Origin of the sequence: Streptomyces javensis (genome assembly GCF_039525925.1) — a bacterium.
Classification (GTDB): Bacteria; Actinomycetota; Actinomycetes; order Streptomycetales; family Streptomycetaceae; genus Streptomyces; species Streptomyces asiaticus.
The window spans coordinates 112,665-169,219 of the sequence record NZ_BAAAIF010000013.1 but is presented as its reverse complement, the minus strand read 5'-3'; the positions used below and the strand labels follow the sequence as shown (position 1 = coordinate 169,219).

The 56,555-nt window shown below is 71.9% G+C and carries 50 protein-coding genes (2 of these 50 cut by a window edge); 31 read left to right on the top strand and 19 right to left on the bottom strand.

What is annotated here, in order from left to right:
• Together ABD329_RS15110 and ABD329_RS15105 are read left to right on the top strand one after the other, a co-directional pair.
• Positions 1-455: the 3' portion of an SseB family protein gene (locus ABD329_RS15110; protein WP_020869891.1), read on the top strand. Its footprint begins 40 nt before the window's first position; the window shows 455 of its 495 coding nt (coding positions 41-495); its start codon lies off the left edge, out of view; its stop codon occupies positions 453-455.
• Between the two features lie 120 nt (positions 456-575).
• Positions 576-1,547 carry a pirin family protein gene (locus ABD329_RS15105; protein WP_198275864.1) on the top strand — a complete coding sequence of 324 codons (972 nt, stop codon included), beginning with the start codon at positions 576-578 and terminating at the stop codon, positions 1,545-1,547.
• A 93-nt stretch (positions 1,548-1,640) separates the two neighbouring features.
• Here ABD329_RS15105 and ABD329_RS15100 read toward each other — a convergent pair whose 3' ends face one another.
• Positions 1,641-4,136, bottom strand: a complete 2,496-nt coding sequence (locus ABD329_RS15100) for an SdrD B-like domain-containing protein (RefSeq protein ID WP_246618275.1) — start codon at positions 4,134-4,136, stop codon at positions 1,641-1,643.
• A 548-nt stretch (positions 4,137-4,684) separates the two neighbouring features.
• Here ABD329_RS15100 and ABD329_RS15095 point away from each other — a divergent pair.
• Positions 4,685-5,389 (top strand): hypothetical protein, encoded by a 705-nt coding sequence (locus tag ABD329_RS15095; protein WP_198275874.1) that lies wholly within the window; start codon positions 4,685-4,687, stop codon positions 5,387-5,389.
• A 7-nt stretch (positions 5,390-5,396) separates the two neighbouring features.
• On the opposite strand, the gene ABD329_RS15090 is transcribed toward ABD329_RS15095, so the two are convergent.
• Complete coding sequence (locus tag ABD329_RS15090) at positions 5,397-6,740, bottom strand: right-handed parallel beta-helix repeat-containing protein (RefSeq protein WP_198275866.1); 1,344 nt, start codon at positions 6,738-6,740, stop codon at positions 5,397-5,399.
• A 124-nt stretch (positions 6,741-6,864) separates the two neighbouring features.
• On the opposite strand from ABD329_RS15090, the gene ABD329_RS15085 reads away from it, so the two are divergent.
• Positions 6,865-7,959 carry a Dyp-type peroxidase gene (locus ABD329_RS15085; RefSeq protein ID WP_425574337.1) on the top strand — a complete coding sequence of 365 codons (1,095 nt, stop codon included), beginning with the start codon at positions 6,865-6,867 and terminating at the stop codon, positions 7,957-7,959.
• Here ABD329_RS15085 and ABD329_RS15080 read toward each other — a convergent pair whose 3' ends face one another.
• Positions 7,960-10,161 (bottom strand): ATP-binding SpoIIE family protein phosphatase, encoded by a 2,202-nt coding sequence (locus ABD329_RS15080; RefSeq protein WP_344316468.1) that lies wholly within the window; start codon positions 10,159-10,161, stop codon positions 7,960-7,962.
• 119 nt (positions 10,162-10,280) lie between these two features.
• On the opposite strand from ABD329_RS15080, the gene aspS reads away from it, so the two are divergent.
• Both aspS and ABD329_RS15070 read left to right on the top strand, forming a co-directional pair.
• Positions 10,281-12,110: an aspartate--tRNA ligase gene (gene aspS / locus ABD329_RS15075; RefSeq protein ID WP_198275875.1), complete on the top strand. Its 1,830-nt coding sequence runs from the start codon at positions 10,281-10,283 to the stop codon at positions 12,108-12,110.
• A 160-nt stretch (positions 12,111-12,270) separates the two neighbouring features.
• Positions 12,271-13,215 carry an intradiol ring-cleavage dioxygenase gene (locus tag ABD329_RS15070; protein WP_198275869.1) on the top strand — a complete coding sequence of 315 codons (945 nt, stop codon included), beginning with the start codon at positions 12,271-12,273 and terminating at the stop codon, positions 13,213-13,215.
• Positions 13,216-13,292: 77 nt separating this feature from the next.
• Here ABD329_RS15070 and ABD329_RS15065 read toward each other — a convergent pair whose 3' ends face one another.
• The 3 genes from ABD329_RS15065 to ABD329_RS15055 form a co-directional block, all read right to left on the bottom strand.
• Positions 13,293-13,688 (bottom strand): DNA-binding response regulator, encoded by a 396-nt coding sequence (locus tag ABD329_RS15065; RefSeq protein WP_198275870.1) that lies wholly within the window; start codon positions 13,686-13,688, stop codon positions 13,293-13,295.
• A 184-nt stretch (positions 13,689-13,872) separates the two neighbouring features.
• Positions 13,873-15,606: a methionine--tRNA ligase gene (gene metG, locus ABD329_RS15060; RefSeq protein WP_198275871.1), complete on the bottom strand. Its 1,734-nt coding sequence runs from the start codon at positions 15,604-15,606 to the stop codon at positions 13,873-13,875.
• 181 nt (positions 15,607-15,787) lie between these two features.
• Positions 15,788-17,935 (bottom strand): VWA domain-containing protein, encoded by a 2,148-nt coding sequence (locus tag ABD329_RS15055; RefSeq protein WP_344316466.1) that lies wholly within the window; start codon positions 17,933-17,935, stop codon positions 15,788-15,790.
• Positions 17,936-18,206: 271 nt separating this feature from the next.
• On the opposite strand from ABD329_RS15055, the gene ABD329_RS15050 reads away from it, so the two are divergent.
• Positions 18,207-20,282, top strand: a complete 2,076-nt coding sequence (locus ABD329_RS15050; RefSeq protein WP_344316465.1) for a PhoX family protein — start codon at positions 18,207-18,209, stop codon at positions 20,280-20,282.
• A 39-nt stretch (positions 20,283-20,321) separates the two neighbouring features.
• On the opposite strand, the gene ligD is transcribed toward ABD329_RS15050, so the two are convergent.
• Positions 20,322-21,260, bottom strand: coding sequence for a non-homologous end-joining DNA ligase (ligD, locus tag ABD329_RS15045; RefSeq protein WP_198280097.1), 939 nt, complete (start codon positions 21,258-21,260; stop codon positions 20,322-20,324).
• A 168-nt stretch (positions 21,261-21,428) separates the two neighbouring features.
• Between ligD and ABD329_RS15040 the strand changes: the two genes are divergently transcribed.
• Entirely contained in the window at positions 21,429-22,466 is a 1,038-nt protein-coding gene (locus ABD329_RS15040; protein ID WP_198280100.1) for a LysR family transcriptional regulator, read from the top strand.
• A gap of 15 nt (positions 22,467-22,481) precedes the next feature.
• Here ABD329_RS15040 and ABD329_RS15035 read toward each other — a convergent pair whose 3' ends face one another.
• A complete protein-coding gene (locus ABD329_RS15035; RefSeq protein WP_198280098.1) occupies positions 22,482-23,543 on the bottom strand; it encodes an endonuclease/exonuclease/phosphatase family protein in 1,062 nt (353 codons plus the stop codon).
• Between the two features lie 166 nt (positions 23,544-23,709).
• On the opposite strand from ABD329_RS15035, the gene ABD329_RS15030 reads away from it, so the two are divergent.
• The gene (locus ABD329_RS15030; RefSeq protein WP_198280099.1) at positions 23,710-24,948 is read left to right on the top strand and encodes an alginate lyase family protein; all 1,239 of its coding nucleotides are present in this window, start codon (positions 23,710-23,712) and stop codon (positions 24,946-24,948) included.
• 417 nt (positions 24,949-25,365) lie between these two features.
• Here the strand turns inward: ABD329_RS15030 and ABD329_RS15025 are convergent, their stop codons facing one another.
• Together ABD329_RS15025 and ABD329_RS15020 are read right to left on the bottom strand one after the other, a co-directional pair.
• Positions 25,366-26,904, bottom strand: a complete 1,539-nt coding sequence (locus ABD329_RS15025) for an ATP-dependent DNA ligase (protein ID WP_198281652.1) — start codon at positions 26,902-26,904, stop codon at positions 25,366-25,368.
• A gap of 66 nt (positions 26,905-26,970) precedes the next feature.
• Positions 26,971-27,441, bottom strand: a complete 471-nt coding sequence (locus ABD329_RS15020) for a DUF7144 family membrane protein (protein ID WP_198281653.1) — start codon at positions 27,439-27,441, stop codon at positions 26,971-26,973.
• A 287-nt stretch (positions 27,442-27,728) separates the two neighbouring features.
• On the opposite strand from ABD329_RS15020, the gene ABD329_RS15015 reads away from it, so the two are divergent.
• The 8 genes from ABD329_RS15015 to ABD329_RS14980 all read left to right on the top strand — a co-directional run bounded on the left by ABD329_RS15015 (position 27,729) and on the right by ABD329_RS14980 (position 37,025).
• Positions 27,729-30,485 carry a SpoIIE family protein phosphatase gene (locus ABD329_RS15015; RefSeq protein WP_425574336.1) on the top strand — a complete coding sequence of 919 codons (2,757 nt, stop codon included), beginning with the start codon at positions 27,729-27,731 and terminating at the stop codon, positions 30,483-30,485.
• A 260-nt stretch (positions 30,486-30,745) separates the two neighbouring features.
• Positions 30,746-32,344: a sensor histidine kinase gene (locus tag ABD329_RS15010; RefSeq protein WP_344316463.1), complete on the top strand. Its 1,599-nt coding sequence runs from the start codon at positions 30,746-30,748 to the stop codon at positions 32,342-32,344.
• Between the two features lie 14 nt (positions 32,345-32,358).
• Positions 32,359-32,787, top strand: coding sequence for a roadblock/LC7 domain-containing protein (locus ABD329_RS15005; protein WP_037961817.1), 429 nt, complete (start codon positions 32,359-32,361; stop codon positions 32,785-32,787).
• Positions 32,784-33,143, top strand: a complete 360-nt coding sequence (locus tag ABD329_RS15000; RefSeq protein WP_020869869.1) for a DUF742 domain-containing protein — start codon at positions 32,784-32,786, stop codon at positions 33,141-33,143. The genes ABD329_RS15005 and ABD329_RS15000 overlap by 4 nt, the downstream gene beginning before the upstream one ends.
• On the top strand, positions 33,124-33,768 hold the full coding sequence (locus tag ABD329_RS14995; protein WP_185057991.1) for a GTP-binding protein: 645 nt from the start codon (positions 33,124-33,126) through the stop codon (positions 33,766-33,768). The genes ABD329_RS15000 and ABD329_RS14995 overlap by 20 nt, the downstream gene beginning before the upstream one ends.
• The gene (locus ABD329_RS14990) at positions 33,765-35,060 is read left to right on the top strand and encodes a cytochrome P450 (protein ID WP_344316460.1); all 1,296 of its coding nucleotides are present in this window, start codon (positions 33,765-33,767) and stop codon (positions 35,058-35,060) included. Before ABD329_RS14995 ends, ABD329_RS14990 begins: the two co-directional genes overlap by 4 nt.
• Before the next feature lie 432 nt (positions 35,061-35,492).
• Complete coding sequence (locus ABD329_RS14985; RefSeq protein WP_309142930.1) at positions 35,493-36,131, top strand: methyltransferase domain-containing protein; 639 nt, start codon at positions 35,493-35,495, stop codon at positions 36,129-36,131.
• A 282-nt stretch (positions 36,132-36,413) separates the two neighbouring features.
• Entirely contained in the window at positions 36,414-37,025 is a 612-nt protein-coding gene (locus tag ABD329_RS14980; RefSeq protein WP_198281413.1) for a TetR/AcrR family transcriptional regulator C-terminal ligand-binding domain-containing protein, read from the top strand.
• A 35-nt stretch (positions 37,026-37,060) separates the two neighbouring features.
• Here the strand turns inward: ABD329_RS14980 and ABD329_RS14975 are convergent, their stop codons facing one another.
• The 5 genes from ABD329_RS14975 to ABD329_RS14955 form a co-directional block, all read right to left on the bottom strand.
• Positions 37,061-37,771, bottom strand: a complete 711-nt coding sequence (locus tag ABD329_RS14975) for a DUF305 domain-containing protein (RefSeq protein WP_198281412.1) — start codon at positions 37,769-37,771, stop codon at positions 37,061-37,063.
• Positions 37,768-38,436: a thioredoxin-like domain-containing protein gene (locus ABD329_RS14970; protein WP_198281411.1), complete on the bottom strand. Its 669-nt coding sequence runs from the start codon at positions 38,434-38,436 to the stop codon at positions 37,768-37,770. Before ABD329_RS14970 ends, ABD329_RS14975 begins: the two co-directional genes overlap by 4 nt.
• Positions 38,437-38,524: 88 nt before the next feature.
• Complete coding sequence (locus tag ABD329_RS14965; RefSeq protein ID WP_344316459.1) at positions 38,525-38,962, bottom strand: hypothetical protein; 438 nt, start codon at positions 38,960-38,962, stop codon at positions 38,525-38,527.
• Positions 38,963-39,151: 189 nt separating this feature from the next.
• Entirely contained in the window at positions 39,152-40,252 is a 1,101-nt protein-coding gene (locus ABD329_RS14960; protein ID WP_344316458.1) for an AMP-binding protein, read from the bottom strand.
• Between the two features lie 39 nt (positions 40,253-40,291).
• On the bottom strand, positions 40,292-41,719 hold the full coding sequence (locus ABD329_RS14955; RefSeq protein WP_425574335.1) for an aldehyde dehydrogenase family protein: 1,428 nt from the start codon (positions 41,717-41,719) through the stop codon (positions 40,292-40,294).
• Positions 41,720-42,052: 333 nt separating this feature from the next.
• On the opposite strand from ABD329_RS14955, the gene ABD329_RS14950 reads away from it, so the two are divergent.
• The 3 genes from ABD329_RS14950 (at position 42,053) to ABD329_RS14940 (ending at position 43,610) form a co-directional block, all read left to right on the top strand.
• Positions 42,053-42,751 (top strand): response regulator transcription factor, encoded by a 699-nt coding sequence (locus ABD329_RS14950; protein ID WP_037954026.1) that lies wholly within the window; start codon positions 42,053-42,055, stop codon positions 42,749-42,751.
• A 113-nt stretch (positions 42,752-42,864) separates the two neighbouring features.
• Entirely contained in the window at positions 42,865-43,368 is a 504-nt protein-coding gene (locus ABD329_RS14945) for a hypothetical protein (protein WP_344316457.1), read from the top strand.
• Positions 43,365-43,610, top strand: coding sequence for a hypothetical protein (locus tag ABD329_RS14940; RefSeq protein ID WP_344316456.1), 246 nt, complete (start codon positions 43,365-43,367; stop codon positions 43,608-43,610). The genes ABD329_RS14945 and ABD329_RS14940 overlap by 4 nt, the downstream gene beginning before the upstream one ends.
• 49 nt (positions 43,611-43,659) lie before the next feature.
• Here ABD329_RS14940 and ABD329_RS14935 read toward each other — a convergent pair whose 3' ends face one another.
• Together ABD329_RS14935 and ABD329_RS14930 are read right to left on the bottom strand one after the other, a co-directional pair.
• Complete coding sequence (locus ABD329_RS14935; RefSeq protein ID WP_344316455.1) at positions 43,660-44,004, bottom strand: hypothetical protein; 345 nt, start codon at positions 44,002-44,004, stop codon at positions 43,660-43,662.
• Positions 44,005-44,084: 80 nt separating this feature from the next.
• Positions 44,085-45,854 (bottom strand): cellulose binding domain-containing protein, encoded by a 1,770-nt coding sequence (locus ABD329_RS14930; RefSeq protein ID WP_344316454.1) that lies wholly within the window; start codon positions 45,852-45,854, stop codon positions 44,085-44,087.
• A gap of 443 nt (positions 45,855-46,297) precedes the next feature.
• Here ABD329_RS14930 and ABD329_RS14925 point away from each other — a divergent pair, with 443 nt between their 5' ends.
• The 10 genes from ABD329_RS14925 to ABD329_RS14880 all read left to right on the top strand — a co-directional run bounded on the left by ABD329_RS14925 (position 46,298) and on the right by ABD329_RS14880 (position 55,746).
• On the top strand, positions 46,298-47,209 hold the full coding sequence (locus ABD329_RS14925) for a dihydrodipicolinate synthase family protein (RefSeq protein WP_344316453.1): 912 nt from the start codon (positions 46,298-46,300) through the stop codon (positions 47,207-47,209).
• A gap of 40 nt (positions 47,210-47,249) precedes the next feature.
• Positions 47,250-48,251, top strand: coding sequence for a proline racemase family protein (locus ABD329_RS14920; protein WP_198279261.1), 1,002 nt, complete (start codon positions 47,250-47,252; stop codon positions 48,249-48,251).
• A 27-nt stretch (positions 48,252-48,278) separates the two neighbouring features.
• Positions 48,279-48,962 carry a GntR family transcriptional regulator gene (locus tag ABD329_RS14915; protein WP_198279262.1) on the top strand — a complete coding sequence of 228 codons (684 nt, stop codon included), beginning with the start codon at positions 48,279-48,281 and terminating at the stop codon, positions 48,960-48,962.
• Between the two features lie 26 nt (positions 48,963-48,988).
• The gene (locus tag ABD329_RS14910) at positions 48,989-50,278 is read left to right on the top strand and encodes an NAD(P)/FAD-dependent oxidoreductase (RefSeq protein WP_214665255.1); all 1,290 of its coding nucleotides are present in this window, start codon (positions 48,989-48,991) and stop codon (positions 50,276-50,278) included.
• Positions 50,259-50,660, top strand: a complete 402-nt coding sequence (locus tag ABD329_RS48220) for a (2Fe-2S)-binding protein (RefSeq protein WP_425574334.1) — start codon at positions 50,259-50,261, stop codon at positions 50,658-50,660. Before ABD329_RS14910 ends, ABD329_RS48220 begins: the two co-directional genes overlap by 20 nt.
• 8 nt (positions 50,661-50,668) lie before the next feature.
• Positions 50,669-52,117 (top strand): FAD/NAD(P)-dependent oxidoreductase, encoded by a 1,449-nt coding sequence (locus tag ABD329_RS14900; RefSeq protein ID WP_306420159.1) that lies wholly within the window; start codon positions 50,669-50,671, stop codon positions 52,115-52,117.
• A 272-nt stretch (positions 52,118-52,389) separates the two neighbouring features.
• Positions 52,390-52,779: a TOBE domain-containing protein gene (locus ABD329_RS14895; RefSeq protein WP_166484036.1), complete on the top strand. Its 390-nt coding sequence runs from the start codon at positions 52,390-52,392 to the stop codon at positions 52,777-52,779.
• Positions 52,780-52,853: 74 nt separating this feature from the next.
• A complete protein-coding gene (gene modA / locus ABD329_RS14890) occupies positions 52,854-53,717 on the top strand; it encodes a molybdate ABC transporter substrate-binding protein (protein ID WP_198279266.1) in 864 nt (287 codons plus the stop codon).
• Between the two features lie 107 nt (positions 53,718-53,824).
• On the top strand, positions 53,825-54,649 hold the full coding sequence (locus ABD329_RS14885) for an ABC transporter permease (protein ID WP_198279270.1): 825 nt from the start codon (positions 53,825-53,827) through the stop codon (positions 54,647-54,649).
• Complete coding sequence (locus ABD329_RS14880; RefSeq protein ID WP_198279267.1) at positions 54,646-55,746, top strand: ABC transporter ATP-binding protein; 1,101 nt, start codon at positions 54,646-54,648, stop codon at positions 55,744-55,746. Before ABD329_RS14885 ends, ABD329_RS14880 begins: the two co-directional genes overlap by 4 nt.
• A gap of 12 nt (positions 55,747-55,758) precedes the next feature.
• Here the strand turns inward: ABD329_RS14880 and ABD329_RS14875 are convergent, their stop codons facing one another.
• Positions 55,759-56,001 carry a hypothetical protein gene (locus ABD329_RS14875; protein ID WP_309142821.1) on the bottom strand — a complete coding sequence of 81 codons (243 nt, stop codon included), beginning with the start codon at positions 55,999-56,001 and terminating at the stop codon, positions 55,759-55,761.
• The gene (locus ABD329_RS14870) at positions 55,998-56,327 is read right to left on the bottom strand and encodes a hypothetical protein (protein WP_246618748.1); all 330 of its coding nucleotides are present in this window, start codon (positions 56,325-56,327) and stop codon (positions 55,998-56,000) included. The genes ABD329_RS14875 and ABD329_RS14870 overlap by 4 nt, the downstream gene beginning before the upstream one ends.
• A 30-nt stretch (positions 56,328-56,357) precedes the next feature.
• Between ABD329_RS14870 and ABD329_RS14865 the strand changes: the two genes are divergently transcribed.
• Positions 56,358-56,555, top strand: partial view of an NsdA family TPR-like regulatory protein gene (locus ABD329_RS14865; RefSeq protein WP_344316452.1) — the 5' portion only. It continues 417 nt past the right edge of the window; only the first 198 of its 615 coding nucleotides appear in the window; its start codon is at positions 56,358-56,360; the stop codon falls past the right edge of the window.

The following is a 56,555-nucleotide window of genomic DNA, read 5'->3' as shown; positions in this document are numbered from 1 at the left end:
ACGCCGCCCCGCCACCTCCGCCGCAACAGCAGCCGCATGCGTCACATCACGCGGCGGGTGCGGGGTACGGCCAGCAGCCGCTCTACCCGGAGCCCTCCCCGCCGTCGCTCGCCGACGCGGTGCGGGCCTTCACCACCGGATCGATGTCGGCCGAGGACTTCCAGCAGATCTTCGCCGGGTCGAAGGTCTACTGCCCGCGCGGTGACAACCCCGGCTTCCTGGCGCTGCACAACACCCAGCAGCCGGTGATCCCCATGTTCACCTCGCTCAAGGAGCTGCGGAGGTACGCGGGCAAGGAGTCCAAGTACTTCGTGATCACCGGCGCCGAGGTGATCGACCTGCTGCCCACCGGGTATGGCTTCGTCCTCGACATGGAGGGCGAGCACCGGATCGTCTTCGACGCGAAGGCGGTGGAGCAGATGGTGGACTTCGCCATGCGCCGTATGTACGGCTAGCTCCGCATACGTCCGGATATCACCGGTCGCCTCGTAGGGCGCTCGGGTGGAAATAAAGGCCCCCTTGCGGGTCGTTCACTGTTCAACTAAGTTGAATGGTGAACGACCGAGGAGGCCGTCATGCCCGCAGTGACCGTAGAGAACCCGCTGACCCTGCCGCGCGTCGCGGCACCCGCCGAGGCACGACAGCGCCCCGTGCTCGCCGTCACGACCGCTCCCAGCGGTTTCGAGGGCGAGGGCTTCCCGGTGCGCCGGGCCTTCGCCGGTATCGACTACAAGCACCTCGACCCGTTCATCATGATGGACCAGATGGGCGAGGTGGAGTACGCGCCGGGCGAGCCCAAGGGCACCCCCTGGCACCCCCACCGCGGCTTCGAGACCGTCACCTACATCATCGACGGCATCTTCGACCACCAGGACTCGCAGGGCGGTGGCGGCACGATCACCAACGGTGACACCCAGTGGATGACGGCCGGCTCCGGCCTCCTCCACATCGAGGCCCCGCCGGAGTCCCTGGTCGTGTCGGGCGGCCTCTTCCACGGCCTCCAGCTGTGGGTGAACCTCCCGGCCAAGGACAAGATGATGCCCCCGCGCTACCAGGACATCCGCGGTGGCCAGGTCCAGCTGCTGACCTCCCACGACGGCGGTGCGCTGCTGCGCGTCATCGCCGGTGAGCTGGACGGTCACGCCGGTCCCGGGATCACCCACACCCCGATCACGATGGTGCACGCCACGCTCGCCCCGGGTGCGGAGATCACCCTGCCGTGGCGCGAGGACTTCAACGGCCTCGCGTATGTGCTCGCGGGCCGTGGCGCGGTCGGCGCCGAGCGGCGCGCGATCCACCTGGGCCAGGCCGCCGTCTTCGGGGCCGGTGCCGCGCTGACCGTGCGCGCGGACGAGCAGCAGGACTCCCACACGCCGGACCTGGAGGTCGTACTGCTCGGCGGACGGCCCATCCGTGAGCCGATGGCGCACTACGGGCCGTTCGTGATGAACAACCGCGCGGAGCTCCAGCAGGCGTTCGAGGACTTCCAGAAGGGGCGGCTCGGCACGATCCCCGCGGTGCACGGGATGTCCGAAGGCGGAATATAAGGCTCGCCGGGACGATAGGCGAACGAGCCCCGTCCGGATATGGACGGGGCTCGTCAGCGCTTACGGGCGGATCACCCGTCTTTCCGTGGTGTCTCAGTGTTGCCCGGCGCGACGCTTCCGGGTCACGAACGCGGCTGCCGCGCCCGCACCGGCCAGCAGGGCACTGAGGGAGACGATCCTCAGCAGACCGGACGTACCCGTGTTGGCCAGCGAACCGCCGCCTCCGTCAGTCCCCGAGCCTCCGCTGGTCCCCGAGCCTCCACCGGTCCCTGAGCCTCCGCCGGTCCCTGAGCCTCCGCCGGTCCCCGAGCCTCCACTGGTCCCTGAGCCTCCGCCACTCTGGGGGCCCGGATTGTTGGGCGGCTCGGACGACGACGGAGTCGGCGTCGGCTTGGGGTTCGGCGGTGTCTTCTTGGGGATGTACACGCCGGCGTCGATCGTGTGATCGACCTCTCCCGGCTTGTCCGGCGCCGTGACGGGTGCGCGTCCGTTGCACAGCCGCCCGGCCGTCGGCGGGGTCACATTCGAGTCATGTGCCCGGTTGCCACCGGCCCGCGGGAGTGTGAACCGCAGCTTGGTGGCCGCCGGCTCGGTCGGCACCTCGCTGGTGTCCGCGGTGCACACGTCGAACTGCACCGTGTACTTCGCACCCGGCTTGAGCTCGTAGGCGGCGCCGACGCCACCGAAGTAGTACTCACCGGCGGCATCGGTCTTGGTCGTGGCGACCTGCTTGCCGTCGGCGTCCAACAGGTTGATCGTCGCGTCCGGCAGCGGCACCTCATTGCGGCCCTCGGGATCCTGGATCCCATTGTGATCGCCGTCGAACCACACCCGGTTGCCGATCTGGATCGGTGCGTTCGCCGCCTCATAGGCGATGTCGCCGAGCCCACCGGCCTTACCGAACCCGCTCTGTGCCTGACTGACGAACTGGTACGCGTTGGCGGCCGGAGCGTTGCCCGGGCCCAGACCGGTCGCGACGTCGTAGTAGCCGGTCCCCGAGGTCGCGACGTTGACGGTCGGGTCGAACTCCGTGCTGACGACCCACTGCTGCTGCGGAATGTAGGCCACCGACCCCAGCGCGGTCTCCAGGTGCGCGCCGCGGAAGAAGTCGCCCGGGAAGTACTCGACGACATCGTTGCCCTGGCCGCCGTTGGTGGCGGGGGTGGCGTGGTTGGGGCAGCTTCCGGTGCCTTCCCACTCGTATCCACCGGTGGGAGTGGCACAGGCCATGTTGATGTCACCGCCGGCCATACCGTTTTCCGGGGTGTTGTCGTTCGGCCTCGGGTCCAGTCCACCCCAGCTCACGACGTCCATGAACCTGTCGCGGAAACCGAGGATCATCGAACCGTCGCGGGTGAAGGCGAGGGAGGCGAGCTCCGGCTGCGGATCGATGAAGACGTTGCCCACCTTCCGCTCGTCCCACGTGGCGAGGGAGGTGTTCCACGGATTCCAGTGGGTGGACTGGGCGACGTCGTCGGAACCGAAGACGGCGCCGCGCTTGGCGGTGAGCGGCTGGGTCAGCACGGTGTCGAACCGTTCGCCGTCGTAGGTGTAGACGACGGCTTTCAGGTCTTCGCGCTTCTGTGTGCTCTCCGCGCTGCACACGCCACCGACGTAGAGCTTGTTGTCGTGGACCTGAAGACTGAACGGCCGCCAGTCACCGGGGCTCGCGCAGCCCGGGTCCGGGATGCGCACCGTCGCCTCGGGCGCGGATGCGGTGGTCCCGGTCGCGTCGAAGCTGACCAGGCGCCGGGTCAGCAGGTTCACCGCGTACAGCGTCGAGCCGTCCTCCGACAGGGCCAGGCCGCCGATGCTCTCCTTGCCCGGCGCATCGGTGAACCCGGCGTCCTTGTTCATGTTGGTGGCGTCGTGCGGCGTCACCGTGGCGCCCGGCACCTTCGCGAACAGGGTCGGAGCGCTCCCACCGTCGGTCGGCGTGGTGTAGATCGCGTCACCGCCCTCCGGCCCGTACGGGGTGTACCGCCGGGCGAACGCGCCCTGGAACATCCGCTTCCGGTCCTTGTCGTAGGCCAACGCGAACGTCGTGCCCACCTGGTCCTGCGTGTTGAGCGTGGTCGGGCACGCCGTGTCGCCGGGACACGTACCTCGTTTGTCCGTCCCGAACGCCACCAGTGCCCGGGTGTCTTGTGCGTCGGCGGTGTTCTGGATCGGCACGAAATACCGCGAGTCCGGCAGCGTGTAATCGGCCGGATTCCAGACCCCGGTGATCACCGAGTCGTTCTTGCCATCCGACACGTCCACAAAGGTCGTGAAGCTGTCGAAGTGGTTTTCCGCCGTCGAGGCCGGCGCCGCCCGCAGGGACTTGTTGTACGGCGCCGGGATGGTGACATCGACGCGGTACTGGCCGCCGGTCAGTTCGGTCGACTTCGAGACCACCACCTTTCCGGTGGCGTCCGTGGTGCCGGTGACCCGATGGCCGGAAGGGTCGGTCACCCGAACCTTCATGCCCCGCTGTGGCACATCCATGGTCGTGTTGATCACGCCGGTGCCGAAGAAATCCCGCAGCACCTGAACCGTCAGGGTGCCGTCGCCGGGTGAGGCGGTGGCCGTCCCGGCCGTCGCGCCCATGGCGCTGCCCAACAGTACGAAAGTGCAGAGGCCCACTCGTGCCAGTGGACCCGTACGCTTCCCGGCTGTCCGGCGTAACCTTCCACATACTCTTCGCACAGCCATCACTCTCCCCTCGTGATGTGAACCGACCACCCGTCTCCAGTGGTGTATCCGCGTCCCGGCACCGGGTGACACGTCGGTCATGAAAAGGGCCCACCGCTGTTTCGGTGGGCCCGGTCGTTCTTGGTCGTCCCGGCCGATGTGGCGAATTCAGGGACTCGGGAGTGCCATTCCGAGACGAGCCGCATTTGGCCTCGCTTCCCACACGGAAACAGCACAACAGTCTGAATTGTCATCCTGAACCGCCCCATCAGCAGCGATACTGTAGCGGGTGTGACCCAAGATCGGGGGGAGAGCAGGGAATGAATAAGCGGAACGGGTTAGCAATGCGCCGGGTGCGTTGTCTGAAAATCAGACACGTTTTCTCGCGGCGCGCGTCCGGTCAGCGCCGATGGCCGCGGCCACGCTGGGTGGTGGCCGCGGCCATCGGCGGTGTGGCCGTCGCGGTGGCCACGTTCCTGATCGTCGACAGCGGCTCCGCCCCCACCGGTCCAAGGGAACTGACCTCGGATCAGGCGGGCCGTCTCGCGGTCACGCGGTTCCTCAACTTCCAGGCGGGCGGGCGCGCCCTGACGATCGACGTGCCGGGCACCGCCGGTGGGCTGACCATCACCGGATCCATCGACTACCGCGGCAAGATCGGTTACGGCGTGGTGCACGGCACCGGGCGCGATACGTCCAGCGACGGGCTGATCCAGTGGACGGCCACCACCGTGTTCGTCCACCCGATGGCGAACGCCCCGGCGAAGGCACCGGCACGGCCGCCGGGGTCGGGCTGGTACGGCCGTCCGCTGCAAGGGCGCGGCAGTTCGCTGGACAGTTCGCTGGCCATCGCGCTGAAGCTCGGCAACGACCGGCCGGACAACGCCGAACTGCTGCCGCAGAACGGTGCCGCCTGGGTTGGACGGGACCGGTTGGACGGCCACCAGGTGGACATCATGACCGGGCCGAGCGCCGCCCGTGCCACGACCGGTACGGCGTCGTCCGGTCCGACGGGCACGGGTGCCGTGCGGTACTGGATCGGTTCGGACGGCACCATGTACCGGGTTCGGGTCGGCGTGGCCTCCGCATCGGAGCCGGTGGTCATCGATTTCGACACCCAGAAGTACGTTCCGGTCCGGCCGGTTCCCGGAGTCGGTCCGACGCGGTAGCCGCGGCTCAGGACGTCCGCACCCGCGCGCCCGTGGCGAGCAGTGACGCCGACGGCAGTCGGAAGTCCGCCGTGTCCGGTAGCGCCGGAACGGCCGGAACGGCGGTGGCGCCCGCGGTCGTGGCGTTCGGGAACTGCGGTTGTCGCTCGGGCGCCGCCACGTCGGTGAACGGGATACCGCCGGGCGCCGTCGGCTTCGCCCAGGTGCCGGACGGCGAGGACGACCGGGCGGGGCGCGGGCAGGAGGCGATGGTCGCGAGCCGGGCGGGCACCGTCGTCCGCAGATCGTTGCCGCGCAGGCAGTTGTCCCGGCCCTTCGTGGCGGTGGGGAACGTCCAGCCGACGTCAACGCTGTTGTCGGCGAAGGTGTTGTCCATGATCCGGTTGCCGTTCGGCGGTATGTCAGCGGTTGCGGTGATCACCATCCCGGCGTTGCCGTTGCCGGTGATCCGGTTGCGGACGAACTGGTTGTCGGTGCCGCCGTCGACGCCGATGCCGATGCCCCATCCGCCGTCGGCCTGTTCGGGGGTGGCGGGCTGCTGGTTGGCCGCGATCAGGTTGCCCGCGATGACGGCGTCCTTCTGCGGGAGCAACTTCTCCTGGTGGTCGGAGTTGGTGGTGAGCCCGACCCGGTTGCCGACCAGGCGGTTGCCGACCACGTACATGTCGCCACCGGCATTGGTGCCTTCGTAACCGACCGCGTTGAGTTCGGCGATGTTGTCCCGCACCACGATGCGACAGGGCTTGCACTGCCCGACATAGATCCCCGAGTCGGCCGAGCCCGACGCGTACGAGTGCTCGATGACACCGTTCTGCGCGGAGAACGCGTAGATGCCGTACAGCCCGTTGCGGGTCGCGGTCACATGGGAGACCAGGAACGACTTCAGGAAGGTGACGGGCTCGTCGCCGGTGTCGTAGCCGCCGGACTGCCCCGGCGCTCCGGCGGCCGCCTTCGCCGAGCCGGTGACCAGGACCCCGTTCTGGGTGTTGTTCCGCACGGTCAGGTTCTCCACGGCCACCCCGGGAGCGGCGACGACGATGCCGTTCGGTTGCCGTAACCGCCCGTCGATGACGACCTTGTCCCGGGACTTGCCGCGAAGAGTGACGCGGGCCTTCGATATCTTCACCGACTCGTGGTAGACGCCCGGCGCGACCAGCACGAGATCGCCGGGCCGGGCCAGGGCCACCGCGGCCGAGATCGTCGGGGCGTCGGCCGGCACGTTGATCGTCACATGCGCACCGGACGGTCGTCGGCCGTCGTCCGACCCGTCATCGCCCCCGCCGCAGCCGGCCAGTACGGGTGCCAGTGTGCCGAGTACCGCGGCCATCAGGCGAAGACGGAGACGAGGCATGGCCTCATCCTGGCACGAGCGCGGACGGGGTCGCAGGCGCTGATACGGATATGGCACAGTTCACACTGTGTGCCAACCCGACTCCCGCCCGTCACGCCGCGCGCTTCTCGGTGCCGCCGGTACGGTGACCGCCGCCGGCCTCTCCGCCGGGTGCCAGGCGAGTTCCGACCGGCCGGACCGGTCCGACGGCCCCGCGCCGACCCCGCCGGTGTCACCAACGGGCCGCTACCAGGCGGGCATCACGCTTCCCCAACCGGCCCAGCGGAACCTGCTGGCCGTGGTGGCCGACATCGTCGACGCCGGGTCCGTCCGTCCCTTGCTGGCCGGACTCGGCGAGGCCATCCGAACCCTCACCGCGGGGACCGACGCACGGCTGATGGGCCTGGAGCCGGGCGATCTGACCGTGACGATCGGGGTGGGCCCCCGGCTGGTGCGCAAGGTCGATCCCGCCCTGCCCGGCGCCGAGGACCTCCCGCGGTTCTCCCGCGAGCAGATCGCCCCCCGGGCACGCGGCGGCGACCTGCTGATACAGATCTGCTCCGCCGACGCCTTGGTGTTACCGGTGGTGGCCGCCGCGCTTCTGGAACAGGCCGGTGACCGGGTACACGAACGCTGGCGGCAGTCCGGGCGCCGCGGTCCGAACGTGCCGGTGGCCAGGGGCCTCGCCGCGCCACGGAACCTCTTCGGCTTCGTCGACGGCATCGTGGGCCCCCACACCAAGGCCGAACAACAACGCCACCTGTGGTTGGCCGGACCGGCTCCGGTCGCCGACGGCACCCTCGCCGTCCTGCGGCGCATGGAACTCGACCTGCCGCGGTTCGCCAAGCTGTCCGTCGCCGAACAGGAGGCGGTCTTCGGCCGGCGCCGGGCCAGTGGCGTGCCCCTCTCCGGCGGCACCATCGCCTCGGGCCCGGACCTCGGCGCCAAGACGCCGGACGGACGCTACCTCGTCCCGGCGGATGCCCACGCCCGCAGGGCGCACTCCACCGCGGTCGGCGTCGGCCTCATGCTCCGCCGCTCCTACAGCATCGACGCACCCGCCCCCGGTCTGCTCTTCATGAGCTTCCAGAACGACATACGGACCTTCGCCAACACCCTCACCCGCATGGACAATTCCGACGCCCTGCTGGAATTCACGACCACGACCGCCAGTGCGACCTTCCTGATGCTTCCGGGATTCGACGAGAAGCACCCGCTCGGTTCCCGGTTCTTCCGCTGATCAGCCCGGCCGCCCGTCCGGCGCGGCCTCGTACAGCTCGTACCAGATGCATTTGCCGTCGCCGCGCGGATCCACCCCCCAGTTGTCGGCCAGCAGCTCCATCAGCAGCAGCCCGCGCCCGGAGGAGGCCAGCTCGCCCGGGCGGCGGCGGTGCGGCAGCTCGTCGCTGCTGGCGGCGACGTCCAGCCGCAGCCGCCGGGACCCGTGCCGCCCGCTGACCTCGGCCACCAGCAGGGCGTCCCCGTCGGTGTGCACCAGCACGTTGGTGACCATCTCGGAGAGCATCAGCACCGCCGACTCCATCTGGTCCGGGTCCGCCCAGTCGTGCAGCATGTCGCGCAGCTGCTGCCGGGCACCCGCTATCCGCTCCGGCTCGGCCTGCGCGACCGTGACCGCCGTACGCCGCACCGGCGCCGAACCGGGGCCGACCAGGCACACCTCCGCTTCCCGGCGGATCAACAGCAGCGCTATGTCGTCCTCGCGCCGGTCCGCGAGCGGACCGGTGGTGTGGTGGGAGGGCGGCCCGTGCACCGCCTGCACCAGGGAGTCGGCCAGGACCTCGAGGTCGTCCGAGAGGTCGTCCGAGAGATCGCCCGAGAGGTTGTCCGAGAGGTTGTCCGAGAGATCGCCCGAGCCGAGCCCGCCGGAGCCGGCGGCCGGGATGACGGGCCGCTCGAAGACCTTCCGGAGCCGGTCCCAGCCGGTCTCCAGATCGTGCCCGCCGGTCTCGATCAGCCCGTCGGTGCACATCAGCAGCGTCTCGCCGGGCTCCAGCACCACCCGGGTGGTCGGATAGTCGGTGTCCGGGTCGATGCCCAGCGGCAGTCCGCCGGCCGTGGGCCGGAGCATCATCGTGCCGTCGGCCAGCCGGACCGCCGGGTCGGGGTGGCCCGCCCGGGCGATGTCCAGGGTGCCCGCCACCGGGTCCACCTCCATGTAGAGGCAGGTGGCGAACCTCGGGTCGTAGCGGCCGTCCGGGCCCTCGGGCTCGGCAAGCCCGGCCAGGAAGCGGGAGGCGCGGGAGAGCACCGCGTCGGGGTGGTGCCCCTCGGAGGCGTACGCCCGGACCGCGATCCTCAGCTGCCCCATGATCCCGGCGGCGCGCACATCGTGGCCCTGCACATCGCCGATCACCAGCGCGGTACGCCCCGAGGGGAGCCCGATCACGTCGTACCAGTCGCCGCCGACCTGGAGTCCGCCGCCGGTCGGCACATAGCGCGCGGCCACCGTCAGCCCCGGGATGTCGGGCTTGCTGGCGGGCAGCATCGAGCGCTGGAGCCCGTCCGCCAGCTCCCGCTCGGTCTCCTGGAGCGCGGTGCGGGACAGCGCCTGGGCCAGCATCCGGGCGATCGTGGTCAGCACCGAGCGCTCATCGGGCGAGAACGAGACCGGATGGGCGAATCCGGCCATCCACGCGCCGATGGTGCGGCCCGCGACGATCAGCGGCAGAAACGCCCAGGACCGGCGGATACGGGGGCGGCCCGGAGACCACGCGGCCGGAAACCGGCCGCGATACTCCTCCGGTGTGGGCAGATAGACCGCCCGGCCGGTGCGCACCACCTCCGCCGCCGGATGGTCGGTGCTCAGCGCGATGTCGTGCAGCGGACGGTCGGCGCCCGCCCGCGGCCCGTGGTGGCCGATCACCGAGATCCGCTCGCCCTCGACGCCGAAGACCGCGAGCCCGTCCGGGGAGAAGCCCGGCATGGACAGCCCCGCCGCCACCCGCAGCACCTCGGCGGTGGACATCGCCTCCGCCAGTGCCCGCCCCGCGTCCAGCAGGAACGCCTCGCGGTTGCGGCGCCAGTCGCCCGTTATCGGCGGGCCGCCGGCCGAGGTGCCCGGCAGCGGGTCCGGGACCTCCTGGAGGGTGCCGAGCAGGTAGTAGCCGTCCTCGCTGCCGCCCCGCGCTATCGGCCGGGAGCGGGTGCGCACGGTCCGCAGTACGGTGCCCTTCTCGTCCACGATGCGCAGCCGGGCCTCGGCCAGGGTGCCCTCGGCCACGGCGAGCTGGACTATCGCCTTGACCTCCAGCCAGTCCGCGGGGTGGAAACAGGCGCGGGCGGCGGCCTCGGGGAGGGTGACGGGCTCGGCGGGAAGGCCCACCAGCCGGGCGGCCTCCGCGTCATAGCTGACGGCGCCCGAGACACTGTCCCAGCGCCATAGGCCGGTCGCTATGGCGGCCAGCAGGTCCTCGGTGCGCATTGCACTACCTTATGGGGATTTGCCAACCGCTTACCAGTGAGGGTCGCGGCGCCGGTAGGCTTGGCCGGAAGCTTCCCGAGGGTACGTACGCCTCCCGATCGACACGACTTGGATGAATGATGCATCGGTACCGGTCCCACACGTGTGGTCAGCTCCGCGCCGCTGACGTCGGCACCGACGTCCGGCTCTCCGGATGGCTCCACAATCGACGGAACCTGGGCGGCATCCTCTTCATCGATCTCCGCGACCACTATGGCCTGGTCCAGCTGGTGGTGCGCCCCGACACCCCCGCCAACGAGGCCCTGAGCTCCATCAGCAAGGAGACCGTCGTCCGCGTGGACGGCCGGGTCATCGAGCGCGGCGCGGACAACGTCAACCCCGAGCTGCCGACCGGCGAGATCGAGGTCGAGGTCTCGGACGTCGAGGTGCTCGGCGCCGCCGACCCGCTGCCCTTCACCGTCTTCCCCGAGGACGGGGTCGGCGAGGAGCGGCGGCTGGAGTACCGCTTCCTGGACCTCCGCCGCGAGCGCATGCACCGCAACATCATGCTGCGCTCCGCCGTCATCTCCGCCATCCGGCAGAAGATGACCGCGCAGGGCTTCAACGAGCTGGCGACGCCGATCCTGTCCGCCACCTCCCCCGAGGGCGCCCGGGACTTCCTGGTCCCCTCCCGGCTGCACGCGGGCAAGTTCTACGCGCTGCCGCAGGCCCCGCAGCAGTTCAAGCAGCTGCTGATGATCGCGGGCTTCGACCGCTACTTCCAGATCGCGCCCTGCTTCCGCGACGAGGACGCCCGCGCCGACCGCTCGCCCGGCGAGTTCTACCAGCTCGACGTCGAGATGAGCTTCGTCGAGCAGGAGGACGTCTTCGGCGTCATCGAGAAGGTCATGACCGAGCTCTTCGAGGAGTTCGGCGGTGGCCGCCATGTGACCTCGCCGTTCCTGCGGATCCCGTTCCGCGAGGCCATGCTCAAGTACGGCTCGGACAAGCCGGATCTGCGGGCCCAGCTGGAGCTGCGGGACGTCAGCCACATCTTCGAGGGCTCCGGCTTCAAGGCGTTCGCGGACAAGCACGTGCGCGCGCTGGCCGTGCCGGACACCGCCGAGCAGCCCCGGAAGTTCTTCGACCAGCTCGGTGAGTTCGCCTCTCAGCAGGGCGCCAAGGGGCTGGCCTGGGTCCGGATCGGCGAGGACGCCAAGCTGACCGGTCCGATCGCGAAGTTCCTCACCGAAGAGGACGTCGAGAAGCTGGTCGCCGAGGTCGAGGGCAAGCCCGGCACGTCGATCTTCTTCGGCGCGGGCGACTTCGACGAGGTCTCCAAGATCATGGGCGCGGTGCGGGTCGAGGCCGCCAAGCGGGCCGGCCACTTCGTGGAGAACGTCTTCCGCTTCTGCTGGATCGTGGACTTCCCGATGTTCGAGCGGAACGAGGACACCGGACAGATCGAGTTCTCCCACAACCCCTTCTCCATGCCGCAGGGCGGCCTGGAGGCGCTGGAGACCAAGGACCCGCTGGACATCCTCGCGTGGCAGTACGACATCGTCTGCAACGGCGTGGAGCTGTCCTCCGGCGCCATCCGGAACCACGAGCCGGACGTCATGTACAAGGCGTTCGAGATCGCGGGCTACTCCCGGGACGAGGTCGAGCGTGAGTTCGGCGGCATGCTGCGCGCGTTCCACTTCGGCGCCCCGCCGCACGGCGGCATCGCCCCCGGCGTGGACCGCATCGTGATGCTGCTGGCCGACGAGCCCAACATCCGCGAGACCATCGCCTTCCCGCTCAACGGCAACGCCCAGGACCTGCTGATGGGCGCGCCCAGCGAGGTGGACGAGGCCCGGCTGCGCGAGCTGCACCTGTCGCTGCGGAAGCCGCCGCAGGTCAAGCAGGCCGAGAAGGGCGAGAAGGCGGGCGAGACGACGGGCGAGAAGGCGGAGAAGCCCGCCGAGTAGGCGAGGCGGCCGGACGATACCCACGGGCGGGGGCGTGCCGAACGGCGCGCCCCCGCCCCCGTGTGTGCGGGGGTAGGCGTGGCCGAATGCCGCTCTTCGCACAGCCATTCACAGCCCGCACCCATGGGGCTGCCAGGTTGGCTCCCTACTGTCCCGGCCCATGACCGAACAGCAGAGCAGCAACGGCCTCGAGCCGCAGCCCCAGCGGGACATGACGAGGCGACGGGTCGTGGTGGCGGGCGGCGCGGCGGTCGCGGCGGCGGGCCTGGGAGCGGCCGCCGCCACCACCGCCGCCGCGGGCGAGACCTCCGCGTCCGCCTCCTCCGCCACCCCCTCGTCCTCCGCGTCCTCCGCGTCCTCCCCGTCCGGCGAGGTCTGCTACCGGCTCACCTCGGAGACCACCGAGGGGCCGTACTACATCGACGCCGACAAGATCAGAAAGGACATCACCGAGGGCAAGGAGGGCATTCCGATGACCCTCCGCCTCAAAGTGATCGACTCCGACAGCTGCGAACCCGTGGCGAAGGCCGCCGTCGACATCTGGCACTGCGATGCGCTGGGCCTCTACTCGGGCTACGAGAGCTCCAGCAGCGGTGGCGGCGGCACTCCGCCCACCGGCACCCCGCCCACCGGCACTCCCACCGGGACGCCGACCGGAGGGCCGCCCGGCGGCGGAGGCGGCCACCAGGACCCGACCGACGACAAGCGGTATCTGCGCGGCACCCAGCTGACCGACCGGCACGGCTTTGTCGAGTTCACCACGGTCTTCCCCGGCTGGTACCGGGGCCGCTGTGTGCACATCCACACCAAGGTGCACGTGGGCGGCAAGATGACCGACTCCGGCTACGAGGGCGGCCACACCTGCCACACCGGTCAGCTCTTCTTCGCCGAGGAGGCGGTGCTGGACTCGGCGAAGGTGGCCCCGTACAACACCAGCACCACCGAGCGCACCACCCTCGACGAGGACGGGATCTACCCCGGCAACGGTGCGCAGGGCGGGCTGCTGAAGCTGAAGTACCGCAAGGGAAAGATCGAGAAGGGTGTCGTCGGCAGCCTCACGCTGGGGGTCGACCCCGACGCGACCCACGACGGCACGGACCTCTGACGCCCTGGGGCCCCTGACCCCTGGGGTCCCCTGAGCCCTGGGTCCCCTGGCCCCTGGGGTCGTCCGAAGCCCCGGGGTCACAGCCTCCGGTCGACGCCGCACGGTGTGCCCCGGTCCGCGCGGGCGGCCCGGTGCACGGCGCGCAGCAGCCGCTTCGGGGTGGTCCGGTGCTGCCATAAGACCGCTTGGACGCCGTACTCCATCACCGCCATCAGCTCCGTCTCCCGGAGCTCGCCCGCGATCAGCACCACCCGCTGCCGACCGCCCCGCACCAGACGGCGCAGCTCCGCCCCGGCACGGTCGTCGAGGCGCTCGGCGAGCATGACGGCGACGGTGCCGCGGGGCTCGTCGCCGAGCGGGCATGGCCGGTCGACCAGCTCGACGCTGGGCTGATGCTTCAGATGACGCACGACCCCGGCCCGGCTGAGCGGGTCGGGGCCGTGGACCGTCACCGTGACACGCGCGTCCGGCACTGTGTTCCTCGATTTCCCGGTGGCTATGGACTCCACAGGGTCATCGAGGGGGCTAAACGAACGGTTGCCGCGCGATCAATACGTGCGTGAGGGGGCGCAGGAGGGGTCTTGCCCGGCGCCGTTCGCCGGCGCCGCGCGGAGCCCACGGGTCTGGGGTGGAGCCCCAGCCGCGCGGCGGGAGCCGCTATGCGGCGCCGTTCCCGTTCTGCTCTTCGCCGCCGAAGCGCTGCCGGAAGGCGTCCAGGTCCTCCTCGGTGATCTTCGCGAAAAGCACCGGGGGAACCGTGAAGGCCGTACCCGCCGGGACCGACGCCAGCGCCTTCGCCTCCTCCTGGCCGACCCAGATCGCGGTGTCCTCACCCAGCGCGAACGCCGACCGCATGGCCCGCGCCGAGGCCGGGATGAACGGCTCGGAGACGATCGCGTAGAGGTGGATGAGGTTCATCGCCGTACGGAGGGTGAGGGCCGCGGCCTCCTGGTCGGTCTTGATCTCCAGCCAGGGGGCCTTCTCCTCGAGGTAGGAGTTGCCCGCGCTCCACAGGGCCCGCAGCGCCGCCGCGGCCTTGCGGAACTGGAGCGCGTCCATGTGCTCCTCGTACTCCGCCAGCAGCCGCGCGATCTCCTCGCCCAGGCGCTCCTCCGCCTCCCCGGCGGCCTTCCCGGCCGGGACCTCGTCGCCGAACCGCTTGCGCGAGAACGACAGCACGCGGTTGACGAAGTTGCCGAGGGTGTCGGCCAGGTCCTTGTTGACCGTGGCGGTGAAGTGCTCCCAGGTGAAGGAGGTGTCGTCGGACTCCGGGGCGTTCGCCATCAGGAAGTAGCGCCAGTAGTCGGCGGGCAGCACCTCGAGCGCGGCGTCGGTGAACACCCCGCGCTTGGCGGAGGTGGAGAACTTCCCGCCGTAGTACGTCAGCCAGTTGAACGCCTTGACGTAGTCGACCTTCTTCCAGACGTCCCGGGTGCCCAGGAGGGTGGCCGGGAACATCACCGTGTGGAACGGGACGTTGTCCTTGGCCATGAACTCCGTGTAGCGGACCGTCTGGTCCACGTCGTACCACCACGACTTCCAGTCGCGGTTCGCCGGGTCCTGGTCCGCCCACTCCTTCGTGGCTCCGATGTACTCGATCGGGGCGTCGAACCAGACGTAGAAGACCTTGCCCTCGGCCGCCAGCTCCGGCCAGGTGTCGGCCGGCACCGGCACGCCCCAGTCCAGGTCACGGGTGATCGCCCGGTCCTGGAGGCCCTCGTTCAGCCACTTGCGGGCGATCGAGGAGGCCAGCGTCGGCCAGTCCTTGCCGTGCTCGTCGACCCAGGCGGCGACCTCGTCCGCCAGCTTGGACTGGAGGAGAAAGAGGTGCTTGGTCTCCCGGACCTCAAGATCGCTGCTGCCGCTGATCGCGGAGCGGGCGTCGATCAGATCGGTCGGATCGAGCACGCGGGTGCAGTTCTCGCACTGGTCGCCGCGGGCCCGGTCGTAGCCGCAGTGCGGGCAGGTGCCCTCGATGTAGCGGTCGGGGAGGAAGCGGCCGTCGGCGTTGGAGTACACCTGGCGGATCGAGCGCTCCTCGATGAAGCCGTTCGCCTTGAGCTCACGCGCGATCGTCTGGGTGATCTGCACGTTCTGCGCGGAGGAGCTGCGGCCGAAGTAGTCGAAGGCCAGCCCGAAGCCGTCGTAGATCGCCTTCTGCGCGTCGTGCTGCTGGGCGCAGAACTCGTCGACCGGCAGCCCGGCCTCCTTGGCGGCCAGCTCGGCGGGGGTGCCGTGCTCATCGGTGGCGCAGATGTAGAGGACGTCATGGCCGCGCTGGCGCATATAGCGGGAGTAGACGTCGGCCGGGAGCATGGACCCCACCATGTTGCCCAGGTGCTTGATCCCGTTGATGTAGGGAAGGGCGCTGGTGATGAGGTGTCGAGCCATTGCAGGCTGCTCCCGAGTCGATACGGTAAGTGACAATTCGCTCTGCTGAGCCGCCCATATCGTATCCGAGTGACGGGGGCCACCCGCGCGGCGTTTTTTCCGCGGCGGATGGCCCCCGGGGTGGCGCCGGGGTGGCGCCGGTGTAGTGCCGGTGCGGCGCCCGGTCGGGTGGGGTCGCCCGTCAGCCCTGCTCGCGGGCGGCCAGCCAGCCCGGGAACTTCTTCAGCAGCTCCCGGTACAGCTCGGCGTCGGCGACCGTACGGGGGTCGAGCCCGGCGTGGAAGAAGCCGGTGTTGTCGACCGCCCGCTTCTCCGGGACGGCGAGGGCGGGCGAGGTGTCCAGCTTCCGCAGGAAGTCGAACCCCTTCGCCTCCGGGTCCCCGAACGCCAGGAACTGCCAGAACAGCGGCAGCCCCGCCGCCTCGCACAGCGCCTTCTCGGCGGCGGTCTTGGTGGTGGGCGCGCCATCCGTCTGGAAGATCACGAACGCGGGGTCGGTGGTCCCGGACGCCTTGTAGTGCTCGATGACGGCGTTGACGGCGGTGTGGTAGTTCGTCCGCCCCATGTGCCCGAGCGAGCCGTGCAGCTCCTCGATCCGGCCGGTGTGCTGGTCGAGCTCGAGGTCGGCGGTGCCGTCGATGTCGGTGGAGAAGAACACGACGGGCACGGTGCCGCTGGTGTCGAACTGCGCGGACAGGGCGAGCGCCTGCCCGGCGAGATGCGACACGGTGCCGTCCTTGAAGTACCCCCGCATCGACCCGGACCGGTCCAGCACGAGGTAGACGACGGCCCGCTGCCCGCCCAGCCCACCCTCCTGAACGGCCTCCCCGGCCGCACCGTACGCCCCGACGAGCTCAGGCGCCCGCGCCGTGAAGTCGGCGAGAGGGATGGCGGCGGCCGCGGAATCGGCTGCGGCCGTGGGTTCGGGCGTGACGTCGGCCTCGGGTGCGGATTCGGCTGCGGCGTCGCTCGCGGCGGCCCCCGCCCCCGCCTCCGGCCCGGCGTCGGCTTCAGGCGCTGCCTCGGGCTCGGGCTCAGAGTCGGCCCCGGGTCCGCTCGCGGCGGCGGCCTCAGCCTTCGCTTCCGCGGGCTCGTCGGCAGCGGGGGCGACGTCGTCGCCAGCCTCCGTCTCGGCGTCGGCCTCGGGTCCGCTCGCGGCTGTGGGCTCGGCCTCTGCCTTGGTGGGCTCGTCGGTCGCGGGGGCGGCGTCGCCGCCAGCTTCTCCCTTCGCCTCGGCGTCGGCACTTGCCTCCGCCGCCGGGGCTGCCTCTGCGTCGGCGTCAGCCTTGGGCCCGGCGTCAGCCTCTGTGGCTGCCTCAGCCTTGGGCTCAGTGGCCTCTGCTGCCGCCTCAGCTTCGGGCTCGGTCTTGGCCGTGGACTTGGGCGCCTTGGCGGGCTTCGGTGCGGGGGCCTCGGCAACCTTGGGCTGCGGCGTGGCGTTGGCTTCGGCCTTGGGGGCATTCGAGGCTGTGGGTTCGGCCTCCGCCTTGGTGGGCTTGTCGTCAGCCGCTGCTTCGGCCTCGGCGGCCTCGGGCTCGGCGGCGGCACTGGGCTCTGCCGCCACGGCCTCGGCGGGCTTGTCGTTGGTCTTGGCCGTGGACTTGGGCGCCTTGGCGGGTTCCGGTGCGGGGGCCTCCGCAACCTCGGCCTTGGACTCGTCGTCAGCCTTGTCAGTCGTCGCCTCTGCCGCCGGGGCATCGGCGGCCGCGGCCACCGCAGGCGCGGTGGCGGGCTCCGCCTCGGGCTCGGCCGTGGTCTCGGGCTCGGCGGCGGGCTTGGGCTCGTCCACCTTGGCCTCCGACTTCGGCTCGGCGGCGGCCGCTGCCGCTGTTGCCCCCTCAGCCGGAGTCTCCTCGCCCGACGTTGACGCGTCCTCGTGCGCGGGGGACTTCAGGATCTCGTCGAGGGACTTCAGCGGGGCGGACAGCGCCGGGTCGTGCCCGGATTCGTCGTCCCCGGAGTCCCCGGAGTCCCCGGCGTTCCCGGCGTCCCGGGAGTCCCGGGAGTCCTCGGAGCCCCCGGCGTCCCCGGAGTCCCGGGACGAGGCCGGGGCCTTGGTGTCCCCGGCCGCGGCCGCGGTCCGCTCGGGCTTCGGCTCAGCCTGCGACTCAGCCTGCGACTCAGCCTTCGGCTCAGCCGCAGGCTCCGGCGCGGGCTCGGGCCTGGCGTCCGACTCGGGCTTCCCCTCGGCCCTCTGGTCCACCGTCGGCTGCGCCGACTTGGGCTGGGGGTCCGGGACAACCGCCGCCTCCGGCGCAGCAGAAGAATCGTCCACCCCCGTGGTTCGGGAGCGGCCGAAAACTTTGCGCAGTAGGTCCCGTATGCCCATGGGAGATACCTCTCACGTGTCGAGTGCGGTGCATGGCGGTGCATGACCGTGGTGCCGAAAGGCTAGCGGGCCGTCCGGCGGCCCTCGTCCGCCGATTCCGCTCGCGCTTCGTTCACCTCTGGTTCAGGCGTTCGTCGCCGCCATGCGGTTCTACGCCCATAGCTTCGCCGCCAAAGGATCCCGACGTCATGTCGGCCCGGACCGCGTCGGCGCGCTGCCCATGCGGGGCCCGGCGAAGCCCATACGTGAACACCCTTACGGAGGGGAAGACGTGCGCAACCTCCTGCCGCTCATCAGCTCACACCCGGGCGGTCGTTCCGCACTGACGTGCCGGTACCGCTGTGGCGACGCCTGCCTTCACGAGACGCCGAACACCAGCGACAACGCCTACGTGGGCGATGTCATCGCCGGCGCCGCCTCGCGCCGTGCCCTGCTGCGGGCCGGTGCCGTGGTGACCGTGGCGGGCGCGGCCGGTGCGGTCGCGGGGGAGCGGGCGCCGGGGGCGTCCGCCGCGGCCGGCGGCGCGGCCGCGGAGCACAAGGCCGCGGCGAAGAGCAAGGCCGCCCGCGGCCTCCGCTTCGCGCCGGTCGCCCCCAACACCGAGGACACCGTGGTCGTCGCCGACGGCCACGACCAGAACGTGGTGATCCGCTGGGGCGACCCGATCCTGCGCGGCGCGCCCGCGTTCGACCCGGACCGGCAGAGCGCCAAGGCCCAGGCGGGCCAGTTCGGTTACAACAACGACTACATGGCGGTCCTGGACGTCCCCGGCGAGCGCGACCATCAGCTGCTCGTGGTCAACCATGAGTACACCGACGAGGTGCTGATGTTCTCGGGTTACGACCCGGAGAACCCCACCCGTGAGCAGGCCGAGATCGGCTGGGCCGCGCACGGCCTGTCCGTGGTCGTGACGGCCGAGGAGCGCGGTCTTGGCCGGCTCACCGCGCTGTCCCGCCACCGCCTCAACCGCCGTATCACCGCGACCACTCCGTTCGAGGTCACCGGCCCGGCGGCGGGCAGCGAGCTGCTGCGCACCTCCGCCGACCCGACCGGCAAGCGGATCCTCGGCACGCTGAACAACTGCGGCGGCGGCATCACCCCGTGGGGCACGGTGCTCTCCGGCGAGGAGAACTTCAACCAGTACTTCGCCAACGGCGGTTCGGTCACCGACCCGGTCACCGCGGCCCGGCTCAAGCGCTACGGCATCACCGGCGCCGCCTCCGAGCGCAAGTGGGAACGGTTCGACGACCGTTTCGACGCGGCCAAGGAGCCGAACGAGACCAACCGCTTCGGCTGGGTGATCGAGATCGACCCGTTCGACCCCGAGGCCACCCCGCGCAAGCTGACCGCGCTGGGCCGCTTCAAGCACGAGGCCGCCGAGCCCCGGCTGACCACCGACGGCCGTCCGGTCCTCTACATGGGCGACGACGAGAAGTTCGACTATTTCTACAAGTTCGTCTCCGCCAAGCGGATGATGAAGGGCAACAGCCGCATCGCCCGCGAGCACAACCGCACGCTGCTGGACGAGGGCACGCTGTACGTCGCCAAGTTCACCGGTGACAGCCCGTCCGCCGAGATCGACGGCTCCGGAAAGCTGCCCAAGGACGACGAGTTCGACGGCGCCGGCGAGTGGATCCCGCTGGCCTGCGGCGACCGCTCCTTCGTGGAGGGCATGACCGCCGAGGAGGTCTACGTCTTCACGCGTATCGCCGCCGACAAGGCGGGCGCGACGAAGATGGACCGCCCCGAGGACGTCGAACCGAGCCCGCGCACCGGCCGGGTCTACATCGCGCTGACCAACAACACCGACCGCGGCAAGGAGGGCAAGGCCCCCGCCGACGAGGCGAACCCGCGCAACGGCAACAAGCACGGCCAGATCCTGGAGCTGACCGAGCGCTGGAACAACGCGGGCTCCACCCGCTTCAACTGGCGGCTGTTCCTGGTCTGCGGCGACCCCGAGGACCCGAGCACCTACTTCGGCGGCTTCCCCAAGGACCAGGTCAGCCCGATCTCCTGCCCGGACAACATCACCTTCGACGCGTACGGCAACCTGTGGATATCCACGGACGGCAATGCGCTCGGCAACCACGACGGGCTGTTCGGCGTGGCCACGGCGGGCAGCCGCCGCGGTGAGGTCAAGCAGTTCCTGACCGTGCCGAACGGCGCCGAGACCTGCGGGCCCATCGTGCAGGACCGGCGGGTGCTGGTGGCCGTGCAGCACCCGGGCGAGCTCGACGGCGCGAGCGTCGAGAAGCCCGCGTCCACCTGGCCCGACGGCCCGGGCAAGCTGACCCGCCCGTCCGTGATCAGCGTCTGGCGGCGCGACGGCGACGACATCGGCGCCTGAGGCGCCTCAGGCGCAGGCGCCTCAGGCCCCGGCGGTCGGTCAGCCTTTGTCCTCCGCGAGCCGCTTCAGCCGCTCGCGGGGGCCGCGCAGCGAACGGCCCCTGGTGTCCGTACGGGCCCAGGGGTCGTCCGCGAGCCGCTCGCCGACCGTCCGCAGCGTCCAGCGGTCGGCCCTCAGCTCCGGGTCGTCCAGCTCCCGCGCGTCGATGGGCGTGGCCACGGGCGCTCCCGGCTTGGCGCGCACCCCGTACGGGCTGACGGCGGTCTGGGCGTAGGCGTTGCGCTGGGTGTCCAGGTAGAGCCGGCCGCGCCGCTTGTCCTTGCGCGGCTCGGTGGTGAGCCGGTCGGGGTGGCGGGCGGCCAGCAGGTCGGCGGCGTCGCGGGCGAAGGACCGCACGGTGTCGAAGTCGGCGCGGCGGTCCAGCGGGACGACGACATGCAGCCCGCGCGAGCCGGTGGTCATCAGCAGCCCCGGCAGCCCGAGCTCGCCGAGCAGTCCGCAGCAGCGGCGGGCCGTCCAGCGCACCTCCTCGAAGCCGGACTCCTCCGACGAGGGCGGATCGAGGTCGAAGACCAGCCGGTCGGGGTGGTCGGGCCGGTCGGCCCGGGAGAGCCAGCGGTGCGGGGTGACGCACGCCTGGTCGGCGAGGTAGAGGAGGGTCGCGGTGTTGTCGCAGACCACATGGGTGACCTCACCGCCCTCCTTGGGGAGCACGGCGCGGCGCACCCAGTCCGGAAAGTAGTCGGGTGCGTTCTTCTGCATCAGCGGCTTGCCGCCGATTCCGTCCGGATGGCGTTCCATCATCAAAGGGCGGCCGCGCAACTGCGGAATGATGCGCCGGGAGACCGAGCGGTAGTACTCCACGAGGTCCCACTTCGTGATCCCGTCCTCGGGGAACAGCTCCTTTTCCGGCCGACTGACCTGTACGGTGTGGCCCCCGGTCCTGACGTTTCGCGCATCGGTCCGCTTCTCGCTCATATCGGACCCGGGTAACCCCATGGATCGCTGACTAAACTCTGGAGTCAGGAAAACGGGAGAAGTTGAAAAACGGGGGAAATCATGGTGAGACCAGGTTCGCTCGGCCCGCCGACGGCGGATCGGCGCGGCCGCTGGGCGCAGAGCCCGCTTGCGCTGATGGACACCACGATGGATCAGTTGCGCACCCTGATCATGGTCCATGAGGCCGGTACGGCGCTCGGTGCGGCACGGATTCTGGGCCGCGAACAGTCCAGTGTGCAAAAGCAGATCGACACCATGAACCGGAACTTTCGCGAGCTTTGCGGCGAACCCCTCATACTCAAGCAGGGGCGGGGCAAGGACGTGCTGTTCACCGGCACCGGAGAAGCCCTGGTCGAATTGGCGCGCGGAACTCTCGGCGACTGGCTGGACGGCATCCATGAGTCACGGCGCCGCCTGGGAAAAACGCTGATGGTGGGCACCACCCGATTTACCCTCAGTTATCTGGCGGGCGCCGGGGAGCGGGTGGCCGAGGACTTCCGGCAGCGCGGTATCGAACTCAAGGTCGGCCATGTGCGCACCCGGGACGTGCTGGCCAAGCTGCGCGCCAAGGATGTGGACCTGGTGTGCGGATCCGTGGTGACCCGGCCCGAGGGCGCCGACGAGCTCGCCGCCTTCGATGTGATGGAGTGGCGGCGCAGCGGGGTCTCGCTGCTGACCAATCTCTCCGAGGCCGAGCTGCCCGGCCCCACCGCCCCGACCAGCGCGCTGCGCACCCTGCCGCTGGTGGTCTCGGCGAGCGGGCTGATGGCCGGGGTGCTGCACACCTGGTTCGGCGGCGACTACCGCGGCAAGCTGCGCATCGCGGCCGAGATCGACACCGTCAACTACGGCTTCGAGCTGCTGCGCTCCGGGCTGCTGCGCGGCTGCATGCTGGTCACCAAGGGGGTCGCGGACGCGGCGGGCGATCCGAGGGTGGTGTACGGACGCGGGCTGCGCGCCGTCGAGCTGGTCAATGACACCGGGCCCCGGCTGGAGGTGCTGCTGGGCGCGTTCACCCGGCGCGGGGAGCGCGCGTCCTATGACCCGGCCCATCCGCTCAATCTGCTCTGGGACGCGCTCGCGCGGGAGAACGCGCGCTGGCAGCGGGAGCAGCGCTGGCCCACGGCGGGTCTTGAGCCCGATCCGTTCGAGCTGGCCAACTCCTACGACCCGAGCGAGAGCTGAGCCCCCGGTCGGGATTCAGCCCCGCGGCCCGTACAGGTCCAGCTCCACCAGCAGCGCCCGGTGGTCGGTGTGCGGCAGATCCAGGAAGCGGGCCGTGCGCGGCCGCAGTGCCCGGCTGACCAGGACGTGGTCGATCTGCGCCCCCAGGAGCGGGGTCGTGGCGCTCGGCCAGCTGGGGGTGCGGGGCACCCCGGCGGCCCGTGCGCTGTCCCGCAGCCCGGTGTCCAGCACGGCCCGGAAGGCGGCGTGGTCCTGGGTGGCGTTGAAGTCGCCCGCGATCAGGGTGGGTTCTTCGCCCCGCCCGTCCGCGTAGGCCCGCAGCCGCCCCAGCTCGGTGCGCCAGAGGTCCAGCTGCCCCGGCATCGGCGGCATGGGATGGGCGACCTGCATCCGCAGCCGCTGCCCCGCGACCCGGACGACCGCGCCCGGCATCCGCAGCGTTCCGCGCACCCCCTCCGCCCGGGTCAGCGGGTGGCGGCTGAGGATCGCCGAGCCCGCGGCGGCGCTGTCGCCGAGGGCGACGCTCCGGTACGGGTAGGCCCTGCGGACGGCCGCCGAGTCCAGTGCCGAGGCGCACCGCGTGTCGCACTCCTGAACCGCCACCAGATCCGGCCGCTCCCGGCGCAGCGCGCTCAGCAGTCCCTCCCTGGCCTGGCCGAACTCGAGGTTCGCGGTCATCACCCGCAGCCGGGCGAGGACCGGTCCGTGCGGTTCGGGCGGGGAGCCGCCGTCGTACGGCTGGATGAACCATCCGGTGGCCGCCGCCGCGGCCAGCGCCCAGCCGCACCCCAGCGGCCAGCGCGCGGCCGCGCTGAGCAGCAGCCCGAGCGCCGCCGGGACCAGCAGCCAGGGCAGGAAGGCGAGCAGCTGCGGTACGGGGGTGATGCCGTCGGTGTCCGTGGCCCGGCACAGCACCACCACGCTGACCACGGCCAGGGGCGGCATCGCGCACCAGGCCGCCCACCGCCGGGCCCGTCCGCCGGGGAGCCGTAGCAGCCGGGCGACGGCCCGGGCGCCGCGCGGCGCCAGTGGGCGGCCGGGGCCTGCGGCTTGGTCCTCCGCGACTGTCGTCTCCACGCTGGGCCTCTCGATCGGGGCGGGGCGCGCACATTCTCCTATGAACGGAAGGTCTAGACCTTGACGTGTTCATGAGCTAACTTCCCGGAACACCGCAGGAGTTCATGTCGGCATCCGTCGTTCACACATACGAACACACGAACTCACCGTCAGGAGAGCCGCCCCCATGCGCACCAGAGCCCTGTATCTCGCTCTCGCCACAGCGCTGGCCGCGCTGTTCGCGGGCATCCTCAGCGGCCCGGCCACGGCCGGGCAGACCCAGCGGTCCACCGCGGCCGAGGCCACCGCCGAAGCAGCGCCAAGGGCCACGCCCAAGGCCGCCTTCACCCACCCCGGCGTCCTCGTCAGCCGCGCCCAGCTCGACTTCGTCCGCTCCAAGGTGAATGCGGGCGCCCAGCCCTGGAAGGGCGCGTACGACGCGATGCTGGCGAGCCCGTACGCCTCGCTTTCGCGCACCCCCAAGCCCCGCGCGGTCGTCGAATGCGGTCCGTACTCCGACCCCAACATCGGCTGCACGGACGAGCGCCAGGACGCGCTCGCCGCCTACTCGCTCTCGCTGGCCTGGTACATCACCCGCGACAGCCGCTACGCCGACAAGGCCATCCAGATCATGGACGCCTGGTCGGCCACCATCAAGGACCACACCAACAGCAACGCCCCGCTCCAGACCGGCTGGGCCGGATCCTCCTGGCCCCGCGCGGCCGAGATCATCCGCTACACCTACGACGGCTGGTCCGCCGCCTCGATCGACCGCTTCAAGACCATGCTGCGCACCGTCTACCTCCCGAAGGTCATCGGCGGCTCGAACTCCAACGGCAACTGGGAGCTGGTGATGACGGAGGCCGCCGCCGGCATCTCCGTCTTCCTGGACGACCGGACCAGCTACGACAAGGCGATCGCGAAGTTCCGCGGCCGCGTCCCCGCGTATGTCTACCTGGAGTCCGACGGCTCACTGCCCAAGACCGCGCCCGGCAGCGGCCTCAACACCCGCGACAAGATCATCAAGTACTGGCAGGGCCAGTCGACCTTCGTCACCGGGCTCACCCAGGAGACCTGCCGCGACTTCACCCACACCGGCTACGGCATCGCCTCCATCGCGCACGTCGCCGAGACCAGCCGCATCCAGGGTCAGGACCTCTACCCCGAGGTGGGCGAGCGGCTGCGGCAGGCGCTGGGCTTCCAGTCGAAGTACGAGCTGGGCGAGGCCCCGCCGTCCTGGCTGTGCGGCGGCAGCGTCAAGCGCGGCCTCGGCCCGATCACCGAGGTCGGCTACAACGCCCTGCACAACCGGCTCGGCATCGCCATGGCCAACACCCAGAAGCTCACCGAGCGGCAGCGCCCGGCGGGCACCAACAGCCTCTTCCTGGGCTGGGAAACCCTGACCCACGGGGACAACCCGTCCTGAGCCCGGCCCGGGGCCGATCCCGGCCCGATCCCGGCCCGGCCGCGACCCGATCCCGGCCCGGCCGCGGCCCGCCCCTGGCTCGGCCGTGGCCCGGTCGTGGACCGACCCCGGACCGGCCCTGGGCCGCCCCGCGGCCTGGGGGGCCGGGGTTCCGGGGGCCCGGCGACTTTCCCCTCCCGCCCCTTCCCGATACCAGGGGCTTCGCCCCTGGACCCCGGGGTCTGGGGCGGAGCCCCAGTCGAGGGAAGGGGCGGGGCGGGGCAGCCCGACGCACGTCGGCCGGGCCCGGGCCGGGGTCTGGGGTGGGGTCCCAGTTTCGGGAAGGGGCGGGGCGGGGAGCAGCCCGCCGCAGGCGGCGAGATCCGGCGGCCACATCCGCCGGGGGCCCTCGGGGCGTGGGGTCCCGAGGGCCCCCGGTCACTCGCCGCGCAGCGCCAGCACCGTCTCGACCGTGTCCGCCTGATCCGCCGGTTTGTCCTCCCGGTAGCGCAGCACCCGCGCGAACCGCAGCGTGACGCCCGCCGGATAGCGGGACGACCGCTGGAGCCCGTCGAAGGCCACCTCCACCACCAGCTCCGGCCGCACCCGCACCACCCAGCCGTCGTCGCTGACCGCGATCCCCAGCAGTGCCTCCGTCTGCCACTCCAGCATCACGTCGGTCAGCCCCTTGAACGTCTTGCCCAGCATCACGTACGTGCCGTCCGGCGCCCGCGCGCCCAGATGGAGGTTGGACAGCTTCCCGGTGCGGCGGCCGTGCCCCCACTCCGCCGCCAGCACCACCAGGTCCAGCGTGTGCACCGGCTTGACCTTCAGCCAGGACGCCCCGCGCCGGCCCGCGCCGTACGGCGCCTCGAGACCCTTGACCAGCACCCCCTCATGCCCCCGGGCCAGCACGTCCGCGGCGAATTCCCGTGCCGCCCGCCGGGTTTCCGGATCCGCGGGGTCATCGGCCACCAGCCGCCGCACCCGCCGGGGCCCGGGGGCGATCCGGGCCAGTTCGGCATGGCGCTCGTGGGTCGGCAGATCGAGCAGATCGCGGTCGTCCACCACGAGCACATCGAAGAAGACGGGGGACAGCGGCAGCGCGGCCGACGCCCCGGCCACATCGAGCCGCGAGCCGACCCGGCCGGAGGTCTCCTGGAACGGCCGGGGCCGCCCCTCCGCGTCCAGCAGGATCACCTCGCCGTCGAGGATCGCCCGGTCCACCGCCAGCTCCCGCGCCGCCGTGACCACCTCCGGCAGCCGCTCGGTGATCTCGTCGAGGGTGCGGGTGTAGATCCGTACCTCCTCGCCGTCCCGGTGGACCTGCACCCGGATCCCGTCCAGCTTCTCCTCGACCGCGCACGCGCCCAGCCGGTCCATGGCCTCGTCGAGGTCCTTGGCGCTCTGCGCGAGCATCGGCAGCACCGGCCGCCCCACCTCCAGCCGGAAGTCGGCCAGCGCCGCCGGGCCGCGCGCCAGCAGCGCCTCGGCCACCGCGCCCAGCGAACCGCCGAGCATCACCGCCCGCCGCACCTCCACGGCCGGTGCGCCGACCGCCTCGGCGAGCCCCTCCACGGCCAACCCCTCCAGCGCCCCCTGCCGCAGCTCCCCGCCGATCAGGCCGAGCAGAAAGCCCTGCTCCTCCTTGGTCGCGGCGGACAGCAGCTCGCCCACCAGCCGCTTGCGGGTCGCCGCCGCACCGGTGCCGGAGACCGCCGCGACCCGGCTCAGGGCCTCGTCCACATCGAGCACCGCGAGCGTCGGCTCGGCGGCGGGTTCCCGCCGGTGGCGCAGGGTGGACCAGCCCACTCCGGTGCGGCGCTGGGGCAGTTTGCCCGCGAGGTAGGTGATCACCACGGCCGCCTCGGCCGGTTCCGTGCGCCGGAACAGCCGGGCCAGTGCGGCGATCTTCTCCGAGCGGGCGGCGGTGGCCGCGACCTGGCGGGAGGTCAACGCGACATCAGCCAGCAGCATGGCTCCAGCCTGCCCCGCGCCCCACCGGGAAACCGCCCCCTGCCGGGAAACCAGGCATCGCGTCCCTCAGGCGGTGCGTCCCGCCTCGGGCCCTCCCATCTCCGCGCGTCCCGCGCCGCCACGGCTCGGCCCGGCGCACAGCGCCCAGATCACCAGGGCGTCGATGATGAGCAGCACCGTGGCCCAGACCGGGTAGTACGGCAGCCACAGGAAGTTGGCGATCAGCGCCAGACCGGCCAGTACCACACCCGTGACGCGGGCCCACATGGCGCCGGTGAACACCGCGAACCCCGCGACCACCACGGCGATCCCGAGGGCCAGGTGCACCCAGCCCCATCCGGCCAGGTCGAACTGGAAGATATAGCTCTGCGTGACCAGGAAGACCCGGTCGGTCATGATGGCCGAGAGGCCCTGGAGCAGGTTCATCAGCCCACCGAAGATCATCATGACCCCCGCGAAGACGAGCCATCCGCTCACCGCCCGGTGCATATGGCCCGGAGCGGCCCCTGTCTGAACTCCACCGGCGTGACTGGCCATGTCGGGCTCCTTCGTCCGGCGCGATCGGCGCCGCCACGACGCCGATTCGCGGCGATTAGGGTTAATTACCCTTTTCTTAGATTTGCATATACCCCCGTTCTCGGCACCTCGCCCACTGTGAGATCGCCGCGAGGCCCCCCGTGAGACTGTCGTAGGTTCGAACGGGGACGCGCGGCGGATTCGCCAGGAGAGCGGAAAGTCGCGCATCATATGCGGAACGTGATGGCCGCCCGGCTGCCGGAAGCGGAGATTCGCCTTCCAAGAATTCCCGGTGTAGATGTATGTGTATGGCCCGGTTTATGGGTCGATCGTGGGCTGCCCGCATGTTCCCCGGTCGGCGCCCACGGAGTCGGCGGCGGGAACGCCCGGAGGCGGCGGGCCGGCGCTTTCGATCGTGGCTGGACGTTCGCAGCGTCGCCGGGCAGGTCTTCATCCTCCAGCTCGTGATCGTGCTGCTGCTCGGCGCGGCGGCCACCGTCGCCCTGGTGCTCCAGGTGCGGCACGACGCCACCGAAGAGGCCCGCGGCCGGTCCGTCGCGGTCGCCGAGTCGTTCGCCAACTCCCCCGGGATCGTCCAGGCCCTGCACAGCCCCAACCCCACCAAGGTGCTCCAGCCGAAGGCCGAGGCCGTCCGGAAGCGATCCGGGCTCGACTTCGTCGTGGTCACGAACGACAAGGGCATCCGGTACACCCACCCCAAGCTCAACCGGATCGGCAAGCACTACGTCGGCAACATCGACCCGGCGCTGCACGGGCACACCACCACGGATACCGGCCCCGGCACACTGGGCGAGGCGATGGACGCCGTGGCACCCATCTTCGACAGGAACCACAAGGTCGTCGGCCTGGTCGGCGCGGGGATCACGATCAAGAAGGTGAGCGGGCTCGCCAACCGCCAGCTGCCACTCCTCGTCGGTGCCGTCTCCGCCTCGCTCGTGCTCGCCTCCGGCGGCACCGCGCTGGTGAGCAAACGGCTGCGGCGGCAGACCCGTGGCCTGGACCCGATCGAGATGACCCGGATGTACGAGCACCATGACGCGGTGCTGCACTCGGTGCGCGAGGGTGTGCTGATCGTCGGCGACGACGGGCGGCTGGTGCTCGCCAACGACGAGGCGTCCCGACTGCTCGACCTGCCACCGCGGCCGGAGGGGCGGCTGGTCGACGACCTGGGCCTGGAGCCCCATGTCGCCGACGTCCTGGCCTCCGGGCGCGATGTCACCGACGAGGTGCTGGTGGCCGGTGACCGGCTGCTGGCGATCAACAACCGGCTGACCGACCGGGCCGGCGGACCACCCGGCAGCGTCGCCACCCTGCGCGACTCCACCGAGCTGCGCGCCCTCTCCGGCCGTGCCGAAGTGGCCCAGAAGCGGCTCAAGCTGCTGTACGACGCGAGTGTGGAGATCGGTACCACGCTCGATGTGAGCCGTACCGCCGAGGAGCTGGCGCAGGTGGCGGTGGACCGCTTCGCCGACTTCGTCACGGTCGACCTGGCGGAACCCGTGGCGCGCGGCGATGAGCCGCTGGTCGTCGGCGGTGTCGAGATGCGCCGGTCGGCGGTCCACGGCATCCGGCCCGACCACCCCTTCTATCCGGTCGGCCGGGTCTTCGCGTTCGTTCCGTCCTCGCCCCAGGCGTTCGGGCTGAGCGGGGGCGAGCCGGTCGTGGAGGCCGATCTCTCCGAGGCCACCGGCTGGCAGGCCCAGGACCCCGAGCAGACCGCCAAGGTCATCGAGTACGGCGTACGGTCGCTGGTCACCGTGCCGCTGCGGGCCCGGGGCGTACTGCTGGGCGTGGTCAACTTCTGGCGGATGAAGCAGCGCGAGCCCTTCGAGCAGGAAGAGGTGTCCCTCGCCGAGGAGCTCGCCTCGCACGCCGCGGTCTGCATCGACAACGCCCGCCGCTACACCCGCGAGCACACCATGGCGGTGACCCTCCAGCACAGCCTGCTGCCCCGCGCGCTGCCCAGCCAGAGCGCCCTGGACGTGGCCTTCCGCTATCTGCCGGCGGAGTCGGGGGTGGGGGGCGACTGGTTCGACGTCATTCCGCTGCCGGGGGCGCGGGTGGCGCTGGTGGTGGGGGACGTGGTGGGGCACGGTCTGCACGCGGCGGCGACGATGGGGCGGCTGCGGACGGCGGTGCACAACTTCTCCACGCTCGACCTCCCGCCCGATGAGATCCTCTCCCACCTGGATGATCTGATCGCCCGGATCGACCAGGACGAGGGCCCGGGTGGACCGGACGGCGACGGCAGCGGCGGTGGTGGCGCCAGCGAGGGCATCACCGGGGCGACCTGTCTGTACGCGATCTACGATCCGGTGACGCGGCGTTGCACGATGGCGCGGGCCGGTCATCCGCCGCCCGCGCTGGTGCGTCCGGACGGCTCGGTGGAGTTCCTGGACCTGCCCGCCGGGCCGCCGCTGGGCCTGGGCGGACTGCCGTTCGAGACCGCCGAGGCCGAGCTGGCCCAGGGCAGCCATCTCGTCCTCTATACGGACGGGCTGATCGAGGACCGCCGCCGGGAGATCGACACCGGTCTGGAGATGCTGCGCCGCGCCCTGTCCCACCCCGGCCGGACCCCCGACCAGATCTGCACCAAGGTGCTGGACGCCCTGCTGCCCAGCAACCCGAGCGATGACATCGCCCTGATCGCGGCCCAGACCCGGGTCGTGGGCGCCGACCGCGTGGCCTCCTGGGAGGTGCCGTCCGACCCCGCCGCGGTGTCCGGTGTGCGCGCCGAGGTCATGCGGAAGCTGGCGGAGTGGGGGCTGGACGAGGCCGCGTTCTCCGCCGAGCTGGTGATCAGCGAGCTGATCACCAACGCCATCCGGCACGCCACCGGCCCGATCCGGGTGCAGGTCCTCCGCGACCGCGCGCTGATCTGCGAGGTCTCCGACACCAGCAGCACCTCTCCGCATCTGCGGTACGCGGCGACGACGGACGAGGGCGGCCGGGGGCTGTTCCTGGTCGCCCAGTTCGCCGAGCGCTGGGGCACCCGCTACACCTCGGACGGCAAGGTCATCTGGGCCGAGCTGGCGATTCCGTAGCGGCGTTCCGGGCCGGACCGGCGATTCCGTGGCGTCGCAGGGCGGGGCGACGGCGGTGGCGCACATGGCGGCGTCAATGGCAGCGTCATATGCGTCCGGAACATGACGCTGCGCGGCGCCCCGATTTGACGGGCCGTCATGATCCATGTGCTGAGAGGGCCCGGTCAAACTGACGTGACTCTACTAACATGTGGCGCCCACGGCTTGATGTCCGCGTGGTCCAGCCAAAAACCCTCAACGCGCCCATGAGGACCTGATAGATGTCAGCACACATATCCAGCCATCCGTACAAAGGGCCCTCGGTGATGCGCGGGGCCTTGACCGTCCCCCTGCTGGCAGCCGTCGTCGCCGCCGGAGCGGGGCTGTGGTTGACCACCGCGGTGCCATCCGGTCAGCGCGCCTTCGTCGCCGTCTTCTGCGGAGCCGCCGCCGTGCTGCTGGGGGTGGCGCTCGCGGTCGCCGCCAACCGCTCGCGGACCATCGGCCGTCTCCAGGAGCGGGTCACCGCGCTGGAGACCGCGGCCGCCGCGCGGGAGATCGAGGCCACCCGGCTCGCCGAGGAAACGATTCCGTCCGCGGTGCGGCAACTGCGCGCGGGCGGCTCGGTGGAAACCGTGGTCACCCGCATGGAGCGCCCCACCAGCCGGGCCCATCAGTATCTGCTGCGGACCCTGCTGCGCGAGATCGGCGACGGTGAGCGGATGCGCGCCTCCGCGATGGCCGCGTGCGCCAACGCCGCGGGCCGCGTCCAGGCGCTGGCCACCAGCATGCTGGCCGACCTCCGGGAGATGGAGAACCGCCACGACGAGACCGTCCTCGGCGATCTGCTGAAGCTGGACCACACCACCGCCCAGGCGGGCCGGATCGCGGACAGCATCGCGGTGCTGACCGGTGCCCGCTCCGGGCGCCGCTGGACCAAGCCGATCGTCATGGAGTCCGTGCTGCGCGGCGCGATCGGCCGGATCAGCGCCTACCAGCGGGTGCGGGTCCACTCGACCAGCAACGCCGCGGTGGCCGGTTACGCGGCCGAGGGCGTCATGCACGCACTCGCCGAGCTGATGGACAACGCCGCCAGCTTCTCGCCTCCCACCGAGGAGGTGCATGTGTACGTCGAGGAGACGCACGCGGGCGTCGTGGTGACCGTCGAGGACGGTGGCCTGGTGATGGGCCCGGCCGCCCTGGACCGCGCCCAGAAGGCCGTCTCCTCCGAGAGTCTGGACCTGATGACCCTGTCCGGCACCCGGCTGGGTCTCGCGGTCGTCGGCTGTCTGGCCCGCAAGCACGGGCTCACCGTCTCCTTCCGGCCGTCCGCGCGGGGCGGCACCGGTGTCGTCGTCCTGATCCCGCAGCAGCTGGTCACGCACATCAACCAGGACGCCGTCGTACTCGACACGCCGGGCACCGTCCGCACCGGGGTGCCCCGGCAGACGTCCGCCGCGTCCGCCGCCACGAGCGCGTCCGCCGCCCCGGTCGTGCCCGCCCCGGCCGCGTCCGCCCCGGCAGCCGCTCCGTCCACGTCGCCGGAGACCGCCCCGGCGCCCCCGTCCCCGTCCCCCGCGCCGTCGTCCGCGCCGGAACCCTCCGCGCAGCCCTCGCGGGTCAACGGACTGCCCAAGCGGCGCCGTGGCGAGACGCTGGCCGCCGCCACCCGCGCGGCCGCCCAGTCGGCCGAGACGGAACCCAGGCCCAAGACCAGCCGTCCACGCCCCGAGGAGGCCGGAGCCCGCTTCGGCGCCTTCCGCCAGGCGACCCGCGGTGGATCCGCCGCCGGTGCGCCGTGTGACACCGAGCCTTCGGTATCCGCAGATCACACCGAGACCGCCGAGTCCGCCGAGCCTGCCGAGAACGACAAGCCGTGAGTGAAGGAACGCCGATGAACACCACCGACCGCAGCTTGGACTGGCTGTTGGAGAACCTGCTGGAGAAGACCCCGGGCTCGCGCCACGCCCTGGTGCTGTCGCGGGACGGTCTCAAGCTCTGCCTCTCCTCCGGGTTGTCCGTGGACCAGGCCGATCAGCTGGCGGCCATCGCGTCGGGCATCCAGAGCCTCGCCCACGGCGCGTCCGTCGAGTTCGGCGACGGAAGCGGCGGCGTACGGCAGTCGATGACGGAGTTCCACGGGGGGATTCTGTTCATCGTCGAGGCCGGCGAAGGCGCCCATCTCGCCGTGGTGGCCCATGACGATGCCGATGTCGGCATCATCGGCCACAACATGAACGAGCTGGTCGAGCAGATCGGCGACCATCTGCGGGCCGCTCCGCGGGTGGAAGCGGGCGGCAGCGGCGGCGGGGCGAAGGCATGATCCGAGGTCCGCTGGACAAGGAGGGCCCGGACCGGCTGTACACCGTCACCGGCGGCCGCAGCCGGGCCGACGAGAGCCGGTTCGACATGGTCACGCTGATCGTCAGCGAAAGCGATCCCACCCCCGGGATGCAGTCCGAGCACGTCAAGATCCTGCGGATGTGCCGCCGCCCCCTGTCGGTCGTGGAGATCTCCTCGTATCTGGAACTGCCCGTCAGCGTGGTCAAGATCCTGCTGTGCGATCTGCTGGACACCGGCCGGATCACCGCGCGCCATCCGCATGCGGCCCGCCCCGGTGGCCGGCTGCCCGGGCCCGAAACCCTGAAGAAGGTGCTCGTTGCACTCCAGAATCTCTGAGACCACCGTGAGCACCGCGCTCCCCGGCGGCGCCGGGCACGCCCCGCTGCGGGAGAGCGCGAGCAACGGTCTGAAGATCGTGATCGTCGGCGGGTTCGGTGTCGGCAAGACGACGATGGTGCAGTCCGTCAGCGAGATCCGCCCGCTCAGCACCGAGGAGACGATGACGCAGGCGGGCATCGGCATCGACGACGCCTCGTTCGTGCGCCACAAGACCACCACCACGGTGGCCTTCGACTTCGGCCGGATCAGCCTGGACGAGCAGATGGTGCTCTATCTGTTCGGCGCCCCGGGCCAGGAGCGGTTCTGGTTCCTGTGGGACCGGCTGTTCTCCGGGACCCTGGGCGCGGTCGTCCTGGTGGACACCAACCGGCTCTCCGACTCCTGGTACGCGCTGGACCGGCTGGAGCACCACGGCACCCCGTTCATCGTGGCCCGCAACAACTTCACCGAGCCGCAGCACACGCTGGAGGAGGTGCGGGAGGCCCTCGACCTCCCGCCCGAGGTGCCGATGATCGAATGCGACGCCCGCAAGCGCGACTCCAGCAAGGCCGTACTGGTCGCGCTCGCCCGCTACCTCTACTCCCTGTCCACCAACGGCTCCGCCGGGGAGACCACCGCGTGACCACCCCTGACCCCACGTCCCCGCTGGACGCCCCGCCCGGGGCCCCGCCCGAGCCCGTCTTCCCGTCGGCCCCCGCGCCGCCCGACGGGGTGGTGCCCCCCGGGTCGGTGCCGCTGGACTACCAGCGGTTCCGGGACGAACCGATGGAGCTCTACCGCGAGCTGCTCCGGGACCACGGCCCGGTGGTGCCCATCCTGCTGGACGGCAAGATCCCCGTCTGGACGGTGCTCGGCTACCGCGAGGTGGTCCGGGTCACCACCGATCCCAATCTGTACGCCCGCGACTCCCGCCGCTGGCACGCCTGGCACCTGGTGCCGCCCGACTGGGAGTTGACCACCTTCGTCGGCTACCGCCCGACCATGCTCTTCAGCGAGGGCGCGGACCACCAGCGGCGGTCCGAGGCGATCTGCGACGGCCTGGCGGCGGTGGACCAGTTCGAGCTGCGCGCGGGGTGCGAGCGCGTCGCCGACCAGCTGATCGACACCTTCGCGGGCAGCGGCCGGGCCGATCTGGTGGCCGAGTACGCCAGCCAGATCCCGCTGCGGGTGGTGACCCGGCTCTACGGCCTGGACGACACCGAATCCGCCGCCATCCAGGACGATTCGCTCCACCTCACCGGGAACGACGCCCCCGTCGCGCTACAGAAGATGCAGACCCGGATGGAGGCGCTGATCAAACGCGTCCGGGAGAACCCGGACCAGGTCAACGTCGCCGCCCATCTGGTGTCCCACCCCGCCGGGCTCACCGACGACGAGATCATCAACGACCTGCTCGGCTCCATCTACGCCGTCCAGCAGCCCACCAGCGACCTGATCGGCAACGCCCTCCGGCTGATGCTGACGGACGAACGGTTCGCCATCACCCTCTCCGGCGGCCGCCGCAGCGTCGGCCAGGCGCTCAACGAGGTGCTGTGGGAGAACACCCCGGTCCCGTTCTGGATCGGCCGCTGGGCCGCCGATGACACCATGCTCGGCGGTCGCCGCATCCGTAAGGGCGACTGCCTGATGCTGGGCCTCGCCGCCGCCAACGCCGACCCCGACGTCCGCCCGGACTTCCACGGCGCCGGCGGCAACCAGGCTCATATGGCCTTCAGCCACGGCAAACACGGCTGCCCCCCGGCCGCCCGCGAAATCGCCGAGGTCATCGCCACCGCCGCCATCGAGGTCCTCCTCGACCGCCTCCCGGACGTCACCCTCTCCGTCCCCGCGGACGAGCTCGAATGGCGCGTCACCCTGATGATGCGCGGCACGGCCGCCCTCCCCGTCGAATTCACCCCGACCCACCTGCACTGACTGCCTGTCGTCCCCCGGAGGCGCCTCGCGCACCGCCGGGGGACACGTCTTTGCGGACCAGCAGAGGGCAACGTTCTCCACCCGCGATGTGCGCCAGGGCGTAGCGTGGAAACCACATCCGCCTGATACCTGATGGTGAGTGGGGGGACCAGGCGCGATGGCTGACCACCGGCAACGTCCGGGAACGGGGCTTGGCCGCGATCCTGGGCGGTGAGGCATGGGCCGAGGCGCTGAGCGCGATTCCCGCTCGCGCCGGGGGAGGCCCGTGTGACGCTGACTGCAAGCCCGCGTCGGACGGCGGGGACTGCTCGCCCGCCGAGCAGGAAGCATGCGACCCGAAGTACGACGAATGAGGCGGCCCATGGACTGGAAGCCCCACGCCGAACGTCTCGCGGCCGAGGCGACCCGCCCGTCTCGCGGTGGCGGGACGCGGTGGCCTCCACCCCCCGGCACGTCTTCGTGCCCCGGTGGTGGGAACCGACGGGCAGCGGCACGTGGGCGTTGCGCGATGGGTCGGCGGACGAGGCGGCGTGGCTGCGCGCGGCCTACTCCGACACGTCCTTGGTGACCCGCGTCGGCCCGCTGCACGCCGACCAGGCAAGCCCCGACGACCGGCCGCGCGGCGTGCCCACATCGTCGGGCACCATGCCCAGCCTGGTGGTGCGCATGCTGCGCCACGGGCTGTTGTACGACGGCGCCGACCTCGGCCTGATCGGCACGGGTACCGGGGCCAGTACCGCCCTCGCATCGCGGCGCCTCGGGTGCAAGCACGTCACGGCCATGGACGTAGACCCGTATCTGACCGGGACGGCGACTGATCGGCTTGCCTCCCTAGGTATGTCCCCCCAGGTGGTCACCTGTGACGTCACGGGGCCGCTCCCGGGGGACTTCGACCGCATCGTGTCCATGGTGGCGCTGCGAAACCTCGCCGGCGTGACAGCCGCGGTGCGCCCCGGTGGGCACCGGCTGAACGCCGAGGGCGGCCTGCCGATCTACGGCAGCCGTGTGCACATCACGCCCGACGGCGTGTGTCACTTCACGCGCGGCAAATGGTCGGCCTCCTACGGCTGACCTCACCCGGCCGGCAGGGCCACGGCGGGGCGAGTGCGGTCGTCCAGGGGCCGAAGACCGGGAGGAAGAAGAGGAGCGTGCTGGACCTTCCTTCCCCTCGTGAGGAAGGTCCGGCAAACTCTGCGCCGTGTTGGCCTAATGCGCTGTCGCGAGCATTAGGTAACGGGTGTCACACTAGCGAGGGGCGTGTACGCCGTGCAATGGGTTACCGGGCGTTCGGCGTCCGGAGGGCGTGAAGATCTGGTGCTCACGAGGGTGGAGGGGCCGTAGAGTCGGCGCGTCATGACAGAGCGACCACCGCATGGGTCGGCTCGCCCCGGGGGGCGTACGGCCCGGACTCGGGCGGCCGTGTTGGCGGCCGCGTACGAGGAGCTCGACAGCGACTCGTTCGCCGAGCTCACCCTCGATCGGCTCGCGCGGCGGTCGGGGGTGCATGTGTCGACCATCCGGCGGCGCTGGCGCACGGTGGAGGGGGTGGTCGTCGATCTGCTGGCGGAGCGGAGTTCAACGCTGCCCACCCCGGACACCGGTGACTTCCACCGGGATCTGACCGAACTCACCCAGGCCATCGCGGACTTCAACAACGCCCTGCGCAACCGCAATGTCATGCAGGGGCTGCTCGCGGCCGCCGCGCATGACACCAGGGTCGAGGAGATCGTCCGTAGCGCGTTCGTACGGCGGACCGAGGAGGTGACCCTGATCGTGCGGAACGCGGTGGAGCGCGGGGACATCCCCGAGGGCACCGACGCGCGGGAGGTCATCGCCGCGCTGGGGGCGCCGATCTACTACCGGGTGCTCATCCTGCGCGGGTCCATCGACCAGCGGCTGGTGCACACCACCGTCGAGGCGACGTATCAGGCGGTCCGGTCCGGGGTGTTCGTGCGGAAGGACTGATGGCGCCCCCGCCGCAGGGGCGCCATCGGCGGGTGTCAGGAGGACGCGCCGCGTGCCTTGAGCATGTCGGCCATCAGCTGGATCTCCGACTGCTGGCCCTGGACCATCGTCTGGGCCAGGTGTTTCTCGGTCGAGTCCTTGACCAGCTCGACCGCCCCCTTCGCCATCTCGACGCCGCCCTTGTGATGGGCGGTCATCAGCTTCAGGTAGAGCACCTCGGCCGCCTTGCCCTTGGCCTTGCGCAACTCGTCGAGCTGGCTGTTGGTGGCCATGCCCGGCATGAGCGAGCCGTCGTGCGGCTTGTACGCGGAGCCCATGCCCTTCATCGAGCCGTGGTCCATGCCCTCCATGTCGTCCGATGACATGTGCTTCATCCATGTCATCGGCGGGTCCTCGGACGTCTTGTCCAGCCCCCACATGTCCAGCCAGCCCTGCAACATCCCGGCCTGGGTGGCCTGGGTGCTGGCGATGTCGAACGCCAGCCGCCGCACCTCGTCGTCGTCGGTGCGGTCGCGCACGATGAACGACATCTCCACCGCCTGCTGATGGTGGACGGACATGTCGCGGGCGAAACCGGCCTCGGCCGAGGTGTCCTTCGGCGTCCCCGCGTCGGTCGAGCCCTCCGAGCGGTCGCTCGTCAGCCACAGCACCGCCACCGCCACCAGCGTCAGCAGGGCGAGGGCGGCGGCGATCCCCGCCACCAGCGGCTGGCGGGAGGCGCGGCCGACGGCGGTCCCGTCGCTCACGAAGTCTTCCCGTTGGTGCAGTACGCGCCGGGCTCCGGGGTCTGCTTGCCCTGGACGAACTTCTTGAAGAAGTCGGCCACCCGCGGGTCCGACGCCTTCTGGATGTCCAGCTGGTTGCCCCAGGCGTTGAGGACGATCGGCGCGTCCTGCTCCTGGTAGGGGCTCATCAACGAGTACGGGGTCTTCTTGACCCGCGCCGAGAGGGCGGCGACGTCCTCCTTCGACGCCTTGTCGGTGTACGTCACCCACACCGCGCCGTGCTCCAGCGAGTGCACCGCGTTCTCCTTGGTCAGCGGCTTGGTGTAGACATCGCCGTTGCAGTTCTGCCAGACCTGGTTGTGGTTTCCGCCGACCGGCGGCGACATCGCGTACTTGACCGTGCCCTGGACATGCGTCCGGCCCAGGTTCTTCCAGGTCTTCATGCCCTTGAACTCACCGGTCTTCACGACCGACGAGGTGACCTTGGCCTCCTTCTTCTCCTTCTTGTCGCTCGCGTCGACGAGGAAGTAACCCCCGACGGCCAGCCCGGCGACGATCACCGTGACCGAGGTGATGGTGATGATCCGGTACCGGCGCTCGCGCGCCTTCTCGGCGCGGCGCAACTCCTCTATCTTGGCGCGGCGGTCGGCCGCCGCGCCCTTCGTCTTCGATCCCTTGGAGCCCATGGCTGTCCTCAACCTCGCAGGTAGGCGCAGTTCGCGCAGTTCGCACACTGGATGGGTGGAGCGGTGCTTCGCGGTGACCGGCGTCGGCCTAGGTCCGAAGTACTTGGAGTTGGTGGAGGCCGAGGGCGCGGACGGGGTGGTCCGGCGGCGCCCGGGCGGAGTCCGGGTCCCGGGGGCCGTCCGGCGGCGGAACCTCGGCGAGGGAGGGCGGGGGTACGGGCGTGGGCACCAGGGCCTGGACCACTCCCCGGGGGCCCGCGACACAGTCGTCGCTTCCGGTGCCCGAGCCGGAGGTGTCGAACGGGCGGTGCCCCGGGACCGGATACGCGACCGGCTCCTCGTGCGGCTGGGCCGACGCGGTCTCCGCCGGGCGGTGCGGGCGGCACCCCGTCGACAGGGCGTTATGGCCGGCGGCGGGATGGACGCACGAGGGCGCCACCCATATCGCCGCGGCGAGCAGCAGCACGGCACGGCAGAGCACGGAGGGCACGGTGCCGCGCACCGGGTCCCTCCGTATGTGGTCCATGTGGCCCCTCCGTACGCGGGCCTTTCCTCCGCGCTGCCCTCTGCCCATCGCGCCAGATCGTAACCACTGCGACTGTCGCGACTGAATGGGTCCATGGCGGAACGCGGCAAACGCCTGGTGGCGGCGCGGTGCCGGGCGGTGGTGGCGGCGCGGTGCCGGCCGCGCCGCCACCCCCGGCGTCCGGATGTCTCAGTAGACGCCCTCGATCACGACCTCGTCGTCGAACATCGCCACCGGCCCCACATCGGCCACCGAGTCCCCGACCGCGCCCTCCGGCGGCGGGACCCGGATCGCCAGATCCCGCTCGAGGTTGTTGGGCAGCAGGGCGGACTTGCTGACGTGGTTCATCACCACCTGGCCCCGCTCGCCGTACGGCACCGGCCGCCCGCTCGCCGGGTCCACCACCGAGAAGGTGACGAACGGCGTACGCGGATCGAAGACACACGGCTCGTCCGGGCCGAGCCCCAGCCGCTCGGTGGCACCGCCAAGGATCATGGTGTTGCCGTAGGTGCCGTACAGCGCACAGCCGGGGAAGACCTCGGAGCGCAGCAGATCGCGGGTGTCGGCGTCCATATGGGCGCCGCCCCACATGATGCCCTTGACCTTGTCCCCGATCAGCTCGACGAGGTCGTCGTGCCGGGCCAGCCGCTCCAGCAGCGGCGGGGTGGTCATCAGCACCCCGATGTCCTGGGTGCGCAGGACGTACGCCGCCTGCTCCACCAGGTGGTTCACATAGGCGTCGGTCTCCTCGGCCTTCCCGCCGGAGATCAGCTTCTTCACCCAGCGCGGATCCATGTCGACGCGGAACATCAGCCCACCGTGCCGGGCGGCCGTGCCCGCGACCATCTCGCCGACCATATGGGGGCCGCTGGGGGCGATGGCGAGCCAGTCCACCCCGCGCGGGATGCCGAGCCCGTCGAGGTCGGCGCTCAGCCCATGGGTGAGGCGGTCCAGCCAGTCGCGCAGACACACGATCCGCTTGGGCGCGCCGGTGGTGCCGCCGCTTTCGAAGACCCCGACGATCCGGGCGTCGGCGCCGTAGCCCCGCGGGATCAGATCGCGCACCGGCACCTCGCGCAACTCCCCGGTGACATTGGGGAAGAGCGCGAGATCGGCGACGCCCTTCACGTCCCGCCGCGGATCGAAGTCCAGCGTCTCCGCCTTCCGCAGCCAGAACGGGGAGCCGGTGTCCGGGCCGAAGTGCCACTCCATGGCGGCGCGGATGTACTCATCGGGGTCGGGGCGCTCGTCGAAGGGGATGTCGAGCACCGAAAGGGAAGCTGTCGGCACGGGATGCTCCTCGCGGATGGCGGCAGTGGGCTCATGGGGTCAGCCGCGGATGACGGCCTTCGTACGCATCAGGAACTCGCCGAGATACGCGTCGTGCGGGATGCCCGGCGCGATCCAGTGGGTGGGGTGGTCGCCGATGTGGAGGTTCTTGATGGACGGCTCGGCGAGCAGCCCGTCCAGCAGCGCCTCGTCCCCGGTGATCGCCGTGACCACCAGGCTGTCCCGGAGCGCGGCGACCCCCGCCTCCCGCGTCCAGGGGGCCACCCAGACGCAGGGGAACGACAGCTCCACGCCCAGCCGCGGGTCCCGCGGATCGTCGACCTGGAAGACGGCGGGGCGGAGGGCGGCGCTGCCGTCGCCGAGGTCGTCCACCACGCCGTCGCCGCCCAGCCACGCCCGGGCGCCCGCGGCCTTGCCGAGCAGCAGGCGCTCGAAGCCGCGCGCGACCTCGAGCGGATGGACCGGCAGCACGGCCTTCTCGTCCTGCGGCGGCAGGCTGGGGAGGGTGGCGAGCCGCTCCGCCAGCGCCTCGGCGACCGGTGCCGGATCGCCCTCGACGAGCACGGCGGTGGCGTTGACGCACGCGGTGCCGCCGTGGCGGGCGACGGAGTCGACGACGACATCGAGGTGGTCGCGCCACTCCCGGTCGGCGGTGATCAGGATCTTGGAGCGGCCGGGCCCGTTGGGCAGCACGGCCGGATCGGCGGCGTAGCGGTCGATGACCTCCTGCCCGCCGTAGACCATGGACAGGTCCGCGCCGTGCAGGATCTCCCCGGCCGCGTCGTGGTCGGTGGGCAGCAACACCACCTGATCCGGGCCGAACCCCGCCTCGCGCAGGGCGCTGACCAGCCGGTACGGGGTGAGCGGCTCACGGCGGGAGGGGCGTACGGCCACCCGGTAGCCCAGCGCCAGCGCCTCCAGCCACAGGGCGTGCACGGCGGGGTGGTTGCCCGCGGCGTGCACCGCGAAGACATCGCCGCGCCGGATCCACACCGCGGTGCCGCTCCTGGCGTACGGATCGCGCCAATCGCCCACCGCGCCCACCGGGCGGGCCGCCTGGACGCTGCGGTGCGCATCGGTGGCGCTGAGCCGTATCGCCTCCACGGCGATCCGCACGTTGGCGAGCGGGGTGCCCGACATCCGGCACACCGCGCCCTCGTACGCCGCGTACGGCATCCCGGCCACGGTGCCGGTGGCGAACAGCTCCCCGGCCCGCTTCAGCGCGGCCAGCCGCCGCTCCAGGGGCAGGGTGTCGGCGGCGCGCAGCGCGGCCAACGCCCGGGTGACGAACAGCCGGGGCACCAGGGAGAGTTCGGCCATCGGGACGCCGGTGACATCGTTGACGGTGAGCCGGTGGCGGGAGCGGTAGGGACCCTTGGGCCCCAGCGCGTCCAGGGCGTCCAGGTCGGCGTCCGGGGCACCAGGGGCGGCGTCCAGGGCATCCGGGGCGGTGGCGGGCTGGGACACGACGCTGGCTCCTTCGCGGGCGCGGGACACACCGGCTCCTGGGCGGGCGCGGCGGGAAAAGGGTGAACCAGGCCAATCCCACGGCGCGGACGGGACGGAGTCAATTGGCCCAAAGGCCATGTGTGTGGCCCAAAGACCAGGCCCGTGGCCCGAAGGCCAGGCCCGTGGCCCGAAGGCCAGGCCCGTGGCCCGAAGGCCAGGCCCGTGGCCCGAAGACCAGGCCCGTGGCCCAAAGACCATGCCCGTGGCCCGAAGGCCAGGGCCCGGGTCCCTGGAACGGGGGCCGTGCGCACGGCGGGGCACGTAGCATGCCGGGCCGGAGGTGGTACGGGCATGGCAGGCACGGGCAGCGGCCGCGTTCTGGTGACGGATGACGACGCGGCCATCCGGCGGTCCCTGGAGCGCGGGCTGCGGCTCAACGGGTTCGCCGTGACCCTCGCGGACGGCGGCCACGCCGCGCTGGCCGCGCTGCGCGACGGGGCGCCCGATGTGGTGGTCCTGGACATCTCCATGCCCGACCTCAGCGGGATCGAGGTGTGCCGCAGCCTGCGCGCGGACGGCAATGACGTGCCCGTCCTGATGCTGTCCGCCCTCGACGAGGTGGCCGACCGGGTGGCCGGGCTCCAGGCCGGGGGCGACGACTACCTCGTCAAGCCCTTCGCGCTCCAGGAGCTGGTGCTGCGGCTGCACGCCCTGCTGCGCCGCCGTCCGCCCGCCGCCACCGACCGGGTGCGGGCCGGTGCGCTGGAGATGGTGCCGGAGGCCCGGGAGGCGTGGCTGGACGGGGTGGCGCTGCGGCTGACCCGGCGCGAGTTCGAGCTGCTGGACGTGTTCGCGCGCAACGCCGGGATCGTGCTCACCCGCGATCAGCTGCTGGATCGCGTCTGGGGCTATGACTTCGACGTCCGTACGGACGCCGTGGACACCTTCGTCAGCTATCTGCGCCGCAAGCTGGAGGCGGGTGGCCGGCCGCGGATGCTGCACACGGTGCGCGGCGTGGGGTTCGTCCTGCGGCCCACCGAGGCGCGGTAAGAGCGGTCACTCCGGTCCACAGAGTTTCCACAAAGAAGGTTCCTAGGGTTTCCCCGGTCCGGGACGGCCGGGCCCCTCCCCGGCCGTTCGGTTCCCAGGGAAGGAACAGCACCATGCACCGTGGAAAGAGCGCCCTCGTGGCGTGCGCGGCCACCGCCGCCCTGCTCGGTCCGGTGGGCATCGCGGCGGCGGACGGCGGCGCCCCGGCCTCCACACCGGCCGCCTCCCCCAGCGCGAAGGCGCCGAAGGGGGCGGGGGACGGCTCCCGGGGGCTGTGCAAGCGCGCCAAGAGGATCGACAAGCGGCTGGACCGCGCGCTGAAGCGGCTGAAGGGCCCGGCGACCGTCCGCGGGTCCGTGGCCCGGCTGACGAAGCGGGTCGAGCGGGCGAAGAAGGCGGACCACACCGAGGTCCAGACGTTCCTCAACCACAAGCTCACCTTCCGCAGGTCCCTCGTGCCGACGCTCGAGCAGCGGCAGAAGGACCTCTCGAAGGTCCAGAAGTGGTGCGCCACGCGCGGCGAGGGATCCGGCAGCGGTACTGGCGACTCTTCCGGCAGTGGTTCCGGCAGCGGTTCCGGCAGCGGTTCCGGCGGCGGTAAGGAATCGGCCAAGTGAAGCGCGGCCCCTGGGCCCTGGCCGCCACGGCGCTGCTCTGCGCCGCGCTGGTCACCGGCTGCGGCGGTGGCAAGGGCGGTTCGGACGGCTCGGACGACGCGAACGGCTCATCGGGGACGTCCGCCCCGTCAGCCACCGCACCGGCTCCGTCCGCCTCCGAGCTGGACGAGCTGAACAAGCTGGTGGACGACGCGGAGTCGGCGGCGAACAGGGCGGACTCCGACGCCGCGAACGACGACTGACCACGGGACGCGGCCCCGGCGCGACCCCACGGCGCCGGGGCCCGTCACCTCAGACGAGCGTGACCGGGGCGATCAGACCCGCGGTGGATCCCGCCGGTACGGGGCCGGCCTCGGCGCTGACCAGGTCGCCGCTCTCCATGACCCCGGAGCCGCTGACGTCCACATGAACCCGCAGCCCGTAGTTGTCGCCCGGGACGAGCTCACCGGGGACGGTGACGCTGAACGGGACATGGCCGCCCGGGCTCAGGGGCACATCGGTGAGGACCTGCGCGGCCACGATCGACTCGGGGGTGTCGGCGCGGGACACGTTGCGCACCTCCACCACCACCCGCGCCGCCCGCCCGGCGGGGGCGTCGGGGGGCAGGGTGACGATGCCGCTGAGGACACTGCTCATTCCGGGATGGATTCCCCCGGGGGCGGAGGTCTTGTTCCGCCATCCGGGTGGTGCGGAGCGGTCGTGGAAGGTGGGCGCCGTCAGCCCGCGCAGGGGCGGCCGTTCAGGGTGAAGGAGCCGGGCGGCCGGTTGCCGTCGCTCCAGGAGCCGAGGAAGCCCACGGAGAGGGAGTCACCGGACTTGACCCGCTTGTTGTAGTCGGCCGGAGTGGCGGTCACCTTCGAGCCGTGCTGGGTGAACTCCCCGTTCCACATCTGCGTCACCCGCTGGGAGTCGTGGAAGGTCCAGGTGACCCGCCAGCCATCGAGGGATTCGCGGGAGGTGAGGGTGACGGCGGCCTGGAAGCCGTCGGGCCACTCGTTGACCAGCTGGAAACGGGCCGTGCAGTCGGCGTCGCCGCCGGGCTTCCGGTCGTGGGAGGGCGGTTCGCCGCCGTGGCCGGACGCGGAGCCGGAGCCCTTGGAGGACGAGGGGGACGGGCCGGGGGAGCGCCCGGGCTCCTTCTGGTGCCCCGCGCCGGAGCCCTTCCCGTCCTTCCCGCCCTCGCTCTTCGAGGGGCTGGGCGAGGCGGGGGCGCCTGGGTCGTTCGGGTACGAGGTGGCGGGGCCCAGACTGCCGGGGGTCACCTCGGGGCCCATCGAACCGCCGGTGCGGTTGTCGGAGTCGGCGGCGGTTCTCGTCATCGCGACCAGTGCGGCGAGGGCGACGACGGCGATCACCGCCAGGATCACCGTCGTACGGGCTCTGCGTAACCGGCGGCGGGCGGCGCGGCTCCGGACGACCCGGTGCCCCCCGGAGCGAGCTCCGCTCGCGCCATCGGCCCCGCCCGCACCGGCTCTGCCGCCCGCGCCGGCTCTGCCACCCGCGCCGGCTCTGCCCTCCACGCCACCGGCCCGTCTGCTCCGCCGCGCCCCCATCACGTCCAGGACCCGGTCGCGCAGCGGCTCCCGCAGCGGGGCGCGGACCGCGTGCGCGGTGGGGGCCGCGGCGCGGGCGCTGGGCGCGGCGCCCGGGGCCCGCTCGGCGAGCGCGCGGCGCCGCTTGAGGTAGAGGCTCGCGCCCCAGCCGATGACCCCGCCCGCCAGCGCGCCGGGCAGCCCGGCGCCGTCCACGTACATGCAGGTGGCGGCGTCCCGGCAGGTCCGGCAGCGGGCGAGGTGCTGCCACAGGTCGGCGGGTGAGGGGGAGTCGGGCGCCCGGGTGGCGGCGTCCAGCAGCTTGGCGTAGCTGCGGCACTCCTCGTCGGTGAGGGTGTCCACATGGGCGCGCTGACACCGTTCGCGGAAGGCCGCGCGGACCCGGGCGATCTCCTCGGTGGCGTAGTCCGGGTCGTACCCAAGCTGCCGTGCCACCCCCTCCGTGGAGCGTGCCTCCACCTCGACCAGCCACAGCAGCTCCCCGTCCGCCTCCGGCAGGTCCCGCAGCGCGCGCAGGGCGAGCGGCTGGTCGCGGGGCGGCGCGGCGAACCGGGCGGCGAGGTCGGAGGCCAGCCAGGTCCGCAGCTCCGGGTTGAGCCGGTCCCCGTGCCGGTGGGCGACCCAGTCGGCGGCGGTCTTCCGTACGGCGGTCAGAAAGAGCGGCAGCCAGGGGAGGCGCTTGCCGAAGCCCCGGGTACGGCGGTTGCGGGTCTCCCGGATGCCCCGCCGGAACGCCTCGGTGGCGAGCCGCATCCCGTCTTCCGGGGTGTTGGTGCACAGCTCCGCGTAATCGGCGACCGCGTCCCAGTACGCGCCCAGCAACGCCGTGGCGGACGCCGCGCCATCGACATCCTCGCCGGGCGCCTCGGCGACCCCGCGACGCTTCGGGGAGCCGTCCCCGGGCGATTCCCTGGGGGATGAGTGGTCGGGCATGGAGGCAATTCCTCACTCACGAACAGCGGCGCCCCCGCCGGGGGGCAACCCTCTCACAAACGGGCCGCCTGATGGCCAGCCAACAGCACAGCGATGCCTCGGAGTTGGGGATTCCCCTTACGGGGCGGGCCGAGCCTTTCACGCCGGTGACCTGGCTGACAAGAGACGAAGAGCAGTCCCCGTTTTGGATGAGCGGCCACCTGACAAGCCGTGGGATCCGGCCGAATCAACGTGAATAGTAGTCACGTTCAACGTCTCGTGCGACAGAAAGGCCACACCCGCAAAAGGTATAGACCGCACAGTTCGCGCTGTGAACTCCTGTGCGTTATCGGTGACTTCCGGTGAGCCCATCCCCTCGTGCCGAGGGCTGTGCGGTGTGACATTGCACTGCTATCTTCGGAGGGAAATCCGGTGGTCCGGTCCCCTCCCCCAGGAGGTTCCGCATGCCCGATCTCTCCGCGCCCTGGCGTGGCGTTCATGTCGCCACGGCGCTTCCGTTCCATGACGATGACGAGTTGTCGGTCGACTACGAGGGCTACGCCGCCCATGTGCGGTTTCTCGCCGAGCACGGCTGTGACGGGGTCTGCCCCAATGGGTCGTTGGGGGAGTACCAGACCCTGACGGACGAGGAACGGGCGCGGGTGGTGCGGGTGGCGGTGGAGGCGGCGCCCGAGGGGTTCGGGGTGATGCCGGGGGTGGCGGCGTACGGGGCGCTGGAGAGCCGGCGGTGGGCGGAGCAGGCGGGGGAGGCCGGGGCGCGGGCGGTGCTGGCGCTGCCGCCGAACAGCTACCGCGCCGACCGGGACGCCGTGGTCGGCCACTACCGGGAGGTGGCGCGCGCCGGGCTGCCGGTGGTGGCGTACAACAACCCCCATGACACCAAGGTCGACCTCACCCCGGAGCTCCTGGCCGAGCTGCACGGGGAGGGGCTGATCGTCGCGGTCAAGGAGTTCAGCGGGGATGTGCGGCGGGCGTACGAGATCGCCGAGCGCGCCCCCGGTCTTGACCTGCTGATCGGCGCCGATGACGTGCTGCTGGAGCTGGGGCTCGCCGGGGCAGTGGGGTGGATCGCCGGGTATCCGAACGCGATTCCCGACGCCACCGTGGAGCTGTACCGGCTCGCCACCTCGGGCGTCGGCGCGGATCTGGAGAAGGCGCTGCCGCTGTACCGGGCGCTGCATCCGCTGCTGCGCTGGGACTCCAGGACCGAGTTCGTCCAGGCCATCAAGGCGTCCATGGACCTGGCCGGGCTGCGGGGCGGAGCCTGCCGCCCGCCGCGCTCCCGGCTGGCCGGGGAGGTGGCGGCCCGGGTCGTCCGGGAGACCGAGACGGTGCTCGCGCTGGGGTATCGGTGAGGGCCGTGTCGGTGCGGGGCGCGGTATCGAGGGGGCGTTCATGAGGTCGCGGCGGGTGTTGCACACCGTGGAGTCCCACACCGAGGGCATGCCCACCCGGGTGGTCACCGGCGGGGTGGGGACGCTCCCGGGCGCGACCATGGCCGAGCGCCGGCAGTGGTTCATCGAGCACCGCGACGATCTGCGCACCCTGCTGATGTACGAACCGCGCGGCCACTCCGCGATGAGCGGCGCCATCCTCCAGCCGCCGACCCGGCCGGACGCGGACCACGGGGTGCTCTTCATCGAGGTGTCCGGGGTGCTGCCCATGTGCGGCCACGGCACCATCGGCGTGGCCACCGTGCTGGTCGAGACCGGGATGGTCGAGGTGCGGGAGCCGGTCACCACCATCCGCCTGGACACCCCGGCGGGTCTGGTGGTCGCCGAGGTCGCCGTGCGCGACGGGGCCGCCACCTCGGTGACGATCCGCAACGTGGCCGCGTTCTCCCTGGCCACCGACCGTACGGTGCGGGTGCCCGGCTTCGGCGAGGTGCGCTACGACATCGCGTTCGGCGGCAACTTCTACGCCATCGTGGAGCTGGACGCCCTCGGGCTGCCCTTCGACCGGGCGGCCGGGCAGGAGCTGCTGACCGCCGGGCTGAAGATCATGGACGCGGTGAACGCGCAGGACCCGCCGCACCACCCGGAGCGGCCGGACATCACCGGCTGCCGCCATGTCTACCTCCAGGCCCCGGGCTCGACGGCGCGCCACTCCCGCCACGCGATGGCCATCCACCCGGGCTGGTTCGACCGCTCCCCCTGCGGCACCGGCACCTCCGCGCGGATGGCGCAGCTGTACGCACGCGGTGAGCTGGGGCTCGGCGAGGAGTTCGTGAACGAGTCGTTCATCGGGACGCGGTTCATCGGGCGGCTGCTGGAGGAGACCACGGTGGCGGGGCTGCCCGCCGTCGTGCCCTCGATCACGGGGCGGGCATGGGTCACCGGCACCGCGCAGTTCCATCTCGACCCCGAGGATCCGTTCCCGGCCGGGTTCCTGGTGTAGAGAGGGGAGATCGGTGGTGGATGGGACATGACCGGATCCGCTCCCCGTGGCCGCGGCACCAGCATTGAGCCGCTCGGCAAGCGCGAAAGTCTGCGCGACCGGGTCAGAAACGCCCTGCGCGCGGGCATCATCTCCGGTGAGCTCGCCCCCGGCGCCGTCTACTCGGCACCCGCCCTCGGCGCCCGCTTCGACGTCTCCCCCACGCCCGTCCGCGAGGCGATGCTCGACCTGGTGAAGGAGGGGCTGGTGGTCTCGGTGCCCAACAAGGGGTTCCGGGTCACCGAGGTCTCCGAGCAGGACCTGGACGACCTGGCGGCCATCCGGCTGCTCATCGAGCCGCCCACCGTACGGGCGGCCGTCCCGCGTATCCCGCCCGCGGACCTGCCCGTGCTGCGGGAGCTGGCCCAGGCCATCGTGGACGCGGCCGAACGCGGCGACCTCATCGGCTACATCGAGGCCGACCGGGTCTTCCATCTCACCCTGCTCGGCCACGCGGGGAATCGGCGGCTGGTGGACGTGGTCTCCGAACTGCGCTCCCAGACCCGGCTGCTGGGGCTCATCCCGCTGCTGGAGAGCGGGCGGCTGGGCCGGTCGGCGGCCGAACACCACGCGCTTGTGGACCTCGTGGAGGCGGGGGACGCACGCGGTGCCGAGGCCATGACGCATCGCCATATCGGCCATGTGCGCGGACTGTGGGCCGGTGGCCCGTGACTCGGGGTGGATGGGCCTCCCAGGACTTGCCGAAGACCGCCGACCTCGTCGTCATCGGCGCCGGAGTCGTCGGCGCGGCCGCCGCCTGGTTCGCCACCCTGGCCGGGCTGCGGGTCGTGGTGGTCGACCGGGGCGCCATCGCGGGCGGCACTTCGGGCGCGGGCGAGGGAAACGTCCTGGTCTCGGACAAGGAGCCGGGCCCGGAGCTGGAGCTGGCGCGGTACTCGCGGCAGGTGTGGGGCGAGGACCTGGGCCCGTACGGCGAGTGGTGGGAGTTCGAGCAGAAGGGCGGGCTGGTGGTCGCCTCCACGCCCGCCGCCCTGGGCGCGCTGCGGACGCTGGCCGAGCGGCAGCGGGCCCGTGGTGTCGTCGTACGGGAGGTGTCCGGGGCCGAACTCCCCGCCCTCGAACCCCGGCTGACCCGCGAGGCCGCCGGGGGCGCGCTGTATCCGCAGGACGCCCAGGTGCAGCCCATGCTGGCGGCGGCCCATCTGCTGCGGCTCGCGCGGCGGCGCGGGGCGGTGGTGCGGACGGGGACGGAGGTGGTGGGGTTCCTCCGGCGAGGACGGCGTACGGGTGGCCCGGCCACGCCGGGGGGAGGGGACGCGGGTGCCCCGGCAACTCCGGTCGCCCCGGGAGGCGGCGCGGGTGCCCCGGCCGCCCCGGGAAACGGCGGCGCGGGTGCCCCGGTCACCGGCGTACGGACACCCCACGGCACCGTCAGCGCCCCCGCCGTCCTGAACGCGGCGGGCACCTGGGCCGGTGCGGTGGCCGGGCTCGCGGGCGTCGAGCTGCCGGTGCTGCCGCGCCGCGGCTTCGTCCTCGTCACCGAACCACTGCCGCCCGCGACCGTACGGCACAAGGTCTACGCGGCCGACTACGTGGACGCCGTGGCCAGTTCGGACGCGGAGCTCCAGGCGTCGCCGGTCGTCGAGGGCACGGGCGGCGGCACGGTGCTGATCGGCTCCACCCGGGAACGGGTCGGCTTCGACCGCCGACCCTCCCCCGCTGCCGTACGGGCGCTGGCCCGGGGCGCCATCGGGCTGTTCCCGACGCTGGCGTCGGTGCGGGCGATGCGCGTGTACGCGGGCTTCCGGCCGTACTGCCCCGACCATCTGCCGGTCATCGGCCCCGACCCGCGCGCCCCCGGACTGTGGCACGCCTGCGGCCACGAGGGCGCGGGGATCGGCCTCGCGGCGGGGACGGGGAAGCTGATCGCGCAGGCGCTGACGGGGGAGGCGACGGATCTGGACCTGACGCCGTTCGCCCCCGAACGCTTCGATGAGGGTGGTGCGGATGAGCCACGCGGGGAGTGACGAGCGCACGGGGCCGTCGTCCTACCGGCTGACCTTCGACGGTACGACGGTCACCGCGCGGCCGGGGCAGAGCGTGGGCGCGGCGCTGGTGGCCGCCGGGATCGTGGCCTGGCGGACCACGCGGCGCGAGGGCAGACCGCGCGGGCTGTTCTGCGGGATCGGGGTCTGCTTCGACTGCCTGATCACCGTGGACGGCCGCCCGGGACAGCGGGCCTGCCTGGTCCCGGCGCGGGACGGGATGCGGCTGTCGGCGGAGGGCGGTCGCGATGGTGATGACAGCGATGGTGATGACAGCGATGGCGATGGCGGCGATGACAGCGATGGCGGCGGCAGCGACGGCCGCGATGGTGACGGCGGCGATGGCGATGGGCGGCGACGGTGATGGCGGCGATGGCGACTGATCGGCCGATGTACGACGTAGCCGTCGTGGGCGCGGGTCCCGCCGGGCTCGCCGCGGCCGTCGGGGCCGCGGAGGCGGGCCTGGACGTGGTGCTCATCGACGCCGGGCGGCTGCCCGGCGGCCAGTACTGGCGCCACGACGAGCGCTCGACGCCACCTCGCCACCACCACGGGCGGCTCTTCGCCCGCCTCCGCGCCCGGCTGCGCCACCAGCGCCACCTCGGCCGTCTCCACTACCTGCCCGGCCATCAGGTCTGGCTGATCGACCGGCCCCGCCCGGACAGCGGGCCGTTCACCCTGCGCCTGAACGGTCCGTACGACACGGCCCCCGTCGAGCGGGACCGGGTGCGGGCCCGCTCGCTGGTGCTCTGCTGCGGTGCGTACGACCGCCAACTGCCGCTGCCCGGCTGGGAGCTGCCCGGGGTGATGGCGGCGGGCGGCGTTCAGGCGTTGCTGAAGGGGCATCGGGCGGCGGCGGGGCGGCGCGCGGTGGTCGCGGGCACGGGCCCGTTCCTGCTGCCGGTGGCGACGGGCCTGGCCGAGGCCGGGGTGCGCGTCCTCGCCGTGTGCGAGGCCAACCCGGCGCACGGCTGGCTGCGCCACCTGGACGGGGCGGTGCGGGCGCCCGCCAAGTCCGCCGAGGCGGTGCGGTACGCGGCGCTGATGGCCCGCCACCGCATCCCGTACCGGACGCGGGCCGCGGTGACCGAGATCCTGGGCGAGGATCGGGTGCGCGGGGTGCGGCTCGACGGCGGCGAGGTGCTCGAGGCCGATCTGGTGGCGCTGGGCTGGGGGTTCACCCCCGCCCTCGAACTGCCCCTGATGGTCGGCGCCGCCACCCGGCGCGACCTCGACGGGTCCCTCGTCGCCGTGGTCGACGCCCGTCAGCGCACCACCGTCCCGGACGTCCTGGCCGCGGGGGAGACCACGGGCGTGGGCGGCGCCGCGCTCGCCGTCACCGAGGGACGGCTGGCCGCCCTGTCGCTGGCGGCGGCCCACGGGCTGCCAGTGGATCCGCGTGCCGTACGGCGGCTGCGCACCGCGATCCGCCACGGCCGGGCCTTCGCCGCCGCGCTGCACCGCACGTACCCCGTGCCCGACGGGTGGACCGAGCGGCTGACCGGGCGCACGGTGGTCTGCCGCTGCGAGGAGGTCACCTACGGGGAGCTGTGCCGCGCCCGTACCGACCTCGGCGCCGAGGACCCCCGCACCATGAAGCTCCTGGCCCGCCCGGGGATGGGCTGGTGCCAGGGCCGGATCTGCGGTTTCGCGGTCGCCGCCGTCACCGCGTCGCTGACCGGCCGCCCGGCCGCGGCGGAGGATCTGCGGCCGCTGTCGGCACGGCCGTTCGCGGCGCCGGTGACGCTGGGGGAACTGGCGGAGCTGGGGGAGCTGGACGAGCTGGACGAGTCGGCGGACGGCACGGACGAGGAGCCCTGAGCGGCCTCGCTGAAGTCCGGTGCGGTTCGGTTGCGCCCCGAAGGGGCGCGGGGCTGTGTCGATGTGCGGCTCCGCCGCGCGGGCGCGATCAGCCACGACGCAGCCGCGGATGAACGACCACACCTCGCGCCACTTCCCGGCGGAGCGCTTGGCGTCCGCGAGCCGTCACCGCCCGCAGCCTGCGCAGATGCCAGCCTCCGTACCCGAATCGTTGGATGGATACCACCTGATCACCATGTACCGGCTCGCAGATGCGGCGCTACCATCGGCGGATGCATACGTACCGGATCGGTGAGGCCGCGGCCCTGATGGGGGTCAGCGTCGACACCCTGCGGCGCTGGGTCGACAGCGGACGGCTGACCGCCGAACGGGACGAGCAGGGGCGCCGGATCATCCCGGGCCCGGCGCTCGCCGCGTTCGCCCGCGAGGTCGCCAGCGGCACGGACCGCGACCACCCCGGCTCCTCGGCCCGCAATCGCTTCTCGGGCATCGTCACCGAGGTGATCCTCGGCGATGTGTCCGCGCAGGTGGAGATCCAGGCGGGGCCGTTCCGCGTGGTGTCCATGATCAGCCGGGAGTCGGCGGAGGAGCTGAAGCTGGAGCCGGGCGTTCCGGCCGTCGCCGTGATCAAGTCGACCAACGTGGTCGTGGAAACGCCGTGAACACGCGCGTCGAGGGCGGCACAGGCACAGGCGGCGGCGCAGGCAGCAGTCGCAGAGAGGGAGAGACAGACCCCATGACGACCCGTTCCGTATCAGGTTCCGGATCCCGTTCCCATTCCCGTTCCGGTTCCCGTTGGACGCTGCGTGTGGTGGGCGGTTTCGCGCTCGCCGCCCTGACGCTCACCGCCTGCTCCTCCGGTGACTCCGGCGACTCCGGTGACTCCTCCCAGAAGTCCGCCTCCGGTTCCTCCTCCGGGAAACTGTCCGGCACGGTGACCGTGTTCGCGGCGGCTTCGCTGAAGGAGAGCTTCACCGCGCTGGGCAAGACGTTCGAGAAGGAGCACCCCGGCACCAAGGTCTCCTTCAACTTCGGCGGCAGCGACGCCCTCGCCGCCAGCATCACCTCCGGCGCGCCCGCCGACGTCTTCGCCGCCGCGAGCCCTAAGACGATGAAGACCGTCACCGACGCCAAGGACGCGAAGGGCGAGCCGACCACCTTCGTCCGCAACCAGCTCGAGATCGCGACCCTCCCTGGCAACCCGAAGAAGATCAAGACGCTCAAGGACCTCACCCACTCCGGGCTGAAGGTCGCGCTGTGCGCCAAGGAAGTGCCGTGCGGCTCGGCGGCCCAGAAGGCGCTGACCGCGGCCAAGCTCAAGCTCACCCCGGTCTCGTACGAGCAGGACGTCAAGGGCGCGCTGACCAAGGTGCAGTTGAAGGAGGTGGACGCCTCCGTCGTCTACAAGACCGATGTGAAGGCGGCGGGCGGCAAGGTCGCGGGCGTGGAGTTCCCCGAGTCGGAGCAGGCCATCAACGACTATCCGATCGCCCCGCTGAAGAACGCCCAGAACGCGGACGGGGCCACGGCCTTCATCGACCTGGTGAAGTCGGCACGGGGCCAGAAGGTGCTCGGCCAGGCCGGTTTCCTCAAGCCGTGACGGAGCGGAACGCCGGGGCCGGGCCGGCGGCCGGGACGGAGCCGAAGGCCGGGGCCGGGCCGTGGGCCGGGGGCGAGCCAGAGGGGGCAACCGGCCCCACGGAGGTTCTGGGCAGCGGCCCACGGCGACGACGCCGCGGCACCCCCCGCCGCCGCGCGGGCGTCCCGCTGCCGCTCCTGCTCCCCGCCCTCGCCGGTCTGGTCTTCCTGGTGCTCCCGCTGGTCGCGCTGCTGGTCCGCGCGCCCTGGCGGAGCCTGCCCGACCAGCTGACCAGCGTCGCGGTATGGCAGGCGCTCCGCCTCTCGCTGATCACCGCGACCGCCGCCACCGCCGTGGCGCTGGTGCTGGGCGTGCCCCTGGCCTGGCTGCTGGCCCGCGCCCGCTTCCCCGGCCGTCGGCTGCTGCGCGCCCTGGTGACCCTGCCCCTGGTGCTGCCGCCGGTGGTGGGCGGTGTGGCGCTGCTGCTCGCGCTGGGCCGTAACGGGATCGTGGGCCGCTGGCTGGACTCGGCGTTCGGCATCACCCTGCCGTTCACCACGGCGGGGGTGGTGGTCGCGGAGGCGTTCGTGGCGATGCCGTTCCTCGTGATCAGCGTCGAGGGCACGCTACGGGCGGCCGATCCCCGCTACGAGGAGGCCGCCGCCACGCTCGGCGCCTCGCGCTTCACCGCGTTCCGGCGCGTCACCCTGCCGATGGTGGCGCCGGGCGTGGCGGCCGGGGCGGTGCTGGCCTGGGCGCGGGCGCTGGGCGAGTTCGGCGCCACGATCACCTTCGCGGGCAACTTCCCCGGCCGTACGCAGACGATGCCGCTGTCGGTCTATCTCGCGCTCCAGAGCGACCCGGCCGCCGCCATCGCGCTCAGCCTCGTCCTCCTCGCCGTCTCCATCGCGGTCCTGGCCGGGCTGCGCGACCGCTGGATCGCCGCCTCATGACCAACACCGACACCTCCCCCACCGAGGAGGCCGCGCCGCACACCGACGGCCTCGACGCCCGGCTCGTCGTCGACCGGGGCGGCTTCCGGCTCGACCTGCGGCTGACCGCCGCGCCCGGCGAGGTGGTCGCGCTGCTCGGGCCCAACGGCGCGGGCAAGACGACCGCGCTGCGCGCCCTGGCCGGGCTCACCCCGCTCACCGAGGGGGCGCTGCGGCTGGACGGCCGGACCCTGGAGGAGCCGTCGCATCGGCTGCGGACGCCGCCCGAACACCGCCCGGTCGGCGTGGTCTTCCAGGACTATCTGCTCTTCCCGCACCTCACCGCGCTGGACAACGTGGCGTTCGGCCCGCGCTGCCACGGGGTGCCGAAGGCGGAGGCCCGCGCGCAGGCGGCCGACTGGCTGGACCGCATGGGCCTGACCGGCCGCGCGGGCGCCAAACCCCGCGCCCTGTCCGGCGGCCAGGCCCAGCGCGTCGCCCTCGCCCGCGCCCTGGCCACCCGCCCCCGGTTGCTGCTCCTGGACGAGCCACTGGCCGCGCTGGACGCCCGTACCCGCCTCGACGTGCGCGCCGGACTCCGCCGCCATCTGGCCGACTTCGCGGCGGTGGCGGTCCTGGTCACCCATGATCCGCTGGACGCGATGGTGCTGGCCGACCGGCTCGTGGTCGTGGAGGACGGCCGTATCGTCCAGGAGGGCACCCCGGCGGACATCTCCCGCCGCCCCCGCACCGACTACATCGCCAGCCTCGTCGGCCTCAACCTCTACCAGGGCCGCGCCGACGGCCACACCGTGACGCTCGACGGCGGCACCACGATCACCACCACCGAGGACCTCTCCGGCCCGGTCTTCGTCGCCTTCCCACCCGCCGCGGTCACCCTCCACCGAGACCGCCCCGACTCCAGCGCCCGCAACCTGTGGCGGCTGGAGGTGGCCGGTATGGAGTCCCACGGCGACCAGATCCGCGTCGAGCTCACCGGCGAACTCCCCGTCCTGGCCGACCTCACGACGGCGGCGGTAGCCGAACTGACCCTCCACCCGGGCCGCCCGGTGTGGGCCACGCTGAAGGCCACCCAGACCCACGCATACCCGGCGTAAGCCGACCCTGCCCTACGCGCCCTCAAGTCCCTCCCCGCAGAACGGCCGACACACCCACAGCTCGACCTCCCGCGTCCTGCTGCCGCAGGTCCACGCGACCGTCCCGAGCAACTGATCCGCGATGAGCCGCCGCCCGCACAGCGCACAGTCCCAGCCCTCCAGCAGCTGGGGCCCGGTCAGCGCGTCCGCGTCCGGCATCTCGATGCCGTGCGCTGCCGCGAGCGACTGCTGGGCGACTGGGCGGTCGTGGGTCACAGGTCGTCCCCCTCCCCGACCCCAAGCTCGGCGACGCTCGCCCGCACCAGCGCCTCACGGAGCCGGTTGGCGTCCGTGAGATACCGCCCCGGCCCGAGCGGAACGCGCCAATGCAGATACGGCCCGCTGGTCCGATCGACGGGCGGAACGCCGAGGTACGAGGTCTCAACGCGGCCCGCACCGAGTGTCTGCACCTCCCGGATCCGTCGCCAGCGCTGCGCGGCGCCCGGCCCGGGCGTCTGGGCGCACGCGAAGTGGCTGAGCTGGAGTCCACCGCCCGCGCCTTCCGGAAGTAGGGCCGCCGTCTGGCGCTCCGCGCAGCCCATGCGGGCGCTGACACCGACTTCGGTGCCAACGTGCTGGCTGGCATGGCCCGGCAGATGCTGTACCACGACCGGCCGCACGACGCCCTCGAACTCATCCGGCTCGCCCAGGATGGAGCGCGCCGCACAGCGGGCCCAAGGCTGCGGGCGATGCTCCACACACGGGAGGCGTGGGCCCTGGCCTGCATGGGTCGGCCATCCGGGTTCCGACGTGCGACCGGACAGGCTGCC

What these genes read in the sequence shown, in the direction of transcription:
- ABD329_RS15105 (WP_198275864.1), top strand. Translation starts at nt 576, where the DNA reads ATGCCCGCAGTGACCGTAGAGAACCCGCTGACCCTGCCGCGCGTCGCG.
- ABD329_RS15100 (WP_246618275.1), bottom strand. Translation starts at nt 4,136, where the DNA reads ATGGGCGCGACGGCCGGGACGGCCACCGCCTCACCCGGCGACGGCACC.
- ABD329_RS15090 (WP_198275866.1), bottom strand. Translation starts at nt 6,740, where the DNA reads ATGCCTCGTCTCCGTCTTCGCCTGATGGCCGCGGTACTCGGCACACTG.
- ABD329_RS15080 (WP_344316468.1), bottom strand. Translation starts at nt 10,161, where the DNA reads ATGCGCACCGAGGACCTGCTGGCCGCCATAGCGACCGGCCTATGGCGC.
- aspS (WP_198275875.1), top strand. Translation starts at nt 10,281, where the DNA reads ATGCATCGGTACCGGTCCCACACGTGTGGTCAGCTCCGCGCCGCTGAC.
- ABD329_RS15070 (WP_198275869.1), top strand. Translation starts at nt 12,271, where the DNA reads ATGACCGAACAGCAGAGCAGCAACGGCCTCGAGCCGCAGCCCCAGCGG.
- metG (WP_198275871.1), bottom strand. Translation starts at nt 15,606, where the DNA reads ATGGCTCGACACCTCATCACCAGCGCCCTTCCCTACATCAACGGGATC.
- ABD329_RS15055 (WP_344316466.1), bottom strand. Translation starts at nt 17,935, where the DNA reads ATGGGCATACGGGACCTACTGCGCAAAGTTTTCGGCCGCTCCCGAACC.
- ligD (WP_198280097.1), bottom strand. Translation starts at nt 21,260, where the DNA reads ATGAGCGAGAAGCGGACCGATGCGCGAAACGTCAGGACCGGGGGCCAC.
- ABD329_RS15040 (WP_198280100.1), top strand. Translation starts at nt 21,429, where the DNA reads ATGGATCAGTTGCGCACCCTGATCATGGTCCATGAGGCCGGTACGGCG.
- ABD329_RS15030 (WP_198280099.1), top strand. Translation starts at nt 23,710, where the DNA reads ATGCGCACCAGAGCCCTGTATCTCGCTCTCGCCACAGCGCTGGCCGCG.
- ABD329_RS15025 (WP_198281652.1), bottom strand. Translation starts at nt 26,904, where the DNA reads ATGCTGCTGGCTGATGTCGCGTTGACCTCCCGCCAGGTCGCGGCCACC.
- ABD329_RS15020 (WP_198281653.1), bottom strand. Translation starts at nt 27,441, where the DNA reads ATGGCCAGTCACGCCGGTGGAGTTCAGACAGGGGCCGCTCCGGGCCAT.
- ABD329_RS15015 (WP_425574336.1), top strand. Translation starts at nt 27,729, where the DNA reads ATGGCCCGGTTTATGGGTCGATCGTGGGCTGCCCGCATGTTCCCCGGT.
- ABD329_RS15010 (WP_344316463.1), top strand. Translation starts at nt 30,746, where the DNA reads ATGTCAGCACACATATCCAGCCATCCGTACAAAGGGCCCTCGGTGATG.
- ABD329_RS15005 (WP_037961817.1), top strand. Translation starts at nt 32,359, where the DNA reads ATGAACACCACCGACCGCAGCTTGGACTGGCTGTTGGAGAACCTGCTG.
- ABD329_RS15000 (WP_020869869.1), top strand. Translation starts at nt 32,784, where the DNA reads ATGATCCGAGGTCCGCTGGACAAGGAGGGCCCGGACCGGCTGTACACC.
- ABD329_RS14980 (WP_198281413.1), top strand. Translation starts at nt 36,414, where the DNA reads ATGACAGAGCGACCACCGCATGGGTCGGCTCGCCCCGGGGGGCGTACG.
- ABD329_RS14970 (WP_198281411.1), bottom strand. Translation starts at nt 38,436, where the DNA reads ATGGGCTCCAAGGGATCGAAGACGAAGGGCGCGGCGGCCGACCGCCGC.
- ABD329_RS14965 (WP_344316459.1), bottom strand. Translation starts at nt 38,962, where the DNA reads ATGGACCACATACGGAGGGACCCGGTGCGCGGCACCGTGCCCTCCGTG.
- ABD329_RS14950 (WP_037954026.1), top strand. Translation starts at nt 42,053, where the DNA reads ATGGCAGGCACGGGCAGCGGCCGCGTTCTGGTGACGGATGACGACGCG.
- ABD329_RS14945 (WP_344316457.1), top strand. Translation starts at nt 42,865, where the DNA reads ATGCACCGTGGAAAGAGCGCCCTCGTGGCGTGCGCGGCCACCGCCGCC.
- ABD329_RS14935 (WP_344316455.1), bottom strand. Translation starts at nt 44,004, where the DNA reads ATGAGCAGTGTCCTCAGCGGCATCGTCACCCTGCCCCCCGACGCCCCC.
- ABD329_RS14930 (WP_344316454.1), bottom strand. Translation starts at nt 45,854, where the DNA reads ATGCCCGACCACTCATCCCCCAGGGAATCGCCCGGGGACGGCTCCCCG.
- ABD329_RS14925 (WP_344316453.1), top strand. Translation starts at nt 46,298, where the DNA reads ATGCCCGATCTCTCCGCGCCCTGGCGTGGCGTTCATGTCGCCACGGCG.
- ABD329_RS14920 (WP_198279261.1), top strand. Translation starts at nt 47,250, where the DNA reads ATGAGGTCGCGGCGGGTGTTGCACACCGTGGAGTCCCACACCGAGGGC.
- ABD329_RS14915 (WP_198279262.1), top strand. Translation starts at nt 48,279, where the DNA reads ATGACCGGATCCGCTCCCCGTGGCCGCGGCACCAGCATTGAGCCGCTC.
- ABD329_RS48220 (WP_425574334.1), top strand. Translation starts at nt 50,259, where the DNA reads ATGAGCCACGCGGGGAGTGACGAGCGCACGGGGCCGTCGTCCTACCGG.
- ABD329_RS14900 (WP_306420159.1), top strand. Translation starts at nt 50,669, where the DNA reads ATGGCGACTGATCGGCCGATGTACGACGTAGCCGTCGTGGGCGCGGGT.
- ABD329_RS14895 (WP_166484036.1), top strand. Translation starts at nt 52,390, where the DNA reads ATGCATACGTACCGGATCGGTGAGGCCGCGGCCCTGATGGGGGTCAGC.
- modA (WP_198279266.1), top strand. Translation starts at nt 52,854, where the DNA reads ATGACGACCCGTTCCGTATCAGGTTCCGGATCCCGTTCCCATTCCCGT.
- ABD329_RS14880 (WP_198279267.1), top strand. Translation starts at nt 54,646, where the DNA reads ATGACCAACACCGACACCTCCCCCACCGAGGAGGCCGCGCCGCACACC.
- ABD329_RS14870 (WP_246618748.1), bottom strand. Translation starts at nt 56,327, where the DNA reads ATGGGCTGCGCGGAGCGCCAGACGGCGGCCCTACTTCCGGAAGGCGCG.